The organism is Acinetobacter sp. YH12097 (genome assembly GCF_013419225.1).
Classification (GTDB): domain Bacteria; phylum Pseudomonadota; class Gammaproteobacteria; order Pseudomonadales; family Moraxellaceae; genus Acinetobacter; species Acinetobacter amyesii.
On sequence record NZ_VPAN01000019.1, the window covers coordinates 1 to 55,567 of the forward strand.

Annotated in this window: 52 protein-coding genes and 2 pseudogenes; 27 read left to right on the forward strand and 27 right to left on the reverse strand. The window is 40.0% G+C overall.

From position 1 onward, the window contains the following. Window positions 1–174: 174 nt before the first annotated feature. Complete coding sequence (locus FTU37_RS09680) at window positions 175–855, reverse strand: SprT family zinc-dependent metalloprotease (RefSeq protein ID WP_168378591.1); 681 nt, start codon at window positions 853–855, stop codon at window positions 175–177. Window positions 856–990: 135 nt separating this feature from the next. Next, window positions 991–1,662, reverse strand: a complete 672-nt coding sequence (gene rpiA / locus FTU37_RS09685; protein ID WP_168378592.1) for a ribose-5-phosphate isomerase RpiA — start codon at window positions 1,660–1,662, stop codon at window positions 991–993. A 107-nt stretch (window positions 1,663–1,769) separates the two neighbouring features. Here rpiA and ilvA point away from each other — a divergent pair, with 107 nt between their 5' ends. From ilvA to FTU37_RS09705, 4 genes are all read left to right on the forward strand, one after another. Then, window positions 1,770–3,308, forward strand: coding sequence for a threonine ammonia-lyase, biosynthetic (gene ilvA, locus FTU37_RS09690; RefSeq protein WP_168378593.1), 1,539 nt, complete (start codon window positions 1,770–1,772; stop codon window positions 3,306–3,308). A 194-nt stretch (window positions 3,309–3,502) separates the two neighbouring features. Continuing rightward, entirely contained in the window at window positions 3,503–3,970 is a 468-nt protein-coding gene (locus FTU37_RS09695) for a hypothetical protein (protein ID WP_168378594.1), read from the forward strand. A gap of 104 nt (window positions 3,971–4,074) precedes the next feature. Next, on the forward strand, window positions 4,075–4,734 hold the full coding sequence (locus FTU37_RS09700; protein ID WP_168378595.1) for a TrkA family potassium uptake protein: 660 nt from the start codon (window positions 4,075–4,077) through the stop codon (window positions 4,732–4,734). Between the two features lie 52 nt (window positions 4,735–4,786). Further along, window positions 4,787–6,124: a TrkH family potassium uptake protein gene (locus tag FTU37_RS09705; protein WP_168378596.1), complete on the forward strand. Its 1,338-nt coding sequence runs from the start codon at window positions 4,787–4,789 to the stop codon at window positions 6,122–6,124. A gap of 377 nt (window positions 6,125–6,501) precedes the next feature. On the opposite strand, the gene FTU37_RS09710 is transcribed toward FTU37_RS09705, so the two are convergent. The 4 genes from FTU37_RS09710 to FTU37_RS09725 all read right to left on the reverse strand — a co-directional run bounded on the left by FTU37_RS09710 (window position 6,502) and on the right by FTU37_RS09725 (window position 12,145). After that, a complete protein-coding gene (locus FTU37_RS09710) occupies window positions 6,502–7,659 on the reverse strand; it encodes a phospholipase A (protein ID WP_180124255.1) in 1,158 nt (385 codons plus the stop codon). An 18-nt stretch (window positions 7,660–7,677) separates the two neighbouring features. Continuing rightward, the gene (locus FTU37_RS09715) at window positions 7,678–10,617 is read right to left on the reverse strand and encodes an insulinase family protein (RefSeq protein ID WP_180049666.1); all 2,940 of its coding nucleotides are present in this window, start codon (window positions 10,615–10,617) and stop codon (window positions 7,678–7,680) included. Between the two features lie 141 nt (window positions 10,618–10,758). Next, a complete protein-coding gene (locus FTU37_RS09720; RefSeq protein ID WP_180124256.1) occupies window positions 10,759–11,532 on the reverse strand; it encodes a hypothetical protein in 774 nt (257 codons plus the stop codon). 163 nt (window positions 11,533–11,695) lie between these two features. Next, window positions 11,696–12,145: a GNAT family N-acetyltransferase gene (locus FTU37_RS09725; protein ID WP_078188654.1), complete on the reverse strand. Its 450-nt coding sequence runs from the start codon at window positions 12,143–12,145 to the stop codon at window positions 11,696–11,698. 277 nt (window positions 12,146–12,422) lie between these two features. On the opposite strand from FTU37_RS09725, the gene FTU37_RS09730 reads away from it, so the two are divergent. From FTU37_RS09730 to FTU37_RS09740, 3 genes are read left to right on the forward strand one after another with little or no spacing between them, the layout of a single operon-like run. Further along, on the forward strand, window positions 12,423–13,427 hold the full coding sequence (locus tag FTU37_RS09730; RefSeq protein WP_168378599.1) for an adenosine kinase: 1,005 nt from the start codon (window positions 12,423–12,425) through the stop codon (window positions 13,425–13,427). Then, complete coding sequence (locus tag FTU37_RS09735; RefSeq protein WP_168378600.1) at window positions 13,427–13,753, forward strand: Rieske (2Fe-2S) protein; 327 nt, start codon at window positions 13,427–13,429, stop codon at window positions 13,751–13,753. Before FTU37_RS09730 ends, FTU37_RS09735 begins: the two co-directional genes overlap by 1 nt. Before the next feature lie 16 nt (window positions 13,754–13,769). Continuing rightward, window positions 13,770–14,378 (forward strand): OB-fold-containig protein, encoded by a 609-nt coding sequence (locus tag FTU37_RS09740; RefSeq protein WP_168378601.1) that lies wholly within the window; start codon window positions 13,770–13,772, stop codon window positions 14,376–14,378. Window positions 14,379–14,477: 99 nt separating this feature from the next. On the opposite strand, the gene FTU37_RS09745 is transcribed toward FTU37_RS09740, so the two are convergent. Together FTU37_RS09745 and FTU37_RS09750 are read right to left on the reverse strand one after the other, a co-directional pair. Beyond that, the gene (locus tag FTU37_RS09745; protein WP_078188658.1) at window positions 14,478–15,104 is read right to left on the reverse strand and encodes a YidB family protein; all 627 of its coding nucleotides are present in this window, start codon (window positions 15,102–15,104) and stop codon (window positions 14,478–14,480) included. A 113-nt stretch (window positions 15,105–15,217) separates the two neighbouring features. Further along, window positions 15,218–15,688, reverse strand: coding sequence for a DUF6231 family protein (locus tag FTU37_RS09750; protein WP_168378602.1), 471 nt, complete (start codon window positions 15,686–15,688; stop codon window positions 15,218–15,220). A 34-nt stretch (window positions 15,689–15,722) separates the two neighbouring features. Between FTU37_RS09750 and FTU37_RS09755 the strand changes: the two genes are divergently transcribed. Then, the gene (locus FTU37_RS09755; protein ID WP_180054623.1) at window positions 15,723–16,592 is read left to right on the forward strand and encodes a DUF2797 domain-containing protein; all 870 of its coding nucleotides are present in this window, start codon (window positions 15,723–15,725) and stop codon (window positions 16,590–16,592) included. A gap of 77 nt (window positions 16,593–16,669) precedes the next feature. On the opposite strand, the gene FTU37_RS09760 is transcribed toward FTU37_RS09755, so the two are convergent. The 6 genes from FTU37_RS09760 to FTU37_RS09785 form a co-directional block, all read right to left on the reverse strand. Continuing rightward, window positions 16,670–17,587 carry an alpha/beta fold hydrolase gene (locus FTU37_RS09760; protein WP_373684066.1) on the reverse strand — a complete coding sequence of 306 codons (918 nt, stop codon included), beginning with the start codon at window positions 17,585–17,587 and terminating at the stop codon, window positions 16,670–16,672. A 249-nt stretch (window positions 17,588–17,836) separates the two neighbouring features. Beyond that, on the reverse strand, window positions 17,837–18,448 hold the full coding sequence (locus FTU37_RS09765) for a hypothetical protein (protein WP_180022148.1): 612 nt from the start codon (window positions 18,446–18,448) through the stop codon (window positions 17,837–17,839). 78 nt (window positions 18,449–18,526) lie between these two features. Continuing rightward, window positions 18,527–19,174 carry an Ig-like domain-containing protein gene (locus tag FTU37_RS09770; protein WP_180109198.1) on the reverse strand — a complete coding sequence of 216 codons (648 nt, stop codon included), beginning with the start codon at window positions 19,172–19,174 and terminating at the stop codon, window positions 18,527–18,529. 186 nt (window positions 19,175–19,360) lie between these two features. Then, on the reverse strand, window positions 19,361–21,226 hold the full coding sequence (locus tag FTU37_RS09775) for a SurA N-terminal domain-containing protein (RefSeq protein WP_180090032.1): 1,866 nt from the start codon (window positions 21,224–21,226) through the stop codon (window positions 19,361–19,363). Between the two features lie 132 nt (window positions 21,227–21,358). Beyond that, window positions 21,359–21,631, reverse strand: a complete 273-nt coding sequence (locus FTU37_RS09780) for an HU family DNA-binding protein (protein ID WP_078188662.1) — start codon at window positions 21,629–21,631, stop codon at window positions 21,359–21,361. Between the two features lie 166 nt (window positions 21,632–21,797). Then, entirely contained in the window at window positions 21,798–22,268 is a 471-nt protein-coding gene (locus FTU37_RS09785; RefSeq protein WP_180109197.1) for a phasin family protein, read from the reverse strand. A 207-nt stretch (window positions 22,269–22,475) separates the two neighbouring features. Here FTU37_RS09785 and FTU37_RS09790 point away from each other — a divergent pair, with 207 nt between their 5' ends. The 8 genes from FTU37_RS09790 to fdx all read left to right on the forward strand — a co-directional run bounded on the left by FTU37_RS09790 (window position 22,476) and on the right by fdx (window position 28,651). Then, a complete protein-coding gene (locus tag FTU37_RS09790) occupies window positions 22,476–23,123 on the forward strand; it encodes a hypothetical protein (protein ID WP_180004651.1) in 648 nt (215 codons plus the stop codon). 112 nt (window positions 23,124–23,235) lie between these two features. Continuing rightward, on the forward strand, window positions 23,236–23,709 hold the full coding sequence (locus tag FTU37_RS09795; protein WP_078188665.1) for an Rrf2 family transcriptional regulator: 474 nt from the start codon (window positions 23,236–23,238) through the stop codon (window positions 23,707–23,709). Window position 23,710: 1 nt separating this feature from the next. Beyond that, window positions 23,711–24,928 (forward strand): IscS subfamily cysteine desulfurase, encoded by a 1,218-nt coding sequence (locus tag FTU37_RS09800; RefSeq protein WP_078193480.1) that lies wholly within the window; start codon window positions 23,711–23,713, stop codon window positions 24,926–24,928. Between the two features lie 104 nt (window positions 24,929–25,032). Beyond that, on the forward strand, window positions 25,033–25,419 hold the full coding sequence (iscU, locus tag FTU37_RS09805; RefSeq protein WP_078188667.1) for a Fe-S cluster assembly scaffold IscU: 387 nt from the start codon (window positions 25,033–25,035) through the stop codon (window positions 25,417–25,419). Between the two features lie 37 nt (window positions 25,420–25,456). Then, complete coding sequence (gene iscA / locus FTU37_RS09810) at window positions 25,457–25,777, forward strand: iron-sulfur cluster assembly protein IscA (protein ID WP_078188668.1); 321 nt, start codon at window positions 25,457–25,459, stop codon at window positions 25,775–25,777. A 104-nt stretch (window positions 25,778–25,881) separates the two neighbouring features. Further along, window positions 25,882–26,397 carry a Fe-S protein assembly co-chaperone HscB gene (hscB, locus tag FTU37_RS09815; protein ID WP_078188669.1) on the forward strand — a complete coding sequence of 172 codons (516 nt, stop codon included), beginning with the start codon at window positions 25,882–25,884 and terminating at the stop codon, window positions 26,395–26,397. A 39-nt stretch (window positions 26,398–26,436) separates the two neighbouring features. Continuing rightward, entirely contained in the window at window positions 26,437–28,296 is a 1,860-nt protein-coding gene (gene hscA / locus FTU37_RS09820; RefSeq protein WP_180124257.1) for a Fe-S protein assembly chaperone HscA, read from the forward strand. Between the two features lie 16 nt (window positions 28,297–28,312). Beyond that, window positions 28,313–28,651: an ISC system 2Fe-2S type ferredoxin gene (fdx, locus tag FTU37_RS09825; protein ID WP_078193483.1), complete on the forward strand. Its 339-nt coding sequence runs from the start codon at window positions 28,313–28,315 to the stop codon at window positions 28,649–28,651. 174 nt (window positions 28,652–28,825) lie between these two features. On the opposite strand, the gene FTU37_RS09830 is transcribed toward fdx, so the two are convergent. The 5 genes from FTU37_RS09830 to aspA all read right to left on the reverse strand — a co-directional run bounded on the left by FTU37_RS09830 (window position 28,826) and on the right by aspA (window position 36,797). Further along, a complete protein-coding gene (locus FTU37_RS09830; RefSeq protein WP_180124258.1) occupies window positions 28,826–30,292 on the reverse strand; it encodes an adenylate/guanylate cyclase domain-containing protein in 1,467 nt (488 codons plus the stop codon). A gap of 61 nt (window positions 30,293–30,353) precedes the next feature. Continuing rightward, the gene (locus FTU37_RS09835; RefSeq protein WP_067762788.1) at window positions 30,354–30,788 is read right to left on the reverse strand and encodes an HIT domain-containing protein; all 435 of its coding nucleotides are present in this window, start codon (window positions 30,786–30,788) and stop codon (window positions 30,354–30,356) included. Window positions 30,789–31,011: 223 nt separating this feature from the next. Continuing rightward, window positions 31,012–34,479 carry a transcription-repair coupling factor gene (mfd, locus tag FTU37_RS09840; RefSeq protein ID WP_180124269.1) on the reverse strand — a complete coding sequence of 1,156 codons (3,468 nt, stop codon included), beginning with the start codon at window positions 34,477–34,479 and terminating at the stop codon, window positions 31,012–31,014. A gap of 179 nt (window positions 34,480–34,658) precedes the next feature. After that, window positions 34,659–35,015: a hypothetical protein gene (locus tag FTU37_RS09845; RefSeq protein ID WP_180124259.1), complete on the reverse strand. Its 357-nt coding sequence runs from the start codon at window positions 35,013–35,015 to the stop codon at window positions 34,659–34,661. 333 nt (window positions 35,016–35,348) lie between these two features. Further along, window positions 35,349–36,797, reverse strand: a complete 1,449-nt coding sequence (gene aspA / locus FTU37_RS09850; protein WP_180124260.1) for an aspartate ammonia-lyase — start codon at window positions 36,795–36,797, stop codon at window positions 35,349–35,351. A gap of 423 nt (window positions 36,798–37,220) precedes the next feature. Here aspA and putP point away from each other — a divergent pair, with 423 nt between their 5' ends. Further along, window positions 37,221–38,723 (forward strand): sodium/proline symporter PutP, encoded by a 1,503-nt coding sequence (gene putP, locus FTU37_RS09855; RefSeq protein ID WP_180124261.1) that lies wholly within the window; start codon window positions 37,221–37,223, stop codon window positions 38,721–38,723. A 61-nt stretch (window positions 38,724–38,784) separates the two neighbouring features. On the opposite strand, the gene FTU37_RS09860 is transcribed toward putP, so the two are convergent. Next, window positions 38,785–39,279 carry an Lrp/AsnC ligand binding domain-containing protein gene (locus FTU37_RS09860; protein ID WP_180124262.1) on the reverse strand — a complete coding sequence of 165 codons (495 nt, stop codon included), beginning with the start codon at window positions 39,277–39,279 and terminating at the stop codon, window positions 38,785–38,787. A gap of 133 nt (window positions 39,280–39,412) precedes the next feature. On the opposite strand from FTU37_RS09860, the gene putA reads away from it, so the two are divergent. From putA to FTU37_RS09880, 4 genes are all read left to right on the forward strand, one after another. Beyond that, on the forward strand, window positions 39,413–43,144 hold the full coding sequence (gene putA, locus FTU37_RS09865; RefSeq protein WP_180124263.1) for a trifunctional transcriptional regulator/proline dehydrogenase/L-glutamate gamma-semialdehyde dehydrogenase: 3,732 nt from the start codon (window positions 39,413–39,415) through the stop codon (window positions 43,142–43,144). Window positions 43,145–43,373: 229 nt separating this feature from the next. Further along, window positions 43,374–44,456 (forward strand): tRNA (uridine(54)-C5)-methyltransferase TrmA, encoded by a 1,083-nt coding sequence (gene trmA / locus FTU37_RS09870; protein ID WP_180124264.1) that lies wholly within the window; start codon window positions 43,374–43,376, stop codon window positions 44,454–44,456. Between the two features lie 252 nt (window positions 44,457–44,708). Further along, on the forward strand, window positions 44,709–44,933 hold the full coding sequence (locus FTU37_RS09875) for a hypothetical protein (protein ID WP_168378613.1): 225 nt from the start codon (window positions 44,709–44,711) through the stop codon (window positions 44,931–44,933). Window positions 44,934–45,194: 261 nt separating this feature from the next. Then, entirely contained in the window at window positions 45,195–45,443 is a 249-nt protein-coding gene (locus FTU37_RS09880) for a hypothetical protein (protein WP_078188680.1), read from the forward strand. 56 nt (window positions 45,444–45,499) lie between these two features. On the opposite strand, the gene FTU37_RS09885 is transcribed toward FTU37_RS09880, so the two are convergent. Continuing rightward, window positions 45,500–46,276: a phosphodiester glycosidase family protein gene (locus tag FTU37_RS09885; RefSeq protein ID WP_257225290.1), complete on the reverse strand. Its 777-nt coding sequence runs from the start codon at window positions 46,274–46,276 to the stop codon at window positions 45,500–45,502. A gap of 135 nt (window positions 46,277–46,411) precedes the next feature. On the opposite strand from FTU37_RS09885, the gene FTU37_RS09890 reads away from it, so the two are divergent. Next, window positions 46,412–46,948 (forward strand): lecithin retinol acyltransferase family protein, encoded by a 537-nt coding sequence (locus FTU37_RS09890; protein WP_078193494.1) that lies wholly within the window; start codon window positions 46,412–46,414, stop codon window positions 46,946–46,948. Between the two features lie 139 nt (window positions 46,949–47,087). Here the strand turns inward: FTU37_RS09890 and FTU37_RS09895 are convergent, their stop codons facing one another. Both FTU37_RS09895 and FTU37_RS09900 read right to left on the reverse strand, forming a co-directional pair. Next, the gene (locus FTU37_RS09895; RefSeq protein ID WP_372491103.1) at window positions 47,088–47,546 is read right to left on the reverse strand and encodes an SRPBCC domain-containing protein; all 459 of its coding nucleotides are present in this window, start codon (window positions 47,544–47,546) and stop codon (window positions 47,088–47,090) included. Window positions 47,547–47,626: 80 nt separating this feature from the next. Continuing rightward, window positions 47,627–48,691 (reverse strand): aldo/keto reductase, encoded by a 1,065-nt coding sequence (locus tag FTU37_RS09900; RefSeq protein ID WP_180124265.1) that lies wholly within the window; start codon window positions 48,689–48,691, stop codon window positions 47,627–47,629. 96 nt (window positions 48,692–48,787) lie between these two features. On the opposite strand from FTU37_RS09900, the pseudogene FTU37_RS09905 reads away from it, so the two are divergent. Next, window positions 48,788–49,711 (forward strand): annotated as a pseudogene (locus tag FTU37_RS09905) (LysR family transcriptional regulator). 9 nt (window positions 49,712–49,720) lie between these two features. On the opposite strand, the gene FTU37_RS09910 reads toward FTU37_RS09905, so the two are convergent. Together FTU37_RS09910 and FTU37_RS09915 are read right to left on the reverse strand one after the other, a co-directional pair. Then, window positions 49,721–50,632 carry a bestrophin family protein gene (locus FTU37_RS09910; protein ID WP_180094525.1) on the reverse strand — a complete coding sequence of 304 codons (912 nt, stop codon included), beginning with the start codon at window positions 50,630–50,632 and terminating at the stop codon, window positions 49,721–49,723. A gap of 135 nt (window positions 50,633–50,767) precedes the next feature. Continuing rightward, on the reverse strand, window positions 50,768–52,495 hold the full coding sequence (locus tag FTU37_RS09915) for a glutamine--tRNA ligase/YqeY domain fusion protein (protein WP_180124266.1): 1,728 nt from the start codon (window positions 52,493–52,495) through the stop codon (window positions 50,768–50,770). Between the two features lie 168 nt (window positions 52,496–52,663). Between FTU37_RS09915 and FTU37_RS09920 the strand changes: the two genes are divergently transcribed. Continuing rightward, a complete protein-coding gene (locus tag FTU37_RS09920; protein WP_078188687.1) occupies window positions 52,664–53,173 on the forward strand; it encodes a peptidylprolyl isomerase in 510 nt (169 codons plus the stop codon). 87 nt (window positions 53,174–53,260) lie between these two features. After that, window positions 53,261–53,980, forward strand: coding sequence for a UDP-2,3-diacylglucosamine diphosphatase (locus FTU37_RS09925; protein WP_180124267.1), 720 nt, complete (start codon window positions 53,261–53,263; stop codon window positions 53,978–53,980). A 134-nt stretch (window positions 53,981–54,114) separates the two neighbouring features. Here the strand turns inward: FTU37_RS09925 and FTU37_RS09930 are convergent, their stop codons facing one another. Then, the gene (locus FTU37_RS09930; protein WP_111883736.1) at window positions 54,115–54,333 is read right to left on the reverse strand and encodes a transposase; all 219 of its coding nucleotides are present in this window, start codon (window positions 54,331–54,333) and stop codon (window positions 54,115–54,117) included. 308 nt (window positions 54,334–54,641) lie between these two features. Between FTU37_RS09930 and FTU37_RS16715 the strand changes: the two genes are divergently transcribed. Together FTU37_RS16715 and FTU37_RS16845 are read left to right on the forward strand one after the other, a co-directional pair. Beyond that, window positions 54,642–54,791 (forward strand): hypothetical protein, encoded by a 150-nt coding sequence (locus FTU37_RS16715; RefSeq protein WP_168378620.1) that lies wholly within the window; start codon window positions 54,642–54,644, stop codon window positions 54,789–54,791. A gap of 59 nt (window positions 54,792–54,850) precedes the next feature. Further along, a pseudogene (locus tag FTU37_RS16845) lies at window positions 54,851–55,078 on the forward strand (transposase). Window positions 55,079–55,204: 126 nt separating this feature from the next. Here the strand turns inward: FTU37_RS16845 and FTU37_RS09940 are convergent. Further along, window positions 55,205–55,567 (reverse strand): transposase family protein (locus FTU37_RS09940; RefSeq protein ID WP_180124268.1); only part of this gene is annotated, 363 nt, incomplete at its 5' end.

Consider the following 55,567-nt stretch of genomic DNA (forward strand, 5'->3'; position numbering starts at 1 on the left):
GAGGATCAGAAAGCTTGTTTGAATCGATGTATTTCATCCGCAGATTATGCACGAATGCTAAGAAATCCGGAGTGCAAATATTAACCAAAAAGAAGATCGTTTTTTGATTTATGAAAGAGATCTAATGTACTTAGGCTATTTTATCTAAATGTAATTAAACATCTTAATTTGAGGTTAGGAAACACTCCACCACCACGGCATTGGACTGCTCTTCAACGTTTTCCGATGCTGTTGGAAATGAACATCATGTTTTTGAACTTCTGCCCAAAAGTTTGGGCTATGGTCAAAGTGCTTAGTATGCGCTAACTCATGTACAGCTACATATCGTGCAATTTCCAATGGAAAAAGTACCAAACCACTATTCAACATAATGTCATGTCTAGCAGAACAGCTCCCCCAGCGAGTTTTGGGCTGACGAATTGAGCAATCACCATATTTCAAGCCTGTTTCACTGCTCACTTGCTTTAAATAAATTGGTAAATACTCTTTGGCATAAGCAATCACAAAGCTTTTTAAATATTGCTCAGGCTGCCGATCACTGATGAATAGCTGATGATTTTCTTCATCCAAGATAAATGAAAGTTTTTGAACTTTATAAACTATGCTTAGAGGCTGTTCTAAATTGAATAGTTTTAATTCTACTGGTAGCGTTTTATCAATCTGCCCTGATTTTTCCTGCTGCTTCTGCCATGTTTCAATCATCCATTGTTCCGATTGTTTCAGAAAATCTTGCACTTGGCGCTGCGTGCAAAACTGGGGAACTGTTAATTTAATTTGCGTTGGTTCTACACGCAGTCTTAAGCGTGTGGCACGTAATTTTCGAGTGATTTGAATTTCAGGAAGGTTTGGTGTCATTAATCCTATAATTTTATTATGAAATTTGTAGTTCACTCTCCTTTTAGGAGAGGGTTAGGGAGAGGTTGATTAACTCCCTAACCCCTACCTTCTCCCTTAGCCATCAATGGCACAAGAGCAGGAACTTTCAGCAGATTAAACCGCAGTACGCTCTTCAATACCGTTATCGGTCGCAACAACAGCAATATCTGCTTTGTTCAAAGCAAAGATACCGTTACACACCACACCGGGAATATTGTTTAAAGTTTTTTCAAGTTCCAACGCATTTAAGATATTGAGGTTATGAACATCTAAAATTACATTTCCGTTATCCGTTACCACACCTTCACGGTATACAGGGTCTCCGCCTAAAGAAACGATTTTACGCGCAACAGCAGAACGTGCCATTGGAATCACTTCTACAGGAAGTGGAAATTCGCGACCCAATTGCTCAACCCATTTAGAGTCATCAACGATACAAACGAATTTTTTTGCAATAGATGCCACGATTTTTTCACGAGTCAGTGCAGCACCGCCGCCTTTAATCATGTGCATATGACGGTCGATTTCATCTGCGCCATCCACATAGGCATCTAAACCACCAACATGGTTCATATCAACCACTTCAATGCCTAATTTTTTCAAACGTTGTGCAGTTGCTTCAGAACTGGCAACTGCAGCTTCGAGTTGAAGCTCTGGCAATAATTCGATGAGGAAGTTCACAGTACTTCCTGTACCAACACCCAAAATACCGCCCTTTGGCAAATGCTTTAACGCAGCTTTTGCGGCAGCTTGTTTCTTTTCATCTTGGGTAGCATACAGACTCATAACTTGGCTCAACTATTTTTTGACATTTGTTGCTGATTTTACAGCCCAAATGTACGGGTGTTTGTTACAATGAACGCCTATTTTAAACTGTTAGATGGAAAATTAACATGCTGTCTCGTTTGGTTCGACAAATATTACAGGCAACGGTCTATGACGTTGCAATCGAAACCCCACTCGAAGCAGCGCCACGAATTAGTGAAAAACTAAACAATAACATTCGCTTTAAACGCGAAGATTTACAACCTGTCTTTTCTTTCAAGCTACGCGGTGCCTACAACCGTATTAGTCAATTACCGAAATCTCAGTTGGAACGTGGCGTTATTACTGCTTCTGCAGGTAACCATGCTCAAGGCGTGGCGTTATCTGGTAAAAAGTTGGGTATTCGCGCCATTATTGTTATGCCTAAAACCACACCAGACATTAAAGTACAAGCGGTTAAACGCTTAGGTGGTGAGGTAGTTCTGCATGGTGATTCTTTTGACGTAGCCAATAAATATGCAATCCAATGTGCAAAAGATGAAGGTATGACCTTTATTCCACCTTATGACGACGAACTCGTTATGGCCGGTCAAGGAACCATTGCCAACGAAATTTTGCGTCAATGGCGTGATGTAGAGTATGTATTTGTTGCTGTTGGCGGTGGCGGTCTCATTGCCGGTGTAGCTGCTTATTTAGGTGATGTGGCACCGCATGTTAAAGTCATTCCTGTTGAATATGACGAATCAGCATGTTTAAAAGCAGCCTTTGAAGCTAATGAACGTGTCATTCTTCCATCTGTTGGTCTTTTTGCCGACGGTACAGCAGTTGCACAAATTGGTGAAAAACCATTTGAAGTGATTCAGCTACAAAAATCAGATAACTCAGGCCCAATTGTTGAGCGTGACGTTATTTTGGTGAATACAGATGAAATCTGTGCAGCCATTAAGGATACCTTTGATGAATGCCGTAGCATTGTTGAACCATCTGGTGCAATGGCGCTTGCAGGTATCAAGAAGTATGTTGCAGAGCATGGTCTAGAAGGCAAAAATATGGTGTCGATTGTATGCGGCGCTAATATGAACTTTGACCGTCTGCGCTACATTGCGGAACGTACTGAACTGGGTGAACGTAAAGAAGCGATCTTTGCTGTGACTATTCCAGAAGAAAAAGGTTCATTCCTCCAATTCTGCCGCGCACTACAAGGTCGTAACATCACTGAGTTTAACTACCGCGCAAGCAACTCAAGTGCCGCTCAAGTATTTGTGGGTATCAGTCTCAAAAATGGCGAAAAAGAACGTCAGGAAATTTTTGAAACTTTAAAATTCCAATACGATGTAGACGATTTATCTGATGATGAAGTCGCTAAGCTTCATATCCGTTATTTAATTGGCGGTCATGCCGATATTGAAAATGAACGCCTATTCCGCGTGGAATTCCCTGAACGTCCAGGTGCGCTACTGACTTTCTTAGAACGTCTTGGTCCGACGCATAACATCACCCTATTCCACTACCGTAACCACGGTGCTGCGGAAGGTCGTGTATTGGTGGGTATGGAAGCAACGGATGCCAAACAAAACCCAGATGGTTTGATTGAAACATTGGAAAATATTACCTATCCATATGTTGAGATTACCAATAACCTCGGTTATCAACGTTTCTTGAAATAAGTAAAATTTCTATATGAAAGCTGGGATCTAGGTTCCAGCTTTTTTATTTGCATCAACTATTTCCTGAATCAAAATAAATAAATTCATCAAATTAATTCATCAACGCTGTCATTGTTGTTAATTTAACCATACCCTATAATCCATTGAAAATAAAACAAAATGGATATTTAAAATTGAATTTTTATGCCTTATTTATGATCGTCATTGTGGGTTTAGGTGGATATTTTTATGTATATCCGGCTTATCAACTTAAGCAAGAGGAAGATAAGATTCGTCAAAGTATGAAACAAATTCCAAATCAGTCCCGTACGCAAAATCTAGAAAATATTTACGGCTATACCGCCCAGGCTGAAATGCTGAATCAATATCCAAATTACATTGTTTATATTCGCTTTGATGAGCTAAGTGATCAAACCGCTCCCGAATCTGTTCAAGCTATCATCCGTGAATTTTCATGCGATGGCTTAAACCGTTTAAAGAACAATTCTGAACTTGTTCGTAAAGCCACCTTAAATGTCATTAAAGAAGATCAGCATCAATTTCAATATATTCTAAAAAATAAACTAGGCTATGAAATTTTTAAATACCAACAAGTTATGGATAATTGCCCCAATATTGCTGAACTTTATGCCTATCAAAATACTGAAGAAATTAAAAATTAGAGCTTTTCGGTTTAGATGGATTATGTAAATTTTCATAGCCGCTCTAGGCTGAACAAGCTAACATCAACATATTCAATAACTTTAGAATAATTTAGGAATACGGCATGGCTCAATTCGCTGTGATTGGCTTAGGAAGTTTTGGCGCAACTGTAGCCACTGAACTCATGGGTTTAAAACACGATGTCATTGGAATCGATAGCAACAAAAAGTTTGTTGAAAGTATTTCGGACCAACTGACCCATGCAGTGATTGCTGACGCAACAGATGAGCACGTTTTACATGAACTCAATATTCAAAATTGTGAAGCCGTCGTTGTCGCAATTGGTGAAGATATTGAAGCCAGCATCTTATGTGTGCTCCATCTTAAAAACATGGGGATCAACAAAATTTGGGCCAAAGCCAAGTCCAAAGCGCATCACATGATTTTAACCCATTTAGGCATCAGCAAAATCATCCATCCTGAAGAAGATATGGGTGTCCGTGTTGCTCAGTCACTGAGTTATCCGATGGTGAGCCGCTACATGGTGCTCGAAGATGACCATTATTTGGTGAAAGTTGAAATTAAAGAATCACAACAAGGCACGCGTTTAAATCAAATAATGGATCATGTCCCTGAAGTGAAGACGATTCTGCATAAACGTGGCACCGAGCTTCAATATAGTTTAGATCCGAACCTGATTTTACAAACAGGCGATATTTTAGTGGTTGAAGGTTTACTCGAACATTTACGTCGACTGGCTAAACACTTTAAAGCAACTTTGTAATCAGCGTCGAGCTCCTTTTGCACATAATCACGCAAGATGACAGTAAAAAAACATGAAACTTCACAATAAACAGCGTAATACCATTAATCTCAGCCCGCCCAGTATTTTGGCATTGGGTTTTCTTGGGCTCATTATCATTGGCACCTTGCTTTTAAAGCTCCCTTATTCACATCATGGCGATTTAAGTTGGATCAATGCCCTCTTTACAGCGACCTCAGCCGTAACCATTACAGGACTTTCGGTTGTAAATGTCGGCGAAGCCTATACTGTGTTTGGTAAAGTCGTGATTATGGGTTTACTACAATGCGGCGGTCTCGGCTTTATGACCTTTGCGATATTGGCCGCTATGAGTTTGTCCCCTAAAATTGGGCTAAAACAACAAATTATGGCTCAAGAAACCATTGGACAAACCAGCCTTGCCAAAGTGACCATGACTATTAAAGGCGTACTGCTTTATTCGCTATTTTTTGAAATGGTGGGAACGGTTATTTTGACCATCGCTTGGATGCAAGAATACAATTTTAACCAGGCCCTGTTTTATGCTGCCTTTTATAGTGTTTCAGCATTTAATAATGGTGGATTTTCATTATTTCCCAATAGTTTAATGAGCTTCGCTGACCGTTATTTCATTACATTTACCATCAGTATGCTTTATATCATCGGTGGTATCGGCTTTTTGGTACTGATGGACATTAAGCGCAATAAAAGTTGGAAAAAACTCAGCACCAATAGCAAGCTGATTTTATCGACCATTGCAGGCTTAAATGTCTTTGCCTTCATCACCATTTGGTTATTAGAAGCCAATAATGCTGCAACCTTAGCCACGATGTCACTAGGTGATCAAGCCCTAAATGCTTGGTTCCATGCAACGGTTCCACGTTCATCCGGTTTTAACAGCTTACCCATGGAAAGCATGAGCGATGCATCATCACTCGTCACGATGTTACTAATGTTTATTGGAGGTGGTTCTCTCAGTACAGCCGGCGGCATTAAAGTCGGGACGTTTATTATTGTTGTGCTCAGTGTGGTCAGTTTTTTAAGACGTGAAGATGAACTGCGTGTGTTTAACCACTCTGTTTCTGAAAAAACGACCTTTAAAGCATTAGCGGTGATTTTCATTACAGTAACGTTGATTTTCATTGGTTTTTTCAGTCTATTACTACTCGAACCTGACAAACGCTTTTTAGACTTACTCTTTGAAGCAGTGTCCGCTGCCTGTACAGTAGGCCTATCTCGTGGCATCACCAGTGACTTACAACCCGCCAGTTTAGTCGCCCTGATGTTGTTGATGTTCGCAGGCCGACTTGGCCCCTTAACACTGGCCTATCTGATTGCCACACCGAAGAAGAGTCGGTTAAAACACCCACCTTCTGAGATTCAGATTGGTTGATTTGTACATTGTCTCACAGTTATAAAAAAACCACGCCATAGCATGGTTTTTTTATTTACTGATGTTACATAGTAACATCAGTAGCGTAATTTGATTCAAATGAAAGAACGATACGCGGTAAGGTCATCCGCAAGTGTTTGAGACAGGATGACTTCTAATCAAAAATGTTTTTGCGATACTTTAAGTAAATAGACGCTAGAGAGCGAGTTTTGCGGATGACAATGGTTTTGGGTACTTTTGCCTAAACAAAAGTACCTCCAGCCGAAGGCTAATCCCTTTATTCAATCCCTAGATATAAGACTCCGTCGATTAGACTTAAAAGCATCTTAAAAATGCGAAATTACTTTTACGTCCGTAAATTAATTATTGAGCAATCATTAAAACCAATTCATTAATGACACACCGACACCGACATAGGTTGCCCGATGGTTATAGTCAATCAGGCTTTCACCATAGCCATCAAACAATTGAACTGTGCCGCGTAATTTACCATTGATTGGGAAAGTCCAATCGAACTGCACCGCACCATGTGAATCATCACCACCTTTCAATGAATGACGTAACATCAAACTAAAGTCATGATCTTTATGACGATAAAACGCTGTTAAATCCCCACGTCCCACATAATCGGTAATATCTGGGTTGTTATCATCTTTAGTATCTTCTTCAAAACGATACCAAGGACGTAACATCAGTGCAAAATTGTCACGTTCAAATCCAAGATTTAACATGACACGATTCCAACTCCGCGATAAGGGATCAGAACGCCCATTAGACTGATGGTTAAAAGTTAAGCCCAGCATACGCCAGTTCAAACCCAAGAGTTCATAGTTGGTACGAAAAACCAGACTGGCTTCAGGCTCATAGTTGGTTTCACGGAATGGTCGTGATTCGTCTTCATTGTAGACTTGCCAACGAGAAGACTGGGTATAGCCCAACCAGATATCACCATTATCACCAAATAAGTTTTCAACAGCTTTGGTTTTTAATGACAATTGGAACTTGGCTTCCATCGATTTCAGGTTTTGTTCCTGATCGGCTTGTACCGTGTTGTTTTCATTCGGGCTTGATGGATGTTCATTTTTATCTGAAGTCCAGTATCCCGGCATTAAATACACAGGTTGATAGCCGCGAATATTCCACGTCCCCAATTTACTTTCTGGAGAAAGCTCCCAACGACTATCCAATAATGAAAGGTTTGGATTAAGGTTCGGTGCTTCTACAGCGAATAAACGGTCCGTAAACGCATGACTGACTTTTTCTTTGAATGTCAACTTTTCAGTCGGTTCAGGTTTAATTTCTTGTGCGGCTTGACGCTCAGAAACCAACATTTCTTTTTCAGCAGGTTGCACTTTAAACAAAGCGTCATAACACGATAATCGCTCTGCATTTGACTCAAGTGCCACACATGCTTCAGCGGTAGCTGGTTTAACAGCCACTTCCGCATTTTGTGCATTTACAGTACTGACATACATTGAACTGAGCGCAATAAGGCTCAGTTGCAATGTCGTACGCTCAAGAGATTTGAACGCCATAAAAACCCCTTTTTTGTTTTAATTCACTTGTTTTATTTCGAAACCAAGCTCAACCAAAGCCTCTCGCTTCGCCACGGGTGCAACCACAGCTTTTGTCGGTTGTTGTTCAACCAAGTACGCCACAGCAACACGTTTTAGATCATCCAAAGTCACATTCAACAGACGTTCACGTAACATTTGACGGAAAGCTGGCGTGCGTTTATGCAATAAAGCATAACAAGCTGTAATGGCTTCACCCGCTGGTGACCCCGGTTTATCCATGCTGGCAATTAGACCCAAAATCGCTTCTTCTAGCTGATGCGGTTGTTGTTCAGCATTCAGTAGCCACTGCACACTTGCGTCAAAATCTTTAAACGTTTCAGCTAAACGTGGGTCACGGTAGCTATAGAAACGGAATGAACATGCATTGCCGTCATAGCTTGCTCCGCCACCATAAGCACCACCTTTTTCACGAATCGCGCTATGCAAGAAGCCATTACGTAGATAAGCCGCCAAAATCATTAAAGGTGCTGCATCTGGATGTGACACTTCCACCGCAGGATATGCTGAAGCGCAGAACTGAACATTGGCTTGAATGAGCCAAGCTTCGTCATTGTTGCTATCTGCAAAATTCACTTGAGTTAAATCATGTGGGTTATCGTCAATCGCCACTTTATCCCAAATGGTTTGAACTTCTTCAACCAATCTGTCTGAATGATGCTCCTCACACACCACCAAGAATTGTTTTGGTGCTTTAAGCAAACGGTTGTGAATTAACTTAAGCTCATCAATCAAGGCATTATAAGCCGTGTCGTCTTGCTCAATTTTGCTGACAAGTTCTGACAGCCAGTTCAGCGCGCCTAGGCCTGTATTATGATAATCACGTAGCGCCAATGCACTATGTTGACGACCTGCAATTTGCATTGCATAACTATGACCAGAACCAGATACACGTGACTGCCAACGTGCTTTACGTTGTTGCAATAACTCTACGATACGATTTTTTTCATCAAAACGTAGCTGTTCAAAAGCCAATTTCAATAAGCGAATGGCTTCAAGATTATTCACCAATGATTTAGTGGTCAACGTTAGCCAAGCACTAATTTGACCTTTATCATCCACTTTTGAACGCAGCGATGCCCCCATACCTAAACCGCCACTCACAGCTGTTTGCAACTGTTGTAGCTCTAAGTAATCGTATTCACCTGCACCAACTTCACCCATCAAAATCGATAAGAGATTGAAATACGGCGATTGCACCACTTCATCAGGAATCTGAATCAAAACTTGTTGGTAGTAAAGACCATTGGTGCCTGCGTGGTAAAGATTTAACGGCGTATCCAAGCCATTACTGATAATTTCGCGTAATTGACCTTGTACAATCTGTAATTGTGCAGGAACGTCTTCTAAACCTACTTTAGGCAATAGGTTCAAATCATCTGGGGTATCTTGACGAATGTTCAGTGCTTCAGTCTGCGCAATAATCTCTGCTTTTTGCGCTTCAGTTAAGTTCGCATCAATTTCTTTTAAACGTGCTTTTTCTGCTGCCGCTTCCAACGCATTTTTTTCAGCATCTGGAACCAAAGTTAATTGCACACGATGTTGATTATCAAGCAAGTAGGTTTTGATTAAGTTAGATAACCACATTGGGTCTTTCAACTCTTCCTTCACTTGTTCAATGGCCGTATCCACATCCCAAACATCTACAGGGTCTGAATGGTGAATCGCACTGCTTAAACCATTCAGAATTAAGCTTAGGCCATATGGTGTACCATCACCATTGATTTCACGCTGATGCAATTCAATCTGATGTAAAATCGCCTCAACTAAAGCTGGATCAACAGGCTTAGCCGCAACGTCTTCTAATACTTTAAACACGCCATTTTTAAATTGTTCTGCATGCTCAGGGTTTGAACCTTGAATTGCACAGTAGAACGTCATTTCATAGTTTGAGTCATCTACGCCCATGAATGGACCAGTAGACTGTGCATAACCACAGGTTTCTAAGTAATGACGTAATGGCGAAGCAGAATCTTCAAGCAATACCCCCTCAACCAAACGCATACCTAAACGTAATTTAATATTACTTGCTTCAGGCAATAACCAAGAAAGCACATGATATGTTTTGTCTTTGAGGTCTTCAGCATCAACTGCATACGTTTCAGTTACAGTTACAGGCGCAGTTAAGCGGCGCTCAGGTTTTGAATACAGCGTTTGACCTTTTTCAAATTTAGACAAAGCAAGCGTTTCAAACTGTTCTTGTAAATTATATGCAGGCTCATTACCAAAGGTCATAAACACCGCATTACTTGGGTGATAATGTGATTTGTAGAAACTGACCAACTCTTCATAGCTTAAGTCAGGAATGTCTTTCGGATCACCGCCTGAGTTGTAATGATATGTCGTTTCTGGGAATAAATGATGGGCAAGTTGGTGATACAACTGATCTGAAGGTGAACTCATTGCACCTTTCATTTCATTAAATACCACGCCTTTATATACAGCTTCGCCATTTTCTAGCTCAATACGAATCCCTTCTTGTGCAAAATCAAGCGGGTTCAAATTCGCAGCAAAAGCAGCATCCATATAAACTTCTAACAAGTTTTGGAAATCTTTTTTGTTTTGCGTTGCAAATGGATAAGCCGTCCAATCCGCAGCGGTAAACGCGTTCATAAACGTATTGAGTGAACGACGAATCATTAAAAAGAATGGGTCACGTACAGGGAACTTTTCTGAGCCACACAGTGCCGTATGCTCAAGAATATGCGCCTCACCTTTTGAATCCATAGGCTGCGTACGGAAGGCAACTAAAAATACGTTTTCGTCATGGTTTGTGGCTAAGTGATAATGCACCGCGCCAGTCACTTTGTGTTTATATTCAGACACTAAAATGTCTAAAGCTTCAACATGATGTTGACGAATCAACTGAAACGCGGGATGTACAGTTTGAGAAATGGTTTCAGTGACATCTACAGTCATGTGTGCTCCTAATCTATTCATTTAAATTAGGCAAAGTATACCTTAAAAAATCACAACTAGATTCACCGAAACGACATTTCCAACTGTTTTAATCAACTTGAACTTTAATTTTAAAAATCACTTGTTTTCGCACTAAAACATTTAGACTGGTTTTATGGATTGCCTATCATTTCGTGTTGACCAATAGACACAAATCACAATCGCCAATAACAATACAAAAGAAGCCATAAAGCGACTCAAATCCAAACCACCTGAACTGATTGGCTTATCTAGAAAATCGCCGACAACTGCGCCCAATGGACGTGTCAAAACAAAAGTAGCCCAAAATAAAATCGTCTTTGAGACCCGAGTAAAAAAGTACAACAACGCCATCAATAGAATTAAACCACCAAATAGCCAAATGCCACCGCTATAGCCTAATCCTGCACTATCGGAAGTCCAGTCCCCCAAAGCTGTACCTAGCGTTTGAGAAAATGTAATCGTCAACCAATAAAAGATCTGTGTGCGCGGCAAATTCACTACACTTGGATTGATTGACCCTTCGACTCGATACCAACTAAAAAGCGATATGAGCACCAAACCCAGCAACAGCAAACTACCACCCAAGTAGCCAATCCCTAAAGAACGATCTACAAAATCCGCTAAAGTCGTACCGACCGTAGTACTGGCAATAATCGTGGCCCAATATAAATAAGGTTTATAGGCTTTGGACTGTATTTGAAAATACAGCAGACTGATAAATATGCCTGCGAAAATAAAGGTACTGAGTAAATAGCCCAAATTTAAGGACATGTACAGTGCATCACCACTGGTTTCACCAAAAGTGGTCGCAAAAATTTTGGTCAACCAAAACAGCGCGGTAATCTGGGGGACTTTTTTAACGTAGTCTTGTAGTTCATGCACTTGCATATGCATATGCATCACTCAATGCAGTTATTTTGATGCTTATATCTTCGATAACTGAAATGAATTTTTGCTTAAAATAAGGCACTCTTTTTTTAGAATTGTCACAAGAAAAAAAGCACCCGATATCGGATGCTTCATTTACAGTATTTAGAGTCTATTTTGGGATTTAACACTAAACTAGATATTTGAAATAATTATAATTTGGATGGCTTTCAACATAGACATAATTCTGTTTTTGATAGAATTTTGCAGCATTTTTAAGCTCAGTATTTAAGCACAGTGCAGAAAAGTGTTTTTTTGCACCCTTTTCCAATTCCACCAATAGCTGCTTACCCACGCCATGCTGACGGTACTGCGGATGCACATAGAAACGGCGAACTCGACCAATCCGTTCTTCTACACCAGTATCACCCCATTGCTGATTTAAACCGCCACAAGCAATCAATTTATCGCCATCATAAGCAAGCAATAATTGCTCACCCGTTTGGTCAAAACGATTTTTACCACTTTGATATTCTTCAATTAAACGGTGTATAAATGTATAGCCTTCATGCTGCGCCAAAGCAGCAATATTTTCGATTTGAGCAGGAAGTTGCTCTGCTGGACGAATCGTAATTTCCATATATTCACACTTTTAATCTGTTATCTATTTATGATGACCAAATCATCTTGATTCAGTCTGAACACCCTATAGCTCTATAAAAGTAAAATTTTTCGATTTGCACAATAGCAAAGCTGATTAAAACGGCAACTAATTCAAAAAAAATGTAAAAATATAATGGATTTGCCCGATTTTTATACACACTTGTCCTTTAATTGAATTTTTTTCAACAAACTACAGCAATTCTGAGCATTCGTGTAAACTTAGCACTTTCATTTTTTTGATGTGAACATACAACATGGCAACTGTTGACCTTTTTGCAATTGGTAATGCACTTATTGACCAAGAATTTAAAGTCTCTGACGAATTCCTAATTCAACACAATCTGCAAAAAGGTACGATGCAACTGACAGATGGCGATACTCAAGCAGCCCTTTATAACAACCTAAAAGCCACTCAAGAATATAAAGGTCAAGCTTCTGGTGGTTCTGCAGCAAATACAACGGTTGCTTTTAGTGCTTTAGGCGCAACTGCATTTTATGGTTGTCGTGTCGGCAATGATGACTTAGGTCAAATTTACCTAAATGGTTTAAACGACGCTGGCATCCAAACTGCAACTCAATCAATCAGTGAAGGTGTAACTGGCACATGTATGGTATTGGTCAGCCCTGATTCTGAACGTACGATGCATACTTACCTCGGTATTACTGCGGAATTGACTGATAGCCAAATTGATTTTGGCAGCTTAAATACTGCGAAATGGTTATATATCGAAGGTTATCTTTCAACATCAGACAGCGCACGTCTTGCGGTAAAACAAGCACGTCAAATCGCCAAAGCCAATGGGGTACAAATTGCATTGACCTTATCTGATCCAGCAATGGTGCAATATGCACGTCAAGGTCTAGATGAATTACTCGATGATGGCGTGGACTTATTGTTCTGTAATGAACAAGAAGCGCTGATGTACACAGAAACAGATCATTTAGATGCTGCACTTACGAAATTGCAATCACTAAGCAAACACATTGTCATTACATTAAGTGCCAAAGGTGCCTTAATCCATAATGAAGCCGCAACATTTACCGTGCCAGGTCGTAAAGTTACCGCAGTAGATACCAATGGTGCTGGTGATGCTTTTGCTGGTGCTTTCCTATATGCACTCAATGCAGGTCATGACTATCAAACGGCTGCTGAACTTGCTATCCTGATCTCAAGTGAGGTTGTGGCTCAGTTTGGTCCACGCCTAGCAGTTGAAGACTATGCTCAGCTTTTACAATCATTTCAGAAGGAATGTGCTTAATGTTTAAAATTTGCATGACGGATGATGTGCCTGAACGTGAAGCACGATCATTCGAAACGCCTGAAGGTGAAACGATTTTTATCACCCAACGTGATGGCATGTTTTACTCTTATCAAAATAACTGCCCACACTTGCACGTGGAACTTGAGTTTCTTGAAAATCAGTTTCTAGATCGTGACCAAGAATTTATTGAGTGCTCAACACATGGCGCACTGTTTATGGTCGAATCTGGGGAATGTATTTCTGGCCCATGCCAAGGTCAAGCCCTTGAAAAAGTGAACATTAACGTGCATTCTGATGGTGGAATCTACCTCACAGAAGAATAAACACTGGAATACAACCATGTCCGCATTTTTAACAGACTATAACTTAATACCCTTTCATTTAAGTTTATTGGCCGTACTGTTATTGGGCATGGTTGAAACCATTGGCTATTACATCAATATTAGTCCTAGCCAAGTTTTAAAAAGAATCGCCCCACAGCGCATACAAGAATTGGCATTATTGAATGTCAAATTTTCCAAGACTCTGATTTTGTTCTTTTTACTGATGAATTTTAGCTTTGCAGGCTATGTACTTCAGTTTTGCATCCATGCCAAAGAAGGTCAATTCGTTCCCGCTTATTATTTAATTTTACCTGCGTTGATTATTGCCATATTCTTTACGGTATTTATGATTCATTGTTTGGATCAGGTTGTCCCGCCCAAATATAAAAAACAAACCGTTAACCTACTGGGTCGTCTAGCCACCATTTCAAGTGGAAATGCCCGTCCCGGCTTTTCAGCTCAAGCGCGGGTGCGTGATGAGTTTGGTCAACTACATTATGTGCAAGTTGAGCCAGAATTTGGTGAGTTAGAGTTTCAGTCGAAAATCATTTTGATTCGTCAAAAAAAATCACACTATATTGGCAAAAAAATCAGTGTGTCGAACCGTCTATTTAATCCATCCTAGTGACAATCTTAGCGTCACATTGTTATCATTTTTCAAATCATAAAAAAGCCAGAATTCTCTGGCTTGTATTCAATCTAATACCATCAAATAATATTGTGATTAACGCTTAAGAAAACCTGAGACCAAATTCATCACTTGTTGAATATCAGCATTCGCTTCTTGCTGATTGGTTTGTCCAGCTTGTGGCGTCAATGAGTCAATAATTTGTGGCAATACCGTTGAAATTGCACTATACACATCTTGTTTCTGAGTTTGTGTTTCTTGTGCAACTTGCTCCACTTCGGCATCATCAAATAAATTTTGTACTTGTTGATTATTCACAGCAGCATTATCGCCAGGGCCTGTAGATACCCAATCATCAACCTGACTGCTCAAGCCCTGTCCACGTAATTTATCCAAAGCACCTTGTAGGCCACCTTGTTTTTGAATCCAAGCCAGCACCAGAGGTAACACTGCTACTAAAATGGTTGAAGCATTGCCACCACTACTACGTTGCTGCGGCTGCGCTGCACCACCTAGTTGGCCCAACACAGAGCCAAGAATTCCACCCAAACCACCCGCTTGGTTTTGAGCATTGTTTTGGGTATTTTGAGTGCCTGCATTTGCACCCAATTGACCCAGCACCGAACCTAAAATACCGCCCAAGCCACCTTGTTGATTTTGATTGTTTGCACCACCAAGGGCCTGCTTTGCTAAAATCTCAACAATATTATTTAAATTTGTCATTTTATTTTTCCCAGTGAAACCTAGATAAACTTAATTACAGCATACGTGGGAAAAGACAAATTTTTCATAAATGTTTGTTAATTTTTTGCAATTTTTCACAGGCTAAGTATTTGTTACCAACGGAATTTATCCCAGTTTTCAGGATTTGCCCAAAATTTAGAGTTAAACCAATCTGGGATATGTTTATAAGTCAAAATATTAAACTGCCATAAAGCAAAATCACTTTCATGCGTGGTTTTATCAATGAGCTGAGTAAAGCCTAAAGCACGTAATAATTGTTCATCGTGTAATTTACTCACCACCACGATGCGTTTGGCAAATAGGTCACGCAATTTTACCAACATCTGAGTTTTCTGCTGCTGATCCAAACTCAACATCATTTCAGTATCAAGAATCACAAATCCAAGGTCAAAACGCTGGGTAAAAGGCAGATTTAAAAACTCAGTTACGTTAAAATGTTGCCATTGAATTGGATGAAATTGATTGTATTGCTCAAGATCCTGACCAATACAGATTGCGGTTGAAATTGGCTGCTCTTTTGACAAATCGTCTAGCATAGAAGTGATGACATTTTGTTCAGCCATTGACCGCATCCTTAATAATGAAGTGAGTATTCGTATGGAACTACAAGGCATTTGCCATAAAATGCATGCAGGTCTTAAAGACCTTAGTGTAACTGATCAACATACACACAAGGCAAATGTTGAGTATAAATTTATTCTAGATCGCTCAGAAGTTGATCTACCGTTTAGCCTTGGCCAAGAAATTGAAATTGAAGCCACTGGAAATATCTACTGCATTTCTTGCGGCGCAAAAACGCCTAAATCGTATTCACAAGGTCATTGCTTCAAATGCATGAAGACTAAGGCTGCTTGTGATATGTGCATTATGAAGCCTGAAACCTGTCATTATCATCTCGGGACTTGCCGTGAAGATGATTTTGCCCATGAAGTTTGCTTTCAACCGCATATTGTCTATTTAGCCAATTCGAGTGCCTTAAAAGTGGGGATTACCCGCTTGGGTCAAATGCCTACACGTTGGCTAGACCAAGGTGCGACGCAAGCTTTGCCTATTATGAAAGTTGGTTCACGTCGTTTATCTGGTCAGCTTGAAGTCATGTTTGGTACGCAAGTGGCCGATAAAACCGATTGGCGTAAATTGCTCAAAGGTGAAGCAGAACCGATCAACCTGATCGAAATTCGCGACCAATTGGTAGAAGAATTCGCACCAAAAATTCAGACCATTCGTGAAGAATTTAGCCAAAATTTAGAGTTTAATGAAACCGTTGAACTGCTAGAAGATGAGTTGCCACGCCAATTTATCTACCCGGTAGATGAATATCCTGAAAAAATCAAATCGCATAATTTGGACAAAACACCGATTATTCGAGGAAAATTACAAGGGATTAAAGGTCAGTATCTGATTTTGGATACCGGTGTGATTAATATTCGAAAATACACTGGCTATGAAATTAAAGTACGTACTTAAATCGACTCAAAGTATCTAATTAAGTTTAAAAAAGCGAGATATTTCTCGCTTTTTTACACCTACTCTACCAATCTGATTCATTGAACAGTTGAAAGAAACTTTAAATATGGCAACGCCATTAACTGCTCCGCTTCTAAGATTGGCATATGACCAACATGGTCTAAAATCAGAGGCTTTTCGGCTTTTTTAAATAAGCGTCTCAGTTCTTCTGCTACTTCAACATTGATAATCTGATCTTGCTTCCCCCAGATAATAAACACAGGTGCATCAATGCCTCGTGCAGCCAAAGCAAAGGACTCTGGCGTATACAAGGTGGCCATTTTTTGCAGTTGCTCCACCATTTTATTGGTTTGTTTAGACTGAACGATCATCAACTTTTCTTGCCCAATTTTTAATTCTTGTGGAATAAAAGGCGGAGATTGCATCACGATCTTCATCACGCGATCAAAATCACCAGTTTTTCTGACCACTAGCTCTGCAAGCTTTGCCGTATCTTTTAGATACGCTGTATTGCTCGACTTAAAGACACCTGCTGAATCCACCAACAATAAAGATTTCACTTCTAAGGGATACTGAGCGCTATAGAGCATGGCAATTGCACCACCCATCGAATGCCCTGCGATATGTAAATTTGGATCTAACTTTGCAGCATCTATAAATCGTCGTAATTTTTCAGTTAAATTAGGAATTGATAGATCAAATTGATCTGCGACAATAGTTTCTCCATGTGCTGGCAGATCTGGAATAATGACATGATAATTGGGCGTTAAATAACGGGCAACTCGGTTCCAATTATCACGCGTGCCTGACAAACCATGCAGCAACAGTAGCGTCGGTTTTCGTGGATCTCCTCCTTCACTGTATGTCCATTCGATTTCATTATTTTTGACTTTTTTACTACTCAAGCCCGCCCAAGCTCTTTCCTGCTCTAAAACTTTTTGAAAGTTTAGTTCTGCAGCTTGAATACTACTGGCAACGCAAATCGTTAGTAGCATCTGTATCATGTGTTTAAAATAATGATCCATCCATCGCAATAACGGGTTCTTTAAACGTTTACATTGAGGCATATACAGAGATATCATCCACTTAATCCTTTGTGGTGATGAGTTATTTTTTCATATTATTTTTTGAGAACACCAATCTACGATGCTAGAGTCAATATTTCATTTGCCAAATCTTTTAAATAAAAATTATATCTGTCAATTTAAACCAAAAAAAACCAGCTCGGAAGCTGGTTCATATTTCTAAGCAAGCCAATCAGACGGTGTCAGTGGAGCTTCAATGAGTAAGCTTGGATATTCAAGCGCAGGAAGTATAGCGGGCGGATTTGAAACGTCGCTGCCCAATGCGATCAAATCCTGTTCATCGGTGTGCAATACAATTGGGACTTCATTCGCATCCTGTAAAAGCGTATCTAGATTGATCACAGATTGAATCGGCTCAATTTGACTGTCATTTTGGTTTTCACTTTGCTCATCACTTGCCAATAAAATCTCTGTAAGTTCAACAGATGATTCAGGTTGTGCAAGAAACAGTTTAGCTATTGAGATTTCAGGCGATTGAACACCACGACTGTCCTCCGCCACGATTGTTGCAAAGCCACCATTTTGAATCGGGTTATCCATCGACCAAAAACCACTTTCATTGGCATACGTCACGTACTCTTGACCATTGGCTGTAACAATGATTTTAGCCTGTTGAAATGCATTGCCTTCGAGTTTTTCAGTATTTAACGTCACTTCTGGCGCCGGCAGTAGATAGCTTGGATTTTCAGGCGAGGTCTGAATAAATGGAAATACCAAGCCAATCGCAGGAGATTGCTGACCAAATTGATCTTCCACAACAATCATCAACATGCCACCATTTGCCACTGGATTTTCTATTGACCAATCACCATTTTCATCGACCTGAATACGATAGACCGCTTGATCCGACTAAATCACAACAGTCGTATTTGGTGCGGCAGTACCTGATATCACCGCGCCAGACTCTAAAATCGTAACAGCTTGCGGTAAAATGATTTGCGCTGTATGCAACGCCTCAGAACGATTACCGTCCTGATCAATTGCCACAACACTTATTGCACCTGTGGTCGTTAAAGGATTGAGCATCGACCAATCGCCATTTACATCAGCAACTGTTATAAACTCTTGCTCACCATAGGTCACAACCACCGTATTTCCTGCATCAGCTTTACCAACCAAATATTCGCCTTTTTCAATTATTTCCGGCATCTTGGGTAGCACACTTGGCTCTGCAATTGGAGCAATCATTATTGCCTCTGAGCGTAAGCCATGATGATTTACCGCATAAATTGTGGCAACTCCACCATCCTTCAGTGGATTATCAATCTGCCGATGTCCTTGTTTATCCACTTTGACGCGTGTAACAGTTTCACCGACTGAAATGATCACCCATGTTTTTGGCTCTGCCGTGCCAGTTATAAGATCATCTAGTCCAGTCACTTCTGGTGTTGAGGGAATATGCTGATGCTGTGTTTTCCCCTGAATCAGCAACTGCTTTATTTCAACTTGTCCCAAAATGTTTTTTAAAATACCGTTTAAATCTCTCATCTTTTGCATAACACCCTCAAATCACATCATTATATTTATTTGGGAAAATGCCTTCCCAAACTCAATTTAAGAGAATTATTTAAATAGTCAATTTTATTTAATCTTTGTTTTTAAAAGTTTTTCTTAAAGTGTGATGCATTAAACTTAAACATAAAAAAACCAGCTCGAAAGCTGGTTTTTTTAAAGCTGCCTTAATTATTTAATTTTGGCATGATCTTTTAGATAACGTGTGTAGTCATCAAATTCTTGTTGACCACGAAGCTGTTGATAAAGTTTTGTTAACTCATCTAACTGCTCACCCGTTAATGCCGCATCAGATTGTTTGTTCACTGCAGTCACAGCAACCACAACCAATTCATTTGGTAGATTAGTCGTAGTAACAGACCAATGACCTGCTTTCGGCGCTTTTACACTAAATGCAGCACGTTGAATTTCGCGTTTTAACAAACCATCCGCACGAGTGAATGTACCCGCATTTTCAAAGTTTAAACTGCCTTTTGCAACTGAAGCAGCAGGTTTTGCAGCAAACTCTTTTAATGTCGCTTGAATCTGGGCTTTTGCAGCATCAGACGCTTTCTTTTCAATCAACTGAGTTTTCACATGCGCTTTCGCTTCAGCTAAGGTTTGAACACCCGCAGCATGATAGTTACGCACTTTCACCCAAACCACATCACCGTTTTTCAACTGAATGCTCGATGAAACATTACGTTCACCATTTTTAACATCATCGTTAAACAATTTAACTTTGACGTTTGCATCACTTAAAACTGGATGTTGCGATGCTAATGTTAAGCCATTCAATGATTGTACTTTTACGCCTTTCACTTCTTGACCCACGACATCAAGGGCATCACTGCTCACGACCATGTCATTGAGGCTGTTTACAGTGTCAGAAAAAACATTGGCTTTTTTCGAAGCAGCAACTTCAGCTTGTAGACGTGCTTTTTCTTGTTCAAATGAAGCCACTTTTACAGCTGGTGCCACTTTTTCGATCAAGTGATAACCACTGTCTGTTTTCACTGGAGCAGTCACTTGACCAGCTAGAGCACCTTCAACTGCAGCATCAAACGCATCACCAAACACACCTTTTTCATAAGCAACCAGTTCACCACCTTTTGCTTTAGATTCCGGATCTTCAGAGAATTGCGCTGCAGCTTGGTCAAAGCTTAAACCCGCTTTAATTTTAGCTTGAACACTTTCAGCCAGTTTTTTAGCTTCGGCATCTGAACGACTGTCTGCAGTGATCATGATGTGCTTAACGAGTGGTTTAACTGACTTCTGTGCATTCTCAACAAAGCTGTTATACGCTTCTTTCAATTCAGCATCAGTTGCAGCTTCTACAGGTGCAGTAATATTGGCAGGTGTTAATACGACAAAATCTGCATCAATACTGGTTGCTTGCTTAAATTTGTTTTTATGCTGCTCATAATAAGCGGCAATTTCGGCATCAGATACTTTTACATTTTTCTTGTAATTTTCAAGATTAATGCTCGCCAACTGAATACTACGTTGTTCCGTTTGTAAGTTCGCAATTTGCAAGATATCAAGCTTACTCACCAATGCATATTCCATAAATGTTGTAGACAACATTTTTAAAGCATGGTCTTTACGTAAGTTATCAATGAATGTGCGGTTCGTCATACCAATCGATTCGAGGTATCTCCCAAACGCTTCATCTGAAAATTGACCATTGACTTGGAAGCTTGGCTGCTGATGAATCATTTGCACAATTTGTGCATCACTCAAGCTAATGCCTAATTTATCAGCTTGTTGCAATAACAATTGGCGTGAAACCAAAGTATCCATCGCTTTATTGCTAATGAAATTTTGATTCAATAATGTTTCATCACCCTGAGCATATGCCAGATATTGTTCTTTTAATGAGTTCGTCAGTGCTTCGAGTTCTTTTTGAGAAATTTCAGTACCGTTTACAGTCTTTGCTGCATCTTTAGATCCACCACTAAAATATCCTTCAATACCTACAAGTGCTAAAGGGGTCAAAAATAAAACGAGCAAGACCTTGCCCAGCCAACCCTTAATGACTTTACGAAACGATTCCATAAGTATTCCAATATTTTATTTGCGGTGAATTTTAACCGAAAACCCGAGATGAATGAATGCGATATATCAATTAATCACATTTACCAATAAAAAACGCGCCAAATAATGGCGCGTCTCATGTGCTTAATAAGATTAAGCTACAGAATCTTTCAAGCCTTTACCAGCTTTGAAGCTAGGAACTTTGCTTGCTTTGATTTCTAAAGTCGCACCAGTTTGTGGGTTGCGACCAGTACGTGCAGCGCGTTCTTTAACGCTGAAAGTACCGAAACCAACTAAAGTAACTGTATCACCAGCTTTTAATGCATTGGTAACTGCAGCAATTGTAGCATCTAAAGCTTTACCGGCATCGGCCTTAGATAATCCCCCATTTTCGGCAATTGCATCAATTAATTCTGATTTATTCATGAAAATTACGTCCTCTTAATATCGTTTATTTAAGGTTCAAGAATTTGTATAAAACGCCATAACGCCTTTATAGCAATGCTTTAGGGTTAAACGCAATACTCCTCAACCTCTTTTTATAGAATTTTTTGACGAAAAAAACCTTGAAAATTCGATAATAGTAAAAAAGTTAGTGTTTTTTTAGTATTTCGGACCTCAGTTGGGCATTTTCTTCGGCCAATTGGTCAACTTTAGTATGTAATTGAAGTATAAGCCTTTCTAAGTGCTGTAAATCCTTTACAGTCACCAATCCTAAACGGTTTAAAGAATGATTAACACCATTATCTAAAATTTTTTCTACTTTATCTTTCGTATCAGTTACAGATTCTTTGGCTTTTTCTGAAACTTTTTCGACAGTTTGATCTGCAATATCAATCGTTTTGGACTCAAGCTCCTCTCCAACTTTGACTAAAGAGTCAAAAAGCTTATTTCCTTCACCCTCAGCACGTGAAAAAGCACCTAATCCAGCCAACCAAATCTGTTTGGTATATTTGCGAAAATCCATTTTAGAGCGACGATCAGAATGACTACGTACGCGAGTTTTAGCCGGCTTTTCTGATGTTTCTTGTGCATCGTCAATTATGCTTTCTGTATTTTCCATAATCCGCACTTCTCCTGATTATTTTATGTGCACAGCAACATGTGATTCTTCATTTTAACAACATAATAGCAAACATATGACTTGATAGATTGATTAAACTGTTCTACAAAGCTGGTGAATTACCAACTTTTTGGTATATTCTAAGTTCCTCTAGAGCAGGATGCTCAGTTTCCAGTGCTTTCAGATTTTAACAAGGACATTTTTTTTATGAGTGATACGCAACAAACACAAGCTCAACCACATTTGTTGCTTACTATGACCCTGATTGTTTTAGAAACGATTTTTACTTTCATTTTAAAACATGACCGTGTTGTAGCATTACAAGCTAAAAAATTTGTTGATCAAAAAGTCGCACTGAAAATAAATAGCTACATCCCTTATTTTGATTTTTATGTTCAGTTTACTGAGCACGGTATTCTGTTCGACACGAAATCTCCAGATAAAGCCATCGACCTTGATGTCCGCACGACACTAATAGATTTGGTAAAAATTTTTGTATTTGGTAATCGTAAAAGCATCAAAACCATGCGTATCGATGGTGATGTGGTTCTAAAAGATGAATTTCGTGATCTGGTTTCATTATTTAGTGTGCCCAAAATTTTATCTGACTGGAAACACTGGCTGTCTGAACCTGTCGAAGAAAACGATATCGTTGCGTCAAAAAAACGTATTGCCCCACTTTTAGAAAAAATCGAACAGCAACGCTCTAAAATCAACACACTGCAAGTTGAAGTTAAACAATATAAAAACCGTATTAAGCGTATCGAACGTCGTCAAAAGCGGATTAATATCGCTTTTAGTCTAATATCTGTTCTTTTAATAACGTTATTAGTGTATAATGTGTGGTTCAAATAAATACATAATTTTTCAGACAAAATAAAACAAATAAACAATCTCAAAAAAACTTGACTATTTTAGTCAGGATTCATAAAATCTGCACATCTAGACTTAACATGTGTATCGAATCATGCGCTTAACAACTCGCGGTCGCTACGCAGTGACTGCTCTACTTGATCTAGCTTTGCAGCCAACTGAACAAACGATCACTCTTGCAGAAATTGCAGCTCGTCAAACCATTTCAGTGGCCTATCTTGAGCAGTTATTTGCAAAATTAAAGCGTCACGGCTTAGTTTCCAGCATCCGTGGAGCAAACGGTGGTTATCACCTTGCTCGTAGTGCTGAAGACATCACTGTTTTGGAAATTATTGAAGCTGTAAATGAAACAGTTGATGCAACCCGTTGTGACCACAAAGGCAACTGCCAAAATGGTGCAATGTGCTTGACTCATGATTTATGGCAGGAACTCTCCCACCACATTGCCGATTATCTTGCAAAAATCACCCTTGCTGACCTTGTAGCACGCGATAACGTTCAAACCGTATCTATTCGTCAAAATTCAGCAAACTTTGATTCAGCCCTTTTATCGGTTACAGGTATTTGACATGAAGCGTCCTATTTATCTTGACTATGCAGCAACTACACCTGTAGACCCTCAAGTCGCAGAACGTATGATGGAATGTCTAACGTTTGACGGTACTTTTGGTAATGCAGCTTCTCGTTCTCATGCTTACGGCTGGCAGGCAGAAGAAAAAGTAGAATATGCACGTGAACAAGTTGCTAATCTAGTAAAAGCTGATCCACGCGAAATCGTTTGGACATCTGGTGCAACTGAATCTGACAATCTTGCGCTTAAAGGTATTGCTCAGTTCTATGCATCTAAAGGCAAGCACATTATTACAAGTAAAATTGAACATAAAGCAATTCTTGATACTTGCCGCGAGCTTGAAGAAGAAGGCTTCGAAATTACTTATCTTGAGCCAGAAGCAAAAACAGGTTTAATCACACCTGAAATGGTTCAAGCAGCCCTTCGTCCAGATACAATTCTTGTATCTTTGATGATGGTGAACAATGAAATCGGTACAACTACAGATGTAGCTGCAATCGGTGAATTGACTCGTGCAAACAAAACTTATTTCCATGTAGATGCTGCGCAAGCTGCAGGTAAAGTAGAAATTGATCTTTCAACAATGAAAGTTGATTTGATGAGTTTCTCTGGCCACAAAATCTATGGTCCTAAAGGTATTGGTGCTCTTTATGTACGTCGTCAACCACGTGTACGTATTAAAGCGCAAATGCACGGTGGCGGTCATGAACGTGGTATGCGTTCAGGTACGCTAGCGACTCACCAAATCGTGGGTATGGGCGAAGCGTTCGAACTTGCTGGCAAAAACCTGCATGCTGAACAAACTCGTATTCGTGTACTTCGTGACAAACTTTGGAATGGCTTGCAAGATCTTGAACAAGTCTTCCTCAACGGTCACCCAGAATACAACGTTGCAAACTATCTAAACGTCAGCTTTAACTTTGTTGAAGGTGAATCGTTAATGATGGCACTTAAAGATTGCGCAGTATCTTCTGGTTCTGCATGTACATCAGCAACTTTAGAACCATCTTATGTACTTCGTGCATTGGGTCTTTCAGACGAATTGGCTCACAGCTCGATTCGTTTCAGCTTTGGTAAATACACCACTGAAGCCGATATTGACCACGTACTTGAAATTACCAAAGCAGCAGTTGAAAAACTACGTGATCTTTCACCGCTTTGGGACATGTACAAAGAAGGTATCGACCTTAATTCTGTAGAATGGGCTGAACACTAATTCATCCCGGTGAGATAGCTTTTATTTTAAGGCTATCTCATTGATTAACGTAATTTCACCCCCATATTAATCTTAAGGCTGACCCCGAGGTTTGGAGAAGCATCATGGCTTATAGCGAAAAAGTAATTGATCATTACGAAAACCCTCGTAATGTTGGTGTTTTAGACAAAAATGCAGAAAACGTTGGTACAGGTATGGTCGGTGCACCAGCTTGTGGCGATGTTATGCGTCTACAGATTCAAGTTGATGACAATGGCGTAATTGAAGAAGCTCGCTTCAAAACTTACGGTTGTGGTTCAGCAATTGCATCTAGCTCATTAGTAACAGAGTGGCTAAAAGGCAAAACTCTTGATGAAGCTCAAGCAATTAAGAACATTGATATTGCAACTGAACTTGCACTTCCACCAGTAAAAGTACACTGCTCTGTACTTGCTGAAGATGCAATCAAAGCTGCTGTAGAAGACTACCGTAGCAAGAAAGTAAAAGCTTAATTGTTTACGTGTTTTAAAAAAGATTAACGGAGTTTTCATGATTCATTTAACTGAAAATGCTGCAACTCATATCAGCAATTACATCAAGAATCGCGGTAAGGGTGAAGGCATTCGCGTTGGCGTGAAAACTTCTGGCTGTTCTGGTTTAGCTTATGTACTTGAGTTTGTCGATGATATTGACACGCATGACCAAGTATTCGATCAGTTTGGCGTAAAAGTATTCGTTGACCCAAAAAGCTTAGTTTATCTCGAAGGTATGGAGATGGACTATGTGAAAAATGGATTAAACGAAGGTTTTGAATTTAATAACCCAAATAAAAAAGGCGAATGTGGCTGCGGCGAATCGTTTACGGTTTAAGCCTTTTCCACGCTCCTTTTTCGCATTAAAACAGTGTAAAATTCACTGTTTTAATTGCATTTAAAGCAACACTTTTTGCACCTCTATTGCGGACACCATCTCCCATGAATCATTTTGAGTTGTTTAACTTACCTGTAGCACTCGATATTGATTTAGCAGTTTTAAAATCTGAATTTTTAAAGTTGCAGCAACAATATCATCCAGATAAAGCCGAAGACAAAGATCTAGCCCTGATTAAATCCAGTGAGATTAATCAAGCATTTAAAGCTTTATCCAATGTTGATAGCCGCGCTGCATATCTATTAAGTCTCAAAAAACAAGATTATCACCTTGATCAATCAATTAGTGATTTTGAGTTCCTACAAGATGCCTTAGAAATTCGTGAACAGTTAGATGAGGCAGGCTCTGCTGATGACCTCACTTCACTTAAAACTGAAGTTCAGCAATGGATTGACGGTTTGGTTCGTGAATTCAAGATTGATTATGACGACGAAGACTGGGCTGAAGCACGTGATACCGTACGTAAATTACGCTTCTTCCAAAAAGTAATGGCTGACATCGATAAAGCTGAAGATCGCTTCTTAGACGACGATAGCTTTGATTTAGACGATGATTTTTAATTTATTTTTTATATTTGACGTTCAAAGGATGTAACACACATGGCTCTCTTGCAAATTGCAGAACCTGGTCAATCAAGTGCGCCGCATGAACACCGCATCGCAATTGGTATCGATCTTGGGACTACACACTCTTTAGTAGCCACGGTACTTTCTGGTAAAGCGAAAGTGCTTAACGATGAACATGGTCGTGTGTTACTCCCTTCTATTGCACACTATGGCGAATCCACTACGCAATATGGTGACGACGCAAAGGCATTCTTAACGACTGATCCTAAAAACACCATCGTTTCTGTAAAACGCTTTATGGGTCGCTCTAAGGCAGATATTAAATTCCAACACCCGTACAACTTAGTCGGTGAAGCGAATGAAATGCCTGCTTTTGAAACTGCACAAGGTCGCAAAACACCAGTTGAAATTTCTGCTGAAATTTTAAAACAACTTAAAGACCGTGCAGAAAGCAGCTTAAACAATCCAGTAAATGGTGCTGTCATTACTGTGCCTGCCTATTTTGATGAAGCACAGCGTCAAGCAACGCGTGATGCAGCACAGCTTGCAGGCTTAAATGTACTCCGTCTTTTAAATGAACCGACTGCTGCGGCAGTGGCTTATGGCTTAGACCAAGACACCAATCTTGCACATGATCAAAACTATGTGATCTACGATCTGGGTGGTGGTACTTTTGACGTTTCAATTTTACGTTTCTCTCAAGGTGTTTTTGAAGTTCTAGCAACTGGTGGCCACACAGCGCTTGGTGGTGATGACTTAGACCGTCTGATTGTAAAATGGGCAAAAAAACAACTGAACATTGAAACTTTAGATGATGCTGAATATGCGCATTTCATTGTTTCTGCACGTAAAGCAAAAGAAGCTCTAACCGAGGCTAAATCTGTAGAGCTTAAAGTTCTTGATCAATCATTGACTTTAGACCGCCCTACTTTTGAATCAATCATCAAAGTTGCTTTGGATAAAACCATCAGCGTTTGTAAACGTGTCATGCGTGATGCCAAGCTTGAGCTCAGCGATATTCAAAATGTGGTATTGGTCGGTGGTTCTACCCGTTCATATGCTGTGCAAAAAGCTGTTCAAGATGTCTTCAATCAAGAACCACTCTGCACAATTAACCCTGATGAAGTTGTGGCTATTGGCGCGTCGATTACAGCAAACCAACTTATTGGTAACTCTAAAGATGGTTCATTGCTTTTAGACGTCACTCCGCTTTCTTTAGGTTTAGAAACCATGGGCGGTTTGGTTGAGCGCCTTATTTCGCGTAATACAGCCATTCCAGTGGCGCGTCGCCAAGAATTCACAACCTATCAAGATGGTCAAACAGCAATGTTGATTCATGTTGTACAAGGTGAACGTGATCTGGTTGAACATTGCCGTAGTTTAGGTCGTTTTGTACTTCGTGGTATTCCACCGATGACTGCAGGTCAAGCACGTATCGAAGTGACTTTCCAAGTTGACGCAGATGGTTTATTGACGGTGTCAGCCAAAGAAACCACTTCTGGTGTGCATGCTCAAATTGACATCAAACCTTCTTATGGTTTATCTGATGCCGACACTGAACGCTTACTGGTTGATGGTTATAAGTTTGCTGAAGAAGACAAAAACTTACGTCATCTTCAAGAAACCAAAGTTGAAGCAAAACGTGAACTTGAAGCACTTGATCAAGCACTTAAAGTGGATGCTCAACTCCTCAGCCAAGAGCAACTCAGTTCCCTCACTTCTGCACGCAGTGTTTTAGATGCTGCACTTGAAACGACAGATATCAAAGCTATTGAACATGCTGTAGAACAGCTTAAAATACATAGCGATGCATTTGCTGCAGCTCGTATGAATCAGCACATTGATGCCGCACTGAAAGGCACAAAACTCGATGACTGGTCAAACTCAAATTAATTTATAGGTCAAGATTATGCCACGTATTAAAGTACTGCCTCACGCAACAATCTGCCCAAACGGCGCTGAGTTTGAAGTCGAATCAAATGCTAACCTTTGCGAAAGCATGTTAAAAAACGGCATCAAAATTGAGCATGCATGTGATATGTCTAAAGCATGCACCACTTGCCATGTGGTTGTACGTAAAGGTTTTGATGGTCTAGATGAAATGGATGATGTCGAAGCAGATCTTCTCGATCGTGCTTGGGGGTTAGAACCAGACTCTCGTCTGTCATGCCAAGTAAAAATTGAAGATGAAGATTTGGAAATTGAAATTCCCAAATACACCATCAACCATGCTTCAGAAAATCATTAATTTATAGATAATTTTCTATAATCAAAAAGCCAGTTCATCGTAACTGGCTTTTTATGCATAAAACTATTCAACAATTCAAAAAAAAGAAGACGTTTTGATAAAAGAATGAATTGAGTTATTTTTACAATTTAAGGCAATACGATTAGATCTAATTTATATAATGTATATGTGAAATTAAGAGTGCGATTCAGTTTTTTTGACTTCTTCGATCACTTCATCTTCTAAATTCAGTTTTACGATACCAGCAGAGTTGGTCATTCTTTGCTGAGTTTGTAAGCGTTGAATCATACGTTCTAAAACATGTATTAGTTCAGGATATTCAAAGTTTTGCACTTCATCTAAGTTCAATAATAGATTGAAGCCTTTATATTCGTAATCGAACCAACGTTGATAATCTGTTTTCTGTGAGGTGTATTTTTCCATCACTTGCCAAGTACGTACTGGGCCTTTGATACCTTTTAAGAAGATCGGTGCTTTAGGTGCACATAAATAGTCATTTTTCACTAAATGATGCGTATCGTCTGAAATCAAAATTTCATCGACTTCGGCAGCACTCTGTAATCTTGCAGCCAAGTTGGCATCACGACCCACGATGGTATAAGCCATACGGTGAGCCGCACCATAGTTCCCAACGTGGCAATACCCTGTAGAAATACCCATACGAATGTGTAGCGGCGGATAACCCATTTTAATCCAGCGTTCACGTAGCAACTTCATTTGCTGACGCATGACGATTGCCATCTCTAAACAGGTTTTTGCATCTTGCTCTACACCTTGGCTATGTGGATCACCAAAGAAAATTAGAATTGCATCACCCATAAATTTATCGACAGTCGCTTCATACTGTTTGGCAATCTCAGTCATATGACTCAAATAGTCATTGAGTAGAAATGCTAAATCGTCTGGGATTAATGTTTCAGAAAGTTCTGTAAACCCTTGGATATCTGAAAAGAAAATCGTGAGTTTTTTACGTTTATATTCGATTTTAGCTTCAGACTCACCTTTCATAATCGATTGCCAAAGTTGCATTGGCGCATAACGACTCAGCTGATTGGCGAATTCCATATAACGATTCATCTGATCATAATAATGGTTCTTTTTATTACTTAGAGACTGAACTTGGGTGTGCTGATAAAAAGTTCCTACACTGAAATAGGTAATGAGGCACAGAAAACCAAGTACGGTTAATTCACTGCTGGTTGACTCGAAATATTCTTGGAAACCAAAGACATAAATATTACATAAATAAAATACAGTGACGCCCACAATCCCTGCCAAGGACATCATTAAAAAATTGATTTTGTTATAAATGGTTGTATATAGCAGCGCAAAGACCGCAAGAAAGGTTAAAACGAGGCTTAAATGTACTGCAGACATCAGTACAGCAATAACGATGATATCGATCAGAAAAAGTACATTGCGTTTAACTTGATTGCTATATCGATAAATTAGCCAATGGGAAAACTTAGGAACAACTAAAATCAGAAAAAATAAAAATGCAGGAATGTAGATTTGATAATGCGTATCTGGTTGGGTGTAGTGATAGACAACAATCACCAAAGACAGCATGATATATCCCATCAAACGATGAAAATATTCAAACTGTTTAGGCTCTTTGCTGATTAAATTGTCTAACGGCACTCGATCGCCCCCATACGGACACTCATTCTTCTACTATCCTGATATTGTCCGTAAATCGGGATTAGTCCATACGCCAATCAAAAGGCATATCGCCTTGACCACGTAGTGCAAGCATTAGTGTTTGGCGCATGTGTGCCAAGACATCATTGTTATAAGGAACTGCTGGCGTACCCCAAACTGGTTTCGGCCAAGCCACATCATTTTGATAACGAACAACATGATGAAAATGTAATTGTGGAACCATATTACCCAATGCAGCTACATTCATTTTGTCTGCACGGAATACACGTGACAATTGGCTTGATAACCAGCTTGATTCACGTAAAAACTGCTCTTGGTCTGCCTGACTTAATTCATAAAGCTCTGTAATTCCCGGAACACGTGGAATCAAAATAAGCCACGGGAATTGCATATCATTCATCAAACGACATGTTGACAGAGGAAAGTCGCCTACATAAAACGTATCTTGAGCAAGTTGTGGATGTAAACTAAACATATCTTTATAAATGATGCAAAATTAGAATGATGGCTAATACTATCACATCCTTATGGGTGTGAATATTCTGTACAGAACGTTTCATTACAAATAAACTGCATTTGAATAAAACGTTGCGTGCTTATGACTCTAATAAATTTTTCAAAAAAATCAAGCGTTTCTTCTATATAAAAAACACTCATGAAAATCTACTCATTCTAAACAAGCAATTTATACGCCAAATCTATTGATTTGGCGCCAATTCCTTCAGCAAACTGTCTAATAAGTCATTTATAAATTGAATGCGTTTGTCATATTCTTCGAGCATGACCATCACTTTTAGACGCTGTCCACCTTCCATTCGGAAGAAAGTCGGATGCTTTTGCATCATTTGAATGATCGATATGGCTTGAACTGGTGTATCTGGCGAGAACTCAATACTGCCGCCATGTGAGCTGATATCAATTTTTGTGATACCCAATTGTTCCGCTTTTAAACGCAACTGATGGACAGAGAATAATTGCTTGACTGCTTGCGGCGGCAAGCCGAAACGATCAATTAACTCCATACGAATGTTATCGAGTTTCTCTTGAGTATCCGTATTACTAATGCGTTTATAGAACAATAACCGTTGATGTACATCACCTAAATAATCATCTGGAATTAAGGCTGGCATGTGCATGCTAATTTCAGCCGTTAATGACAATGGAGAGTCAAAGTTAGGCGTTTTACCTTTTTGAATGGCTTTGGTGGCTTTTTTAAGCATTTCCATATACAGGCTATAACCGATGGTTTGCATTGAGCCACTTTGCTGTTCACCCAGCAACTCACCTGCGCCACGAATTTCTAAGTCTTCTGTAGCCAACATGAAGCCCGCACCCAAAGTCGATGCACGAGAAATGGCATCTAGGCGTTTTTCAGCATCACCCTTTAAGCCTTTGAGCGAAGGTACAAGTAAATAGGCGTATGCTTGATGGTGCGATCGACCGACACGACCACGTAATTGGTGCAACTGCGCAAGTCCCAGTTTATCTGCACGCTCAATCAAAATGGTATTGGCGTTTGGCACGTCAATCCCAGTTTCAATAATGGTTGAACACACCAGCACGTTATATTCTTTGTGATAGAACTGCTGCATGATTTGCTCTAGCTCACGCTCACGCATTTGACCATGTGCTACCGCAACTCGGGCTTCAGGAACCAATTCACGTAGAGTTTCTGCCGTACGTTCAATGGTCTCGACTTCATTGTGTAAGAAATACACTTGCCCGCCACGTAATAGTTCACGCAAGATGGCTTCTTTAATCGAATCCCCAGTGTGTTCTTGCACAAAAGTTTTCACAGCAAGACGACGGGCAGGTGGCGTTGCAATAATAGATAGATCACGCATACCACTAAAAGCCATATTCAGCGTACGTGGAATAGGCGTTGCAGTTAGCGTTAGCATATCAACATCGGCACGTAAGGCTTTAATTCTCTCTTTATCACGTACACCAAAACGGTGCTCTTCATCCACGATCATGAGGCCGAGATTTTTAAATTGCACACTTTCCTGCAAGATTTTATGTGTGCCAATCACAATATCCACTTTGCCTTCTGCGAGGTCTTCAATGGTTTTGGTATGTGATTTTGATGAACCAAAGCGTGAAAGGACTTCAATACGTACAGGCCAGTCCGCAAAACGGTCTTTGAAAGACTCGTAGTGCTGCTGCGCCAACAACGTGGTTGGCACAAGTACAGCCACTTGTTTGTTATTTTGTACTGCCACAAATGCAGCACGCATGGCCACTTCTGTTTTACCAAAACCGACATCACCACAAACCAAGCGATCCATCGGCTTCGCTTGTTGCATGTCATACAGTGTCGCTTCAATAGCATTGGCTTGGTCTAAAGTTTCTTCATAGGCGAAGCCACTGGCAAACTGCATATACAGACTTTGATCCAGTTCAAATCCATAACCCGGCTTCGAGTGACGACGGGCTTGAATATGTAAAAGTTCTGCCGCCACATCATGGATCTGCTCTAAAGCCTTGCGTTTGGCTTTAGACCATGCATCTGTGCCCAATTTATGTAATGGTGCTAGATCTGGGTCACCACCACTGTATCGGCTAATTAAATGCAGGTTTGTTACAGGGACATACACCTTAGCTGCATCGGCATAGTCTAACTGCAAAAACTCATGGTCTTGGTCATCGATACTCAAGGTAATTAAACCTGCATATCGCCCCACACCATAATCAATATGAACCACAGGTGCGCCAATACTTAGCTCGGTTAAACTACGAACAAGAAACTCTTCTGATACTTCCTGTTGGCGTTTACGACGACGTTGAACCACACGGTGTTCATAAAGCTGATTTTCAGAAATTACACTGAGTTTGTCAGTTAGCAATAAACCACGATCTAAGGGCGCATTAGTGATCGCAATCGCATGCATAGAATGCATAAAATCATCAAAACTTTCGACCGTCGGGATATCACCCAAACTTGGACGCAATGCATCTTTTAAGGTTTCACGTCTACCTGCGCTTTCAGCCACCAATAACACTGGATAATTTGCCGCATCTATATATTGCTTAACCGCAGAAAATGGCTTTTCACGTTTTGGATCGACAGGTAAACGGGGTGGAATCTCAGCTGCAAGATTGATCACGCCATTGCGTTCATCAAAAGCCTCAGGCGAAGCCACGATACGACGGCAGAGATTTAATTGTTCTAACACTTGATTTGGTTGTAGGAAAATCTGCTCTGGCGGCAAAATCGGTTGGTCGACATTATGACGACGGTCTTCATAACGACGCACAATGTCTGACCAAAACTGAATCAATGTGTCATCTATGGCTCTGTCTGTAATGACAATGCCATTCTCAGGTAAGTACGAAAACAGGGTACTTTGCTCTCTCATGGCTTGTTCAGAGAAGAACAACGGAAAATAAAACTCAATACCCGGTGAAGCTATACCATCTTGTACATCTTGATAAATTGGGTTTTTCTTTGGATTTGCTGTCGGAAAATTTTCCGCATATCGATCACGAAACAGTGAACGTGCTTCTTTTAATGGAAATTCTTTTGCAGGTAAAACCGTAAAATAATCTAAGTTTTGGGTGGTTCGCTGAGTTTCAGGATCAAAGAATTTGAGGGTATCGATTTCATCATCAAATAAGTCAACACGAATCGGTGAACTTTGTCCCGAAGCGTAAATATCCATGATGCTACCGCGTACTGCAAATTCACCATGATCATAAACGGTATCCACCAAGTGATAGCCCGCTTGTACTAATCTTAATTTTTGTTGTTCGATATCAAATTTTTGACCCACTTTAATATCAAAGTGTTCACCTAATACCCAAGATGCCGGTGCAACTCGCTGCGCTAAAGTTGTTGCTGAAACCAACAACACACCTTGCTGTGGCATATTAGACAAAATCGCCAAGCGTTCAGAAACAATGTCTTGATGTGGCGACAGCCGGTCATAAGGTAAAATTTCCCAATCTGGGAAAATAGTTGGCTTAATTCCGTAAAATTCCAGCTCACTTTCTAACTGCCCGAGATGCTGATTATTACGTGCAACAATCACAAACAACTGTTTGGATTGTTTGCTAATTTCTTTAAATAATAATGCAGCAGATGAGCCTTGTAAGTTTCCGACCCACCGCTTTTCGCCAGCTTTAAGCTGTTTAAGATTGAGTTGTGAAATTTCTTGCTGGAACATGATGTAAATAGCTTTTAATGTTTTAATCACTTGGTGATCATATTAACACGATGCTTTTTACATTCCGAGATTTAAGCAACTATATACAGTGTTTTAACCAATGTGGATTTGTGATTGTATTTTCTATTGATGAGTACCCTTAACGCACACATCAAACTCAAACACTGCAGTCCATTCACTTACTTACGATCACGGATGAATTGACGATAATAATCATTCAATAGTTTGACATAGAGTTTAAACTGCAACAGATTTTCTTCAGTATTGCCTAATCTTGCAACAAAACGTTTATTTGCAATTTCCAAGTCTATTTTTTCATTGATAATCATTGCAGTCGCATAGAGCTGTTTTAAATCATCGAAATTTGTCATTTTTCTATTCGACAAATATTCCATACGTTCAGACAAAGTATTTAAAACTACGCCTTCAATGATATAGCCCTGAGTTTCATCATATTGAATGTGGTGTTCTTCTAAGTAAAGTTGCTCAGGCGACTCTTTAGCGCCTTTGAATAAATCGACTAACTTATTAAACATCTGACTATCTACAACATGATAAAAAACCTATTGTACTTCGATTACGTCCTTTTTGGGGCAAGTTAAAGCTGTTCTGACTAGATCTATGCGCTAAATTTTTCATCCAAATCTTCAAGAGTAAATATAGAACTATAATTACGATCTTAAGCAAATATAGCGTTTTATTTTCAACCCAATACTTTCTTTTAGAAATTAAGTTACTTCTAGAAACCTAAAACATCACTGCCATCAGATTAGTTTTCTAGATTTACCACTAATTTCTTCAAATAAAAAACGAAGGATTAACCTTCGTCATTTACTCATCATGGGGTTATTTAAAAGTCTAAAAAGAACTTAACTCACTTGAGCGAGTGGCATACTAAATGGTGTCACTTCAGAAACTAAATTTTCAATCGAGAAAATTTCATCCAATTGACTTTCAGTTAACAGCTCTTGCTCTAAAACCACTTGGCGAATGGTTTTATTTTCGGCAATACATTGCTTACCGATTTCATCACATTTTGCATGACCTAAATATGGATCGAGTAAGGTCACAATTCCTACACTACGCATCACAGCATCAAAACATGCTTGCTCATTTGCCTGAATCCCTTGAATACATTTGCTGTCTAAAGTTTTCACCGCATTCACCAAAAGCTCAATTGATTCATTCATGGACAATGCAATGACCGGCTCCATGACATTTAATTGTAATTGCCCTGCTTCTGCGGCTAAAGTTATGGTTAAATCATTGCCCATTACTCGAAAAGCAATTTGATTGACCACTTCAGGGATCACAGGATTAACCTTTGCTGGCATGATCGACGAACCTGCTTGTAACTCAGGTAAACGAATTTCCGCTAAACCTGTTCGTGGCCCCGAACTTAAAAGACGTAAGTCATTACAAATTTTAGAAAGTTTGACAGCTAAACGTTTTAAGCAACTCGATAATAAAATAAATACGCCACAATCGCTGGTTGCTTCGACATAGTCTTCTGCACCTTGCAATTTTAAACCAGTCAAATGAGCTAGATTTTCAACGGCCTTCGCTGCATAACCCGCAGGAGAATTCACGCCAGTGCCAATTGCCGTCGCACCTAAATTAATTTCCAATAAAAGCTGTCGATTTTGCTCAATCAACTTCAAATCTTCTTTTAATAATGTTGCAAATGCTCGGAACTCTTGCCCCAAAGTCATCGGAACTGCATCTTGTAACTGTGTACGCCCCATTTTGATGACATGTTTAAACTCATCAGCTTTAACATGTAAGCTTCCTATAAGTTGATTTAGCACCACAAATAAAGCATCAAAAGCGCTAAATGTTGCTAGACGCAGCGCTGTTGGATAGACATCATTGGTGGATTGTGACTTATTAACATGATCGTTTGGATGAATCCGTTGATAACTGCCTTTAGCATCTCCGAGCGACTCAAGGGCAATATTGGCAATGACTTCATTGGCATTCATATTGATCGATGTACCTGCTCCACCTTGATAAATATCAATTGGAAATGAATCTGCCCATTGTTCTGGATGATCAATCAATGCATCACACGCCTGCTGAATCGCTTGGCGAATATCATCTTGTATTAAGTTAAATTGGTAATTGGTTTCTGCTGACGCTTTTTTTACCTGAGCAATAGCGCGCACAAAGTTTAAATTTTGTCCGACATGCTGCTTTGATATTTGAAAGTTTTCGATGGCACGCAATGTATGTATGCCGTAATAACATGATTGCGGGACTGATTTATGCCCCAATAAATCATGCTCTATTCTCGTTTTTTCCATTTGAACCGTTGTCACTGCGTATTCCCTTTAATTACGCACCAAGACTGTGCATACCTCATATTCGACCTGTTCAAATCAACTCACTACAGATGATGTGATGCACATTTGCAACCAAATATTTCAAATGCACATTTCTTGTTCACCATGTAACATTGTGTAATTTTTACCTAATTTCATTAGTTCTCTTTTTGTGATGAAAAGTCTTTAGTAGATTTACATTTCAAAATTTAAATTCCCTTCTAGACAACATTTCAGCAGCACAATAAAAAATTCGATTTGTAATAAGAAAAAATATCATTTACGCAAAACATACATAAAATATGCTTAAAGGTTACAGAGTGTAATTTTTAAATCGTGCTTGAATCTGCGACTTACGACAGAAGTACAAATTTTCATCTAGGACAGAGATGATTTGCTTTCATTAAGGATGAACCGCCTATGAGCCATTTAAACCCGACATTAGTCACCTTTATTTTTTATATTCTTGCAATGCTTGCCATTGGTTTGTATGCCTACAAAGCAACGCATAACTTTGACGAATACATTTTAGGTGGACGAAGTTTAGGAAGTGTTGTGACTGCACTTTCAGCAGGTGCATCCGACATGAGTGGTTGGCTACTCATGGGTCTCCCTGGTGCAATTTATCTATCTGGTCTTTCCGAAGCTTGGATTGCAATCGGCTTAATTATCGGTGCTTGGTTGAACTGGCTGATCGTTGCTGGTCGCTTGCGTGTTCATACCGAATATCAAAATAATGCCCTGACCCTGCCCGATTATTTCACAAGCCGTTTTGCAGACCGTAAAAAGATTTTACGTATCATTTCAGCTGTAGTGATTTTAGTGTTCTTTGCGATTTACTGTGCTTCTGGCATGGTGGCTGGCGCACGACTTTTCGAAAGTTTATTCGGTTGGAACTACACAACAGCACTGTGGATTGGTGCAATTGCAACCATCAGCTATGTCTGTATTGGTGGATTCTTAGCGATCAGTTGGACCGATACTTTCCAAGCGGGTCTGATGATCTTTGCACTGCTGATCACACCGATCATCGCCTACCTTGCTTTAGGTGATAACAGTCAAAATCTTGCTGCTGTTTTGGAAACAGCTCGCCCACAAGCTTCTAATTTATTTGAAGGTTTAAGTACAGTTGCGATTTTATCCAGCATGGCATGGGGCTTAGGCTATTTTGGTCAGCCGCATATTTTGGTTCGCTTTATGGCAGCCGATTCTGTTAAATCCATTCCGAATGCACGACGCATTGGTATGACATGGATGATCCTGTGTCTAGGCGGTGCTGTAGCAGTGGGTTATATCGGTATTGCTTACTTCCAAGTCCACCCAGAACTGGCAAGTGTCGTTAATGCCAACCCTGAAACGGTATTTATTGAGTTGACTAAAATTCTATTCAATCCGTGGATTGCTGGGATTATTTTAGCCGCAATTTTAGCTGCGGTGATGAGCACACTTAGCTGTCAGTTATTGGTGTGTTCAACCACCTTGACGGAAGATTTGTACAAAGGATTTATTCGTAAAAATGCATCGCAAAAAGAATTGGTTTGGATTGGACGTGCGATGGTCTTGGCAATTGCCGTATTTGCAATCACCTTTGCAATGAACCCTGCAAGTAAAGTTTTAGGCTTAGTAGCTTATGCATGGGCAGGTTTCGGAGCTGCATTTGGCCCACTGATTATTCTTTCATTGCTGTGGAAACGTATGACGCTTAACGGAGCAATCATTGGCATGATCGTAGGTGCTGTGACTGTCATCGTGTGGAAAAACTACTTAGGCCACCTTGGTTTATACGAAATCATTCCAGGCTTTATTTTCTCTGCAATCAGTATCGTTGTCGTGAGCTTATTGGGCAAAGCACCAGAGGCGGATGTGGTTGAACGCTTTGAAAAAGCCGAAGCGCAATATCAAAAAGAAATGTCTGAAATCTAAATTTTTTGACACTAAAAAGGGGCTAAATGCCCCTTTTTTATACTCAATTATTGATGATTAGCTACTTCGGCCGAGCCGCAGGTTTCAGCTTAATTTGCATACTTTCTTTGATTACTTCCATCACAGGATAACTACGCGTTTCCTTGATACCAGGTAATTGCCAAAGCACCTGCCCTGAAATTTTTCTAAATTCTTCCATATTTGCGCAGCGTATTTTCACCACAAAATCAAAACCACCGCTGATCATGTGACATTCTACGATTTCTGGAATTTGACGCACTGCATCTGAAAAATCTTCCAATACATTGGGCGTGGTTTTATCTAGTAAAATCTCTACAAAAACCACAAATCCATTGTTGAGCATGACCGGATTTAAACGTGCTTCATAGCCTAAAATAAAGCCCTCTTTCGATAATTTTTGCACACGTGCCAACGCCGCAGTGGGTGATAAATTCACCATTTCTGCAAGCTTAATATTGGACAATTTTCCGTCGTCTTGCAGCAGCTCTAAAATTCGAATATCTATACGGTCTAAGCTCAAATATGGGCTAGTCATCTGAATTTTTCTCTAAATATTATTAAAACTATAGTGAGTTATTTGCTAAATATTCTGTGATGATAAATTAAATAAAGGATCAAGCTCAAGATTTATTTGCTCGTCATAGAACTTTGACACGGAAAATTGAAACATGAATGGAAAAGTATTTGAAGTCACGGGAAGCGATGACTACATCACTGAATTTAAAGACAAGAATAGCTTTGAACAATCGATTAATACAGCATGGCGTCGTGCTGAAACTGAGTGCATTGAAAACTTATTAGCACACAGTGAAATCCCTTCCCCGATCAGCGATCAAATTCAACAATTGGCTTTTGACTTAGCCCATTCATTACGTGAACGTAAAAGCGGTACAGGTAAAGCAGGCATTGTGCAAGGCTTGCTACAAGAGTTTTCATTGTCTTCTCAGGAAGGCATCGCGCTCATGTGTTTAGCTGAAGCGCTACTCCGTATTCCAGACAAAGCAACACGTGATTTACTGATCAAAGATAAAATCAACCAAGGTAACTGGAAAGATCATGTTAGCCAAAGTAGCCTCATGTTCGTAAATGCTGCTGCTTGGGGATTAATGCTGACGGGCAAACTGATGGAAACCCCTCAACAAAAAAGTCTGTCTAGCCTACTCACCGGTATTTTAGCACGCAGTGGACGTGGCATTATCCGTAAAGCTGTAGACGTGGCTATGCGTATGATGGGTGAACAGTTTGTTACAGGTGAAACCATCAATGAAGCGCTTAAACATGCAGAAGTATTAGAAGACAAAGGCTTCCGCTATTCATATGACATGTTAGGTGAAGCAGCATTAACTGAACCTGATGCAGAACGTTATTATCAAGACTATACCGATGCGATCCACGCGATTGGTCAAGCCTCTGAAGGTAAAGATGTTTATAACGGTGCAGGTATTTCGATCAAATTATCTGCCCTACACCCACGCTACCAACGCTCGCAGATCGATCGTGTACATAACGAGCTTTATGGCAAAGTGCTTGAACTTGCAGTATTAGCCAAGCATTACAATATTGGTCTAAACATTGATGCCGAAGAAACTGACCGCCTTGAAATTTCATTGGAACTACTTGAGCGCCTGTGTTTTGAGCCTAAATTAGCGGACTGGAAAGGTATTGGATTTGTGATTCAAGCCTACCAAAAACGCTGTTTCTATGTGGTCGACCATATTATTGACCTCGCTAAGCGTAGCCAAAAACGTTTAATGATTCGCTTGGTGAAAGGTGCATACTGGGACAGCGAAATTAAGAAAGCGCAAATTGAGGGTATGAGTGACTATCCTGTATTTACGCGCAAAGTTCATACCGACCTATCTTATATTGCATGTGCTAAAAAACTCTTGGCTGCACCTGAGCAAATTTATCCTCAGTTTGCAACACACAATGCGCAAACTGTTGCTACGATCTACCAATTAGCACAGCCAGAGCTTTACTATCCAGGCCAGTATGAATTTCAGTGCCTTCACGGCATGGGTGAACCCCTCTATGAACAAGTGGTGGGTTCGAAATCTGACAACAAACTGGGTGTGCCATGTCGTATTTATGCACCGGTGGGTAACCATGAAACCTTATTGGCCTATTTAGTTCGACGTTTACTGGAAAATGGTGCGAATACCTCTTTCGTCAACCGTATTGCAGATAAAAATTTAAAAATTGAAGATTTAATTGAAAATCCAAGACAGACGATATTAGCGGCTGCTGAAAAAGAAGGTGTGACTGGCGCTAAGCATCCATCCATCCCTTTTCCGCAAGATTTGTATGGCTCAGAACGTCGCAACTCAAAAGGACTCGATTTAGCCAATGATCGCGACTTATCTCAGCTCAATACCACGGCAGTACAGCATGCACATACCCAGTGGCATGCTAGTGCAATGGGCGCTAATTTAGAAGAAATTCATACTGCAAGTATCAACATTACAAACCCTGCAAACCGTAGTGATGTGGTCGGTAGTGTCAGCGAAGCCAGTTTAGAACAAGCGGAAATCGCTCTCAATAATGCGGTAAATGCCCAAGGTTCATGGAAAACTTTAGACAAAGATCAGCGTGCAGCATGCTTAAACCGTGCGGCGGATTTGATGGAAGCACAATTGCAATCTCTGATGGTGTTATTGTCACGTGAAAGTGGTAAAACTTATGCCAATGCTATTGCTGAAGTCCGTGAAGCTGTAGATTTCCTACGTTATTATGCAGCTCAAATAATTGATCTAGCAGAGAATACGCAAATTGAACCCCTAGGTACTGTGCTGTGCATTAGCCCATGGAACTTCCCGCTTGCTATTTTCACAGGTCAAATTGCTGCAGCCTTGGTTGCAGGTAATACCGTGATTGCCAAGCCTGCTGAACAAACGCCTCTGATTGCTGCTCAAGCTGTACATATTTTATGGGAAGCAGGTGTTCCCTTCGATGTATTGCAACTTCTCCCTGGCCGTGGCGAAACCATTGGGGCCAAACTCAGCGCGGACTCACGTGTCCAAGGCATCATGTTTACAGGCTCAACGGAAGTCGCACGTATCTTGCAAAAAACCGTTGCACAGCGCTTAAACCAATTTGGCGAAAGTGTGGTTTTGATTGCTGAAACTGGTGGTCAAAATGCCATGATTGTTGACTCATCAGCATTGACAGAACAAGTGGTATTGGATGTCGTTAACTCTGCCTATGACAGTGCAGGTCAACGCTGTTCTGCCCTGCGTATTCTCTGTATACAAGAAGATAATGTGGACGTAGTCCGTACCATGTTACAAGGTGCGATGAAGCAACTTCGTGTCGGAAATCCTGCACTTTTAGCAACTGACATTGGCCCAGTGATCGACCTTGAAGCACAACAAAATATTGAAAAACATATTGAGAAGATGCGTAGCAAAGGCTATCCCGTACATCAAATCATGTTTAATGCTGATAGCAATGCGTTAAGTACGGGAACTTTTGTTGCACCAACTTTAATTGAACTTCCACATTTAAATGATTTAGAACGCGAAGTTTTTGGGCCAGTATTGCATTTAATCACCTACAAATATGGTGAGATTGAAAACCTATTAACGCAAATCAATGCCAAAGGTTATGGTTTAACCATGGGCTTGCATACACGTATTGATGACACGATTCAAAAAGTTATCGGTCATGCAGAAGTTGGCAACCTATACATTAACCGTAATATTGTAGGCGCTGTGGTTGGTGTACAACCTTTTGGCGGCGAGGGCTTATCAGGTACTGGTCCAAAAGCGGGCGGTCCTTTATATCTTTACCGTTTAATGCATCAAGTTTCTGAGAAAAAACTGGCTACACCTTATGCGGCTCAGGCAGAAACGCAAGCTGCACACTTCCCTGCATATGAGGCTTTTAACACTTGGGCGAAGCAGCATTTTTCAGGCATTGCTATTCAAGCACCGCAGGCCATAGCCGCTGGACAAAGTTTTGAGCTACAAGGCCCAACTGGTGAAAACAACCAATATGCCATTTTGGCACGTAAAGGTGTGCTTTCATTGGCTAACAATGATGCAGATCAACTACATCAAATTGCTGCGATTTTATCGGTAGGTAGTCAGCCCGTCGTACTTGCAGACAATACTTTTGTGTTGAAACACTTAAATAGCATGCCAAAAATCCTCGTAGACCAATTTAAAGTGATCACGGATATTTATCATGGCAATTTTGATGCGGTTTTACATCATGGTGAAAAAGCTGAGTTATTAAAAATTCAACAAGTCATCGCGTCTCGTGAAGGTGCAATTATTGGCATTACACATTTAGCTTCAGGCCAATATGACATCCCTGTAGAGCGTTTCGTGATTGAGCGGGCAATCAGTGTCAATACAGCGGCAGCCGGTGGTAATGCTAGCTTAATGACAATGAATTAAACACTGAATTGAACTCCAACTAATCAGTTCCTCACTTAGCTCAATCTTTATGAATGTTCCATAAAGATTGAGCGTTTTTTTAACTTCCCCTCGATAAAAGTTCTGTTTAGCGTATTCAGATTCATCTTCTCTACAGATAAATACAGCCAAAAGTGGAATTAATTTAGTCTTATAAGGTGAATTTTGCTAACATGACTTTTTTTAATATGTTTGCGATTTTTTACTGCATATGACTTCAACTTATCAGCAACAACTTGATGCCAAAGTTGCCCGCATTACGGCTCAATTTTCAGAATACAACCCTCCCTCTTTAGAAGTTTTTCCTTCTGCTGAACAAAACTTTCGTATGCGAGCGGAATTCCGAATTTGGCATACTGAAAATGATATGTTCTATGCAATGTTTGAACGCAATTCAGACAATGAAAAACAAGTTGTAGAAATTAAAGATTTCCCGATTGCAGATAAAAGCATTAATGATTTAATGCCCTTATTATTAAATGAACTCAAGGCGCAAGAGATCTTATCTAGCCGTTTATTTGAGGTTCATTTCTTAGCAACGCTGAAAGGTGAAATGCTGGTTTCATTGGTTTACCGTTGCCCACTCAATGCTGAATGGGAAGTTGCTGCCAAAGCCCTATCTGAAAAACTCAATATCAAGATTTATGGTCGTAGCCGTGGTCAGCGCGTGATTTTAACTGATGACTATGTGGTTGAAGAACTCCAAGTGTTTGACCGTAAATATCAGTACAAACAAATTGAAAGTAGTTTCACTCAGCCAAATGCCGGCGTATGTCAAAAAATGCTGGAATGGGCGTGTCAGGCTGCCGATCACTCAGACCAAGACTTACTTGAGCTTTACTGTGGTAATGGCAATTTCACGCTGCCTCTTTCCACACGCTTTAATCGCGTTTTGGCAACTGAATTAGCCAAGTCTTCAGTCTATGCTGCACAGTGGAATATTGAGCAAAATGGCATTGATAATATCCAAGTGGCTCGTCTATCTGCTGAAGAGTTCACGCAAGCCTACAATGCTGAACGTACATTCCGCCGCCTTGAGGAAGCTGAAATTGAAATTTCAAGCTATAATTTCGATACGGTATTTGTCGATCCACCGCGTGCAGGTATCGATGATGAAACACTAAAACTGTTACAACGTTTTGAACGTATTATCTATATTTCTTGCAACCCAGATACTTTGCATGACAATCTCAAACTGCTTTCACAAACGCATAAAATCAGCAAATTTGCCTTGTTTGATCAGTTCCCTTATACACACCATGTAGAGTCTGGCGTGTTTCTTGAGAAGATTTAAACAAATTATTTCAAGTCATGTTGTTGTCATAAAAGGAGCTTTCTAAAAGCTCCTTTTTTATATACTAAAAAAGCTTTATATTCTCGCCACATGCGGTGTAATGGATACCTTTCTATATCAATTAAGCAAAGATTCTAAAAGTCCAATCGAAAAAATGATGATTCAAGTGGCTAAAATATCACTTTAGTAGTCTTGCTTTATTTATTGGATTGGTTATATTTCGTCCTATGTTAGGTCGCAAATGAAGGCTCTATGAGTTTTTGGCATAAGTTGTTCGCTAATGAACAGCAAAACGGGCATAAGAATCAAATTGCCTGTGTTGAAAATGATTGCTCTTGTAAAACCAATGAACAGCTTATTGCTGCTCTTACAAAGGCAACGGATGAAGATGTTATCCTCGGTATTAAAAAAGTACTCGCTTCGCGCGGTTATAGCCGTAAGGAATTAAATGAAATCCAGCATCTACCTCTACAGTAGAGTCTGAACATTCAATGTTCAAACAAGGCATTCTGTTTTACAGTGTGCCTTTTTCATTCTTAGTCTAATCAAAAGGATGCCACTTATTTACAGATTAGGTTTTGTGAGTCGGCCACATCGCTATTTACAACTTTTATGCTATGTTCCATGGCAAATCAGCAATATCTAATTTTAAACACACGACAATAAAACCCAATATTGCATCAAATAAGAGGCAGATGACCTCTAAACAGCATTGATATAAAAATTAAAGGAATGAACATGAATAAATTAACAAGTTGCCTTATTGCCTGCTGCATACTTAGTCTAAGTGCTTGTAGCCAAATCCCCAAAGAATGCGAAGAATCTTGGGACAAACTCGAAGCCTTGTCGAAACAAATGGGCTTAAACGAAGAACAAATCAAAGAACAGAAAAAACAGTTTGAAGAAAGTATTAAAAAACAATCTAAAGAACAAGCCATTCAAATGTGCCAAACCCAAAGTACCTTTTTAGGTTTAGTCGGCAAATAAACAGTTGTTTCTATCAATCTAAACACTGTACAGATGAAGCCCGATTATTCGGGCTTTTATTGTTTGCATTGAGATCCTGTTGTATACGCTACAATTGGCCCTAAAGGTTTTAAACTCGAATCATGTCTATTCAACGCTTGAATATCTGCACTAGACACAGATCCATCTAAATACAAGGCATTGTTAATCGATAATTGCTGCTTAAAATATTGTGCAAATGCATAAAACGACACGCCTTCACGACTGATCACAAAATACAACTTGCCGTTTTTGATCCCCACACCATTGCGGATTTTCAATGAATCTGACTGTGGGATAAAGTTTGGATTGATTTTTCCATCTACCACCAGCATTGGACCTGACTGCGTTGCATAACGTGCCTTAAAATCTGTGGAAGCATATTTTTGTGTGGTTGATATCACCGCTTGCTTGCCATTCCATGCTAGAACACCATTCGGCTGAATTAAGAAATTGCCAAAGCCTCGTGTTGCACGATTCAAGGCTTTTTTCTGCAGCCCATTTTCAACGTAAAGACCAACAGGCGCTAAATCTGCATGATACATCCCTGCATTCATTGCGAAGTTCATCGTATTACATTTACGCGCTAATGCCTGCTTTAAACGCTGTAAGTCTCGATATGGCTGCTGCTCTGCATTATATAAATAGAGCTTCAGTTGACTCAGATCCGAAATTTCAACCACATCCACGGCAATGGGCTGACTGACACGTTTCGCTTGAATATTGGCATAGGAAATAGTCGGTGAGAAAATCAGACCGAGCAGCATCATAAAGCGCATTTTTTTAAACATTGAGGTTGATTGAACACCAAGCATGACCCTATCCATAGCGTGCGTTAAAAATCGAACAAATTTTAGCTAAATCATCGCTAAAATAGTCGATTAATTCACAGATTAAAAGTAGACTAATCTTTAAAAATAATTCGGATTTAAAGTAGGACTGGTAAATTCATGCACGTGCAGAAAGATGGTTTTCCTCTTGGAACACATCTTATTGTTAAACACTTCGGTTATAGCCATCATGGCATATATGCCGGCCGCGGTAGAGTCATTCACTACTCTGGTTTTGCACACCTTTTCAAAAAACATCCAATTGAAATGACTTCGATCGAAAAATTCAGCCACGGCAAAAAAATTATCGTTCAGTCATATAGCAATCCAAAATTTAAAGGTCGTAAAGTGGTGCGTCGTATGCGCTCTCGCATGCATGAAAACAACTATCATCTGATTATTAATAACTGTGAACACTTATGCACATGGGCTATTACCGGCGTTGAAAGTAGTCCTCAAGTGTTCCGTATGATGAACCGACTCACCACGATTGGCTATGTCAGTTCTCTGATGAGTTTTATGAGCAGTATGATGCTGACCGTGACCACTACTTGCTTTGCACTGGTGTTCTATATCAAAAAGAAACTGCGCGAAAAAGCCAAAATGCAGATGCCGGTTTATACCTATTTAAAGCGTGAAGAACATAAAAATCGTTAATTCACTGCAGCAGCATTGAACCGTGGCTTTATCAAATTTCAATACATCAGCACATTGCTTAGAAATACTGCGCTAATACACAAGCTTTTCCTTACGGCGTATCAGATGTCATGCTTAATTTTGGTCACTCTTCACATTGCTAAAAGTTCGCATTGCTAAAAGGTGGAAATTTATCTTCAACCAAATTGCTTTGCAGGCCATGTTCTAAATAAATTTTGGCTGCATCCAAAACCGTTGTAAAACCACCTGTACTATCGATAATAAAATCAATTAATGCCTGACCTTGCAGAGGAATCTTTGAATTTTTGATACGAACGTAGGTTTCCATCGGGCTAATCTGCTCAAAAATAAAATCGACTTGAGTTTTTGGTTCTCCCCACTGTATTTGAATTAATTTGTTTTCCTTAATACTCAGCACGTCTACATCGGCGACTGCATTATATTTCTGCCAAGTCCATTGCACGGTTTTACCTTCTTCTAGATAGCCACTCGATGCACTAAACCAAAAATGCTGTGTTATTAAAGGATCAACAAAAGCATTAAATACGATATTGATGGACTTACGAATTAACATCTGGGTTTCAATCACGACACTCATCAGCATTCCTACAGTATTTTAATTTTATTCAGTGATAGCACAGAGAACTGATCATTGCCTACCACTGAATTGTTATTGCCCTATTCTGCTGTATGTTCTGTAATAAATGCTGATGTCACTAGCGTGGGATTCTTCTCTGTAAATTGCCCATTCCAATAGGGATAGTATGGATAAGGTGGATACACTGCACTGACTGCGTCTAATCGGGCTAACTGCTCTACGCTTAACGACCAATCTTTCGCCGCAAGGTTATCCAACAGTTGCTGTTCATTACGTGCGCCTATCAAAATGCTAGAAACTGTCGGTCTGGTTTTCAGCCAATTCAATGCAATCTGCGGGATAGAGTGCCCTGTTTCCATGGCTATTTCTTGCATTACATCTAACACCGCATATAACTTCTCGTGTTGAACTGGCGGTGCGAATTGTGCTGTTTCATGCAGCCGGCTTTGCTTTGGAATCGCGTGCTCACGATCAAATTTCCCTGTTAATCTCCCCCAGCCCAGCGGACTCCAAACCACTGCACCAATCTGTTGATCATGCTGCGCAGGCATCAACTCCCATTCATAGTCACGTCCAATCAAAGAATAATAGACTTGATGCACACTTAGCTTTTCATAGCCCTGCTGTTGGGCAATCGATTGTGCTTTCATAAGCTGCCAGCCTGAAAAATTCGATGCACCGATATAGCGAATTTTTCCACTACGTACCAAGTCATCTAAACTGCGCATCAGCTGCTCAAGTGGCGTCGTGCTATCAAACTGATGCAGCTGCAGCACATCAATATAATCTGTGCCTAACCGTTTTAAACTCGCCTCCACGGCTTGTATTAAATAGCTTCTAGAATATCCACCTTGATTGATTCCATCATTCAATCGGATACCCACTTTGCTGGAAATAATCACCTCTTGGCGTTTTGAATGAAGTAATGCACCTAGCATCTGCTCAGAGGCACCATTTGAATAAGCATCTGCGGTATCGAAATAATTCACGCCTTGATCAATACAGAGATCAATCATGCGCTGAGCATCATTTAAGCTCGCTTGCCCCCATGCAGAGAAAATAGGGCCTTGCCCGCCAAATGTACCTGCACCAAAGCCGAACTCTGAAACTTGTAAGCCAGATTGCCCTAGGTTGTGATAGTTCATGGTGAATTCCTGTGTTTGATTTATACACAGAATAGGTACAGATGTTTATCAGAAAAACCCTGAATATCAAGAAAGACTTTCTTGATTATATTGATAATGCTAACTGAAGATTTCGACTTATTTACACGAATGGCGATACTGGGTTCAATCAGTCAAGCCGCTAAAGAAGCCAATCTCTCTGTTTCTGTCGCTAGTAGCCGTCTACACAGACTTGAACAAAGTTTAGGGCTGCGCTTATTTCATCGCACTATACGGCAGCTACATTTAACACAGGAAGGTGCTGTTTTATTGCAGCAAGGTTTTCCCTTATTCGAACAATTTAATTCTCTCCTGAGCCAATTTCAGCCTGAACCACAACAACTCAGCGGCGTATTAAAAATCACCTGTTCAGAAGTTTTTGGAAATCGTATTTTAGGGCCAGTATTTGCAGCCTTTGCCAAGTTGCATCCAACATTGACTTTGGATATTGAACAGACCGATCAAAATTTAGATTTGGTCTCCGCAGGTATCGACGTTGCGATACGTATTGGATAGTTAGAAGACTCATCACTGATTGCTAAACCGCTCAGCTTAAACCGTCGTATTTTGTGTGCCTCGCCTAGCTATATCGAACAACATGGCGAACCTCACTCCCTAGAAGAGCTCTCTATACACCAATGCATTTTACAGAAATACCCTAAGGGTGTTTCGCAGCTTTGGACATTCGTCCAAGATCAACACAACATAAATATACCTGTTTCAGGACAAGTTCATATCAACTCAGGTGAAGGCGTACGCCAAGCAGCACTTGCAGGTTTAGGCATCTCAAACCACTCCATCTGGCATGTGGAGGACGATCTACTCTCTGGCCGACTTATCCAAGTTCTACCCAAGATCCCTGTTCAAAGTACTGCAATCTATGTGGTAATTCCGCATCGACATTTTGTTCCGCCTAAAGTACAGGCTTTTATGCGAGACTTGGACGATTATTTTCAGCATCAATATGCTTGGTACGTATCGCCGAATTTATCTGAAAATTAGGCCAAAAATTTATCTTAAATTACTGTTAAAAGTCTTAATCAGCGGCGGAAGTTCAACTTCTAAGCTGCTATACATTTCACGCTCAATGTTTCGTACAATCGAGTCCAGCGGTAAATCATTTTCCTGCAAGCCAAAAGGCTCTTCCAGTTCTGCACTTAACGCATCCAAACCTAAAAATAAATATGCAATCAAAGCCACAATGACAGGTGTCCATATCCCTAAACTGGCCTCTAGGCTAAATGGCAAAATCAGACAAAATGAATACACTGCGCGATGTAAAAGCACCGAATAGGAAAATGGTAATGGCGTGGTCATGATACGGTCACAGCCTGCATGGATATCACCCATCGCTACAGTATGACGTGTGAGCGTGCTGTAAATAATGTCTGTAATCTGACCTTGTTTATAGGTTTTGACTAAATCTTTTTGAATAATTTCAAGTAAATACTGTGGTGCATTGATATTGTCTCGACATTGCTGCCATTGCTGATCCGTCAAAGCTACGCCGTCTTTAAAATGTGCAATATCTTGTGATTCATGGCGTAAGCGATCACGTAACAAATTGCAAAACAGCATGATGCGGTACATCAACACGGTTCTTTGCTCATCTTCAAGGACATGGCTATCACGAATCATGTGGCGTGTATTAGCAATCAATGAGCCCCAAAGCTTGCGCCCTTCCCACCAACGGTCATAACAGGCAGTATTTCGAAAGCTCAAAAAAATCGACAGAATCACCCCAAAGATGGTAAATCCGATGGCTGGAACTTCAGGCGTATTCAGGTAGTGTGCAGCGCTTAGATACACCAAAATCGCCGACAAACTCACGACGACAGCCAACGCAGGCATGACTTTTGGGAGTATCGTGCCATGCCATGCAAATAAAAGTTTAAAGCTATTATTTTTATTTCGAATGATCACTTATTTCCCCTCTGTACTGCCTTAATGAACCATCTCAAGCATGAAAAAAGCCCAACCGAAGTTGAGCTTAATCTTAACCTACTTGATCTTAACCTATTGGGGATTCAAAGATGAATCCCTTTAAAAACTAAGATTTTATTTACCCGGTTTAAAACTGTCTTTCAAATCTAAGATGCGGTTAAACACTGGTTTTTCAGCTGTATGATCAAACTGATCTGCAACAAAGTAACCTTCACGTTCAAATTGGAAACGATCTTCAGGTTTTGCTTCTGCCAATGCAGGCTCAATGACCGCTTGAACCACTTTAAGTGATTCTGGATTTAAGTTTGCAAGGAAGTCATCACCCACTTCAGGGTCTGATTCAGTGAATAAACGGTCGTAGATACGAATTTCCGCAGCAATACCCTTGCTTGCAGAAACCCAATGTACAACACCTTTCACTTTACGGCCTTCAGGGTTTTTACCTAAAGTTTCAGGGTCGATTGAACATTTCAATTCAACCACTTCACCGTTCTCGTCTTTAATCACTTCATCACACTTAATCACATACGCATGACGTAAACGCACTTCACCGCCCGGAATCAAACGTTTAAAGCCTTTAGGCGCAACTTCTTCAAAGTCTTTACGATCAATGTAAATGTCTTGAGTCAACGGAATGATACGGTCACCCATGTCTACATTTGGATGACGTGCATGCACCAAATCCATTGCTTCAGGCAAGTTAGTTAAAGTCACTTTGAGTGGATTCAACACAGCCATACCACGAGCAGCAGTATTTTCTAGAGACTGGCGGATGCAGTATTCAAGCATTGCAACATCTACGATACTGCCATCAACTTTCGTTACACCTACACGTTTACAGAAGTCACGTAGACCTTCTGGAGTAAAGCCGCGACGGCGCATACCAACAACTGTAGGCATACGTGGATCATCCCAACCATTCACAAATCCACCTTCAACCAATTTACGTAATTTACGTTTAGAGGTAATGGTGTAATCTACATTTAGGCGGCTTGATTCGTACTGACGCGGTACAGATGGTGATTTAACTTTCTCGACAACCCAGTCATAGAATGGACGGTGATCAACAAACTCTAGTGTACACAGTGAATGCGTAACCCCTTCAATGGCATCTGATAATGGATGCGCATAGTCGTACATTGGGTACATTTTCCATTTATCACCAGTTTGGTGATGTTCAGAATGCAAAATACGATACAAAATAGGATCACGCATATGGATGTTAGGTGAAGTCATATCAATTTTGGCACGTAGTACTGCCTGACCTTCTCCCAACTCACCATTACGCATTTGTTCAAAACGCGCTAAGTTTTCTTCTACGCTAGCATCACGTTGCGGCGAGTTTTTACCCGGCTCAACAAAATTACCGCGGTTCAGTTTGATTTCTTCAGGGCTTTGCAAATCCACATAAGCATCACCTTGTTCAATCAATTGAACTGCCCAAGCGTAAAGCTGATCAAAATAGCTCGATGCATAACGTGGCTCGCCATTCCACTCAAAACCTAGCCATTTGACGTCATTGGCAATACCGTCTACATACTCTTGCTCTTCGGCATCCGGGTTTGTATCGTCAAAACGGAGGTTACATAGACCTGCGAATTCTTGAGCAATACCAAAGTTTAGGCAAATAGCTTTTACATGACCAATATGTAGGTAGCCATTTGGCTCTGGTGGAAAACGTGTTACAACTTGTTCGGTACGACCTGCAGATAAATCATCTGTAATGACTTGACGTACAAAATCTAAGCCTGGCTGTTGTTCCTGCTGCGCAGCTTCGACAGGGGCATTGTTCTTGGTTGTCGGATTATTAGGCAGGGATGAAACAACATCGTTTGGCTTCATGGTAATAAAATCACTTCTATAAAGATAAAATTAGGATAATTAAAACGCTTTTCTTCATTTTTAACAAAGAAAGTAACGTTTTTACTTGCCTTGTAGTTTACAGTTTGCTTATGCTTCTCACAACCAAAAAACCCATGGCTTTCATGTCCATGTACAGGAGATTACACAATGAGTTTTCCTCAAGTCGAATTAAACACCAATAAAGGTCGTATTGTTCTTGAGCTTAACACTGAAAAAGCACCTAAAACTGCTGAAAACTTCTTACAGTATGTTCGCGATGGTTTCTATGACGGCGTGATTTTCCACCGTGTTATTGATGGTTTCATGATCCAAGGCGGCGGCATGGATGAAAACTTCAAAGAAAAAACAACTCGTGATTCTATTGAAAACGAAGCTGACAACGGTTTAAGCAATGATGTTGGTACGATCGCTATGGCACGTACTCAAGCACCTCACTCTGCTTCAGCTCAATTCTTCATTAACGTGAAAAACAACTCTTTCCTTAACCACACTGGTAAAACAGCGCAAGGTTGGGGCTATGCAGTATTCGGTAAAGTAACTGAAGGTCTTGACGTTGTTGACGCAATCAAAGGCGTTCGTACTGGTAACCGTGGCTACCACGCAGACGTTCCTTTAGAGAACGTTGTAATCGAATCAGCTAAAATCATTTCTGAATAAGAATCCCTCCTAACCTCCCTTTATAAAAGGGAGGAAAAGTCCCTCTTTTTTAAAGAGGGATTTAGGGAGATTCAAAGGAAAAGATTCGTGACCTATCTGTTTATCGCTGATTTACATTTGTCACCTGAACACCCTCGACTCGTTCGGGGGTTTTTAGCTTTGTTAGAACAATACAAAACTCAAAATACCCAGCTGTATATTTTAGGTGATTGGTTTAATGCTTGGATTGGTGATGACTTCACTGCCCCATGGTTAGACGAAATCATTGCAGCGTTAAAAAATTTCACTGATTTGGGAAATCAAATTTATTTCCAAGTGGGTAATCGTGACTTTGCATTGGGTCAAAAGTTTTTAGATAAATTTCACGGTCAATTATTACAAGACGTGGATTATCTCCACATTGGCAACTATAAAATTCGCCTCGAACATGGCGATTTACTTTGCACCGATGATGTGTCTTACCAAAAGTTTCGTAAAGTGATTCGTAATCCTTTCCTTTTAGGTTTCTTAAAAAGCTTACCGCTTAGCATTCGACAAAAAATCGCCAATGGTTTCCGCAAAAAAAGTACTGAAACCAAGCAAGTTAAATCCTATGACATTATGGATGTAAATGCCGAAGCTGTAGAAAAGGCTTTAGAGCAAGCCGATCTACTGATTCATGGACATACCCACCGCCCCCAAATACATGATGTGCACGGCAAATCACGTATCGTTTTAGGGGACTGGCGTGCAGAACAAGCTCAAATATTAGAGTTTAATGAAAACCCATCTGTAAGTGATTTAAAATTAAAAATCTGGTCTTACTAGTCTATAGCTTTCTAATCGTTAGCCTATAGAAAAATTTACCATCATATCTGATTTAATGTACGTATCCAGACCATGCCAACGTAGACTTTTAATTAAGCAAAAAAAAACAGCAGATGATCTGCTGTTTTTTGCTTTTAGGCTAAGCGATATAGCTGGTTTGGGCCAGTATAGAAGCTTTTGCCATCTAGATTCAGGTTAAAGGTCTCGCCTGTTTCTAATTCAATCATTTGCCCAACATCAACCCAAATTAAACCAGCATTGGTATTTTGTTGACGTTTCAAAGGCACCAGTTTTACATTAATTTCGTCGCCATTTACGGCTTTGGCAGTTTGCCAAGTATTTAAAATATTCAAAAGATTTACTCAACATGTGAGCTTTTTGTGACAGAACAAAGAGATTAATCAATCGGGTTTGGAATAATAATTCTGTAGTTACAAAGATATGAATCAAGTCAGAAGCTTGAATACAGATAAATCACAATCAGCTAAATAAAAAAAGATAAGCAGGAACATTACCCACTTTGAGTTAGGCACAAGTATACAATATCGCGCTTTGATTAGCAAAAGTAGGACTTATATACGTTATAAATACCTGCTTTTTCAATAGTATTCAAAAATCTGTGTCATTTCAATAAACTGAATCAAACAAGAAATGACACATCATGGCAAGCAACTTTGATTTCAAAGCTGTTTTTAAAAACAATTACAGTCAAGCCCTCCTCACTGGTGAAAACGGTATCTTAACCCCACCCCTCAAACAACTGACAGAAGCAGCTTTAAATGCTGAAATTGAATTTAGAAGCCCCCACTAGCCAATTGTAGGAATAGCTATTCTCGTAAGACTGTAAAATCATCTTACGGTTCATTTGAACTGGAAATACCTCGGGATCGTGCTGACGATTTTGAGCCTCAACTCGTCAAGAAAAATCAAACCTAACTCCATAAATAGATCGACAACAAAGTCATTTCGCTATATGCACTCCGTACGGGCTACCGCAATATTCAGAAACAAATTACCGATATGTATGCACTGGTTCTTTCCAAGGGTGGCATTACCAATATTACAGACAAGTTAATCCCTGAATTACATGCTTGGTAACGGCGTCTTCTCGATATTGCCGTATATCCATTTGTGTGGCTCAATACCATTCATTACAAGTATTATTCACCAATTAAAATGTCGTGTTTTTAACAAAAAAGATCAAGAATAGATTTCTTTCATAAGTCATTTTTCACTCAGCTCCAAGTTATAAATTCCAGCAATTAGATTGAATCTTAATGCTAGTCTTTTGCCTCGATTGCGATATCGCTCAGCAAGAATTTTGAAGGTTTTCAAACTGCCAAATACATGCTCAATTCCAATTCTTCTTTTATTGATTTCCTGATTATAGATTTTTAGTTCGGAATCCAGTTTACAGCGCTTCTTTGCTTTTAATGGCAACAAGCTATTTGGATACACTATATAAATTCCCTGATAACCCTTATCCGCAAGGATAAATGCACCTGCAGGAATCTGATTCAAGTTACGTTTGAAGAGTTCGAAATCATGTACGGCACCACGACTCGTACATAAACTCAGGATTTTTTG

Coding starts and splice junctions, on each gene's coding strand:
- FTU37_RS09875 (WP_168378613.1), top strand. CDS start 44,709: ATGAGTTTTTGGCATAAGTTGTTCGCTAATGAACAGCAAAACGGGCAT.
- FTU37_RS09845 (WP_180124259.1), bottom strand. CDS start 35,015: ATGTTTAATAAGTTAGTCGATTTATTCAAAGGCGCTAAAGAGTCGCCT.
- FTU37_RS09915 (WP_180124266.1), bottom strand. CDS start 52,495: ATGAAGCCAAACGATGTTGTTTCATCCCTGCCTAATAATCCGACAACC.
- trmA (WP_180124264.1), top strand. CDS start 43,374: ATGACTTCAACTTATCAGCAACAACTTGATGCCAAAGTTGCCCGCATT.
- rpiA (WP_168378592.1), bottom strand. CDS start 1,662: ATGAGTCTGTATGCTACCCAAGATGAAAAGAAACAAGCTGCCGCAAAA.
- FTU37_RS09795 (WP_078188665.1), top strand. CDS start 23,236: ATGCGCTTAACAACTCGCGGTCGCTACGCAGTGACTGCTCTACTTGAT.
- FTU37_RS09790 (WP_180004651.1), top strand. CDS start 22,476: ATGAGTGATACGCAACAAACACAAGCTCAACCACATTTGTTGCTTACT.
- fdx (WP_078193483.1), top strand. CDS start 28,313: ATGCCACGTATTAAAGTACTGCCTCACGCAACAATCTGCCCAAACGGC.
- FTU37_RS09900 (WP_180124265.1), bottom strand. CDS start 48,691: ATGAACTATCACAACCTAGGGCAATCTGGCTTACAAGTTTCAGAGTTC.
- FTU37_RS09715 (WP_180049666.1), bottom strand. CDS start 10,617: ATGACTGTAGATGTCACTGAAACCATTTCTCAAACTGTACATCCCGCG.
- hscA (WP_180124257.1), top strand. CDS start 26,437: ATGGCTCTCTTGCAAATTGCAGAACCTGGTCAATCAAGTGCGCCGCAT.
- FTU37_RS09775 (WP_180090032.1), bottom strand. CDS start 21,226: ATGGAATCGTTTCGTAAAGTCATTAAGGGTTGGCTGGGCAAGGTCTTG.
- iscA (WP_078188668.1), top strand. CDS start 25,457: ATGATTCATTTAACTGAAAATGCTGCAACTCATATCAGCAATTACATC.
- FTU37_RS09765 (WP_180022148.1), bottom strand. CDS start 18,448: ATGTTGATGATTGTTGTGGAAGATCAATTTGGTCAGCAATCTCCTGCG.
- FTU37_RS09890 (WP_078193494.1), top strand. CDS start 46,412: ATGCACGTGCAGAAAGATGGTTTTCCTCTTGGAACACATCTTATTGTT.
- mfd (WP_180124269.1), bottom strand. CDS start 34,479: ATGTTCCAGCAAGAAATTTCACAACTCAATCTTAAACAGCTTAAAGCT.
- putP (WP_180124261.1), top strand. CDS start 37,221: ATGAGCCATTTAAACCCGACATTAGTCACCTTTATTTTTTATATTCTT.
- FTU37_RS09885 (WP_257225290.1), bottom strand. CDS start 46,276: ATGCTTGGTGTTCAATCAACCTCAATGTTTAAAAAAATGCGCTTTATG.
- iscU (WP_078188667.1), top strand. CDS start 25,033: ATGGCTTATAGCGAAAAAGTAATTGATCATTACGAAAACCCTCGTAAT.
- FTU37_RS09760 (WP_373684066.1), bottom strand. CDS start 17,587: ATGCTACTAACGATTTGCGTTGCCAGTAGTATTCAAGCTGCAGAACTA.
- FTU37_RS09740 (WP_168378601.1), top strand. CDS start 13,770: ATGTCCGCATTTTTAACAGACTATAACTTAATACCCTTTCATTTAAGT.
- FTU37_RS09725 (WP_078188654.1), bottom strand. CDS start 12,145: ATGGAAATTACGATTCGTCCAGCAGAGCAACTTCCTGCTCAAATCGAA.
- FTU37_RS09680 (WP_168378591.1), bottom strand. CDS start 855: ATGACACCAAACCTTCCTGAAATTCAAATCACTCGAAAATTACGTGCC.
- FTU37_RS09730 (WP_168378599.1), top strand. CDS start 12,423: ATGGCAACTGTTGACCTTTTTGCAATTGGTAATGCACTTATTGACCAA.
- FTU37_RS09860 (WP_180124262.1), bottom strand. CDS start 39,279: ATGACTAGCCCATATTTGAGCTTAGACCGTATAGATATTCGAATTTTA.
- FTU37_RS09705 (WP_168378596.1), top strand. CDS start 4,787: ATGAAACTTCACAATAAACAGCGTAATACCATTAATCTCAGCCCGCCC.
- FTU37_RS09880 (WP_078188680.1), top strand. CDS start 45,195: ATGAATAAATTAACAAGTTGCCTTATTGCCTGCTGCATACTTAGTCTA.
- putA (WP_180124263.1), top strand. CDS start 39,413: ATGAATGGAAAAGTATTTGAAGTCACGGGAAGCGATGACTACATCACT.
- ilvA (WP_168378593.1), top strand. CDS start 1,770: ATGCTGTCTCGTTTGGTTCGACAAATATTACAGGCAACGGTCTATGAC.
- FTU37_RS09755 (WP_180054623.1), top strand. CDS start 15,723: ATGGAACTACAAGGCATTTGCCATAAAATGCATGCAGGTCTTAAAGAC.
- FTU37_RS09710 (WP_180124255.1), bottom strand. CDS start 7,659: ATGGCGTTCAAATCTCTTGAGCGTACGACATTGCAACTGAGCCTTATT.
- FTU37_RS09720 (WP_180124256.1), bottom strand. CDS start 11,532: ATGCATATGCAAGTGCATGAACTACAAGACTACGTTAAAAAAGTCCCC.
- FTU37_RS09750 (WP_168378602.1), bottom strand. CDS start 15,688: ATGGCTGAACAAAATGTCATCACTTCTATGCTAGACGATTTGTCAAAA.
- FTU37_RS09735 (WP_168378600.1), top strand. CDS start 13,427: ATGTTTAAAATTTGCATGACGGATGATGTGCCTGAACGTGAAGCACGA.
- FTU37_RS09695 (WP_168378594.1), top strand. CDS start 3,503: ATGATCGTCATTGTGGGTTTAGGTGGATATTTTTATGTATATCCGGCT.
- hscB (WP_078188669.1), top strand. CDS start 25,882: ATGAATCATTTTGAGTTGTTTAACTTACCTGTAGCACTCGATATTGAT.
- FTU37_RS09700 (WP_168378595.1), top strand. CDS start 4,075: ATGGCTCAATTCGCTGTGATTGGCTTAGGAAGTTTTGGCGCAACTGTA.
- FTU37_RS09780 (WP_078188662.1), bottom strand. CDS start 21,631: ATGAATAAATCAGAATTAATTGATGCAATTGCCGAAAATGGGGGATTA.
- FTU37_RS09770 (WP_180109198.1), bottom strand. CDS start 19,174: ATGCAAAAGATGAGAGATTTAAACGGTATTTTAAAAAACATTTTGGGA.
- FTU37_RS09745 (WP_078188658.1), bottom strand. CDS start 15,104: ATGACAAATTTAAATAATATTGTTGAGATTTTAGCAAAGCAGGCCCTT.
- FTU37_RS09800 (WP_078193480.1), top strand. CDS start 23,711: ATGAAGCGTCCTATTTATCTTGACTATGCAGCAACTACACCTGTAGAC.
- FTU37_RS09920 (WP_078188687.1), top strand. CDS start 52,664: ATGAGTTTTCCTCAAGTCGAATTAAACACCAATAAAGGTCGTATTGTT.
- FTU37_RS16715 (WP_168378620.1), top strand. CDS start 54,642: ATGGCAAGCAACTTTGATTTCAAAGCTGTTTTTAAAAACAATTACAGT.
- FTU37_RS09895 (WP_372491103.1), bottom strand. CDS start 47,546: ATGAGTGTCGTGATTGAAACCCAGATGTTAATTCGTAAGTCCATCAAT.
- FTU37_RS09785 (WP_180109197.1), bottom strand. CDS start 22,268: ATGGAAAATACAGAAAGCATAATTGACGATGCACAAGAAACATCAGAA.
- FTU37_RS09835 (WP_067762788.1), bottom strand. CDS start 30,788: ATGTTTAGTTTACATCCACAACTTGCTCAAGATACGTTTTATGTAGGC.